This window comes from Shimia sp. (assembly GCF_039969785.1).
In the GTDB taxonomy this organism is placed as follows: Bacteria; Pseudomonadota; Alphaproteobacteria; order Rhodobacterales; family Rhodobacteraceae; genus Shimia.
The window spans coordinates 230687-287235 of sequence record NZ_JBDVNC010000022.1 but is presented as its reverse complement, the minus strand read 5'-3'; the positions used below and the strand labels follow the sequence as shown (position 1 = coordinate 287235).

General features: G+C 52.1%; 61 protein-coding genes (2 of these 61 running past the window's edge). 31 read left to right on the top strand and 30 right to left on the bottom strand.

What is annotated here, in order from left to right; translation table 11 throughout:
- The 5 genes from ABJI08_RS12600 to ABJI08_RS12580 all read left to right on the top strand — a co-directional run.
- Positions 1 to 50: the 3' end of a flagellar motor protein MotB gene (locus ABJI08_RS12600; RefSeq protein WP_348402193.1), read on the top strand. The gene continues 781 nt to the left of window position 1, outside the view; the window shows 50 of its 831 coding nt (coding positions 782-831); its start codon lies off the left edge, out of view; its stop codon occupies positions 48 to 50.
- A gap of 71 nt (positions 51 to 121) precedes the next feature.
- Positions 122 to 1444, top strand: a complete 1323-nt coding sequence (locus ABJI08_RS12595; RefSeq protein WP_348402192.1) for a flagellar hook-basal body complex protein — start codon at positions 122 to 124, stop codon at positions 1442 to 1444.
- Positions 1445 to 1480: 36 nt separating this feature from the next.
- Positions 1481 to 2935, top strand: a complete 1455-nt coding sequence (gene flgK / locus ABJI08_RS12590) for a flagellar hook-associated protein FlgK (protein ID WP_348402191.1) — start codon at positions 1481 to 1483, stop codon at positions 2933 to 2935.
- A 2-nt stretch (positions 2936 to 2937) separates the two neighbouring features.
- Positions 2938 to 3948 carry a flagellin gene (locus tag ABJI08_RS12585; protein ID WP_348402190.1) on the top strand — a complete coding sequence of 337 codons (1011 nt, stop codon included), beginning with the start codon at positions 2938 to 2940 and terminating at the stop codon, positions 3946 to 3948.
- A 38-nt stretch (positions 3949 to 3986) separates the two neighbouring features.
- Positions 3987 to 5054 carry a flagellar basal body P-ring protein FlgI gene (locus ABJI08_RS12580; protein ID WP_348402242.1) on the top strand — a complete coding sequence of 356 codons (1068 nt, stop codon included), beginning with the start codon at positions 3987 to 3989 and terminating at the stop codon, positions 5052 to 5054.
- Positions 5055 to 5071: 17 nt separating this feature from the next.
- Here ABJI08_RS12580 and fliP read toward each other — a convergent pair whose 3' ends face one another.
- From fliP to fliF, 4 genes are all read right to left on the bottom strand, one after another.
- A complete protein-coding gene (gene fliP / locus ABJI08_RS12575; protein ID WP_348402189.1) occupies positions 5072 to 5812 on the bottom strand; it encodes a flagellar type III secretion system pore protein FliP in 741 nt (246 codons plus the stop codon).
- A complete protein-coding gene (locus tag ABJI08_RS12570; protein WP_348402188.1) occupies positions 5809 to 6093 on the bottom strand; it encodes a FliM/FliN family flagellar motor C-terminal domain-containing protein in 285 nt (94 codons plus the stop codon). Before ABJI08_RS12570 ends, fliP begins: the two co-directional genes overlap by 4 nt.
- Complete coding sequence (locus tag ABJI08_RS12565; RefSeq protein ID WP_348402187.1) at positions 6086 to 6592, bottom strand: ABC transporter ATP-binding protein; 507 nt, start codon at positions 6590 to 6592, stop codon at positions 6086 to 6088. The genes ABJI08_RS12570 and ABJI08_RS12565 overlap by 8 nt, the downstream gene beginning before the upstream one ends.
- A gap of 89 nt (positions 6593 to 6681) precedes the next feature.
- Complete coding sequence (gene fliF, locus ABJI08_RS12560; protein ID WP_348402186.1) at positions 6682 to 8295, bottom strand: flagellar basal-body MS-ring/collar protein FliF; 1614 nt, start codon at positions 8293 to 8295, stop codon at positions 6682 to 6684.
- Between the two features lie 123 nt (positions 8296 to 8418).
- Between fliF and ABJI08_RS12555 the strand changes: the two genes are divergently transcribed.
- The 10 genes from ABJI08_RS12555 (at position 8419) to ABJI08_RS12510 (ending at position 18233) form a co-directional block, all read left to right on the top strand.
- A complete protein-coding gene (locus ABJI08_RS12555) occupies positions 8419 to 8910 on the top strand; it encodes a flagellar basal body-associated FliL family protein (RefSeq protein WP_348402185.1) in 492 nt (163 codons plus the stop codon).
- An 11-nt stretch (positions 8911 to 8921) separates the two neighbouring features.
- The gene (locus ABJI08_RS12550; RefSeq protein ID WP_348402184.1) at positions 8922 to 9278 is read left to right on the top strand and encodes a hypothetical protein; all 357 of its coding nucleotides are present in this window, start codon (positions 8922 to 8924) and stop codon (positions 9276 to 9278) included.
- A 41-nt stretch (positions 9279 to 9319) separates the two neighbouring features.
- Entirely contained in the window at positions 9320 to 9865 is a 546-nt protein-coding gene (locus tag ABJI08_RS12545; RefSeq protein ID WP_348402183.1) for a hypothetical protein, read from the top strand.
- 58 nt (positions 9866 to 9923) lie between these two features.
- Entirely contained in the window at positions 9924 to 10793 is an 870-nt protein-coding gene (motA, locus tag ABJI08_RS12540; RefSeq protein ID WP_348402182.1) for a flagellar motor stator protein MotA, read from the top strand.
- Positions 10793 to 13057: a hypothetical protein gene (locus ABJI08_RS12535; protein WP_348402181.1), complete on the top strand. Its 2265-nt coding sequence runs from the start codon at positions 10793 to 10795 to the stop codon at positions 13055 to 13057. The genes motA and ABJI08_RS12535 overlap by 1 nt, the downstream gene beginning before the upstream one ends.
- A gap of 78 nt (positions 13058 to 13135) precedes the next feature.
- A complete protein-coding gene (locus tag ABJI08_RS12530) occupies positions 13136 to 13885 on the top strand; it encodes a lytic transglycosylase domain-containing protein (protein WP_348402180.1) in 750 nt (249 codons plus the stop codon).
- 1 nt (position 13886) lies between these two features.
- Entirely contained in the window at positions 13887 to 15974 is a 2088-nt protein-coding gene (gene flhA, locus ABJI08_RS12525; protein ID WP_348402179.1) for a flagellar biosynthesis protein FlhA, read from the top strand.
- Positions 15971 to 16744, top strand: a complete 774-nt coding sequence (locus ABJI08_RS12520) for a flagellar biosynthetic protein FliR (RefSeq protein WP_348402178.1) — start codon at positions 15971 to 15973, stop codon at positions 16742 to 16744. Before flhA ends, ABJI08_RS12520 begins: the two co-directional genes overlap by 4 nt.
- A complete protein-coding gene (locus ABJI08_RS12515) occupies positions 16741 to 17826 on the top strand; it encodes a flagellar type III secretion system protein FlhB (protein WP_348402177.1) in 1086 nt (361 codons plus the stop codon). Before ABJI08_RS12520 ends, ABJI08_RS12515 begins: the two co-directional genes overlap by 4 nt.
- Positions 17823 to 18233 carry a hypothetical protein gene (locus ABJI08_RS12510; RefSeq protein WP_348402176.1) on the top strand — a complete coding sequence of 137 codons (411 nt, stop codon included), beginning with the start codon at positions 17823 to 17825 and terminating at the stop codon, positions 18231 to 18233. The genes ABJI08_RS12515 and ABJI08_RS12510 overlap by 4 nt, the downstream gene beginning before the upstream one ends.
- 8 nt (positions 18234 to 18241) lie before the next feature.
- Here ABJI08_RS12510 and ABJI08_RS12505 read toward each other — a convergent pair whose 3' ends face one another.
- Genes ABJI08_RS12505 through ABJI08_RS12465 form a run of 9 tightly spaced genes read right to left on the bottom strand, consistent with a single transcriptional unit; the run spans position 18242 to position 22803 of the window.
- A complete protein-coding gene (locus tag ABJI08_RS12505) occupies positions 18242 to 18736 on the bottom strand; it encodes a flagellar basal body-associated protein FliL (RefSeq protein ID WP_348402175.1) in 495 nt (164 codons plus the stop codon).
- Between the two features lie 13 nt (positions 18737 to 18749).
- Positions 18750 to 19481, bottom strand: coding sequence for a flagellar basal body L-ring protein FlgH (gene flgH / locus ABJI08_RS12500; protein WP_348402174.1), 732 nt, complete (start codon positions 19479 to 19481; stop codon positions 18750 to 18752).
- Between the two features lie 11 nt (positions 19482 to 19492).
- Positions 19493 to 19912 (bottom strand): flagellar basal body P-ring formation chaperone FlgA, encoded by a 420-nt coding sequence (flgA, locus tag ABJI08_RS12495; RefSeq protein WP_348402173.1) that lies wholly within the window; start codon positions 19910 to 19912, stop codon positions 19493 to 19495.
- Positions 19912 to 20697 carry a flagellar basal-body rod protein FlgG gene (flgG, locus tag ABJI08_RS12490; protein ID WP_348402172.1) on the bottom strand — a complete coding sequence of 262 codons (786 nt, stop codon included), beginning with the start codon at positions 20695 to 20697 and terminating at the stop codon, positions 19912 to 19914. The genes flgA and flgG overlap by 1 nt, the downstream gene beginning before the upstream one ends.
- A gap of 15 nt (positions 20698 to 20712) precedes the next feature.
- Positions 20713 to 21426 (bottom strand): flagellar hook-basal body complex protein, encoded by a 714-nt coding sequence (locus ABJI08_RS12485; RefSeq protein WP_348402171.1) that lies wholly within the window; start codon positions 21424 to 21426, stop codon positions 20713 to 20715.
- A gap of 2 nt (positions 21427 to 21428) precedes the next feature.
- Positions 21429 to 21698, bottom strand: coding sequence for a flagellar biosynthetic protein FliQ (locus ABJI08_RS12480; RefSeq protein ID WP_348402170.1), 270 nt, complete (start codon positions 21696 to 21698; stop codon positions 21429 to 21431).
- Positions 21698 to 21988: a flagellar hook-basal body complex protein FliE gene (gene fliE, locus ABJI08_RS12475; protein WP_348402169.1), complete on the bottom strand. Its 291-nt coding sequence runs from the start codon at positions 21986 to 21988 to the stop codon at positions 21698 to 21700. The genes ABJI08_RS12480 and fliE overlap by 1 nt, the downstream gene beginning before the upstream one ends.
- Positions 21989 to 21999: 11 nt before the next feature.
- A complete protein-coding gene (gene flgC / locus ABJI08_RS12470; protein WP_348402168.1) occupies positions 22000 to 22386 on the bottom strand; it encodes a flagellar basal body rod protein FlgC in 387 nt (128 codons plus the stop codon).
- Positions 22387 to 22416: 30 nt separating this feature from the next.
- Positions 22417 to 22803: a FlgB family protein gene (locus tag ABJI08_RS12465; RefSeq protein ID WP_348402167.1), complete on the bottom strand. Its 387-nt coding sequence runs from the start codon at positions 22801 to 22803 to the stop codon at positions 22417 to 22419.
- Positions 22804 to 22888: 85 nt separating this feature from the next.
- Here ABJI08_RS12465 and ABJI08_RS12460 point away from each other — a divergent pair, with 85 nt between their 5' ends.
- Positions 22889 to 24232: a FliI/YscN family ATPase gene (locus ABJI08_RS12460; RefSeq protein WP_348402166.1), complete on the top strand. Its 1344-nt coding sequence runs from the start codon at positions 22889 to 22891 to the stop codon at positions 24230 to 24232.
- Between the two features lie 6 nt (positions 24233 to 24238).
- On the opposite strand, the gene ABJI08_RS12455 is transcribed toward ABJI08_RS12460, so the two are convergent.
- The 6 genes from ABJI08_RS12455 to ABJI08_RS12430 all read right to left on the bottom strand — a co-directional run bounded on the left by ABJI08_RS12455 (position 24239) and on the right by ABJI08_RS12430 (position 27932).
- Positions 24239 to 25027 (bottom strand): DUF1217 domain-containing protein, encoded by a 789-nt coding sequence (locus ABJI08_RS12455; protein ID WP_348402165.1) that lies wholly within the window; start codon positions 25025 to 25027, stop codon positions 24239 to 24241.
- Positions 25024 to 25428: a flagellar biosynthesis repressor FlbT gene (gene flbT, locus ABJI08_RS12450; protein ID WP_348402164.1), complete on the bottom strand. Its 405-nt coding sequence runs from the start codon at positions 25426 to 25428 to the stop codon at positions 25024 to 25026. Before flbT ends, ABJI08_RS12455 begins: the two co-directional genes overlap by 4 nt.
- A complete protein-coding gene (flaF, locus tag ABJI08_RS12445; protein WP_348402241.1) occupies positions 25425 to 25802 on the bottom strand; it encodes a flagellar biosynthesis regulator FlaF in 378 nt (125 codons plus the stop codon). The genes flbT and flaF overlap by 4 nt, the downstream gene beginning before the upstream one ends.
- A 71-nt stretch (positions 25803 to 25873) precedes the next feature.
- Positions 25874 to 27088 (bottom strand): flagellin, encoded by a 1215-nt coding sequence (locus ABJI08_RS12440; protein WP_348402163.1) that lies wholly within the window; start codon positions 27086 to 27088, stop codon positions 25874 to 25876.
- 210 nt (positions 27089 to 27298) lie between these two features.
- The gene (locus tag ABJI08_RS12435) at positions 27299 to 27658 is read right to left on the bottom strand and encodes a flagellar biosynthesis protein FlgN (RefSeq protein WP_348402162.1); all 360 of its coding nucleotides are present in this window, start codon (positions 27656 to 27658) and stop codon (positions 27299 to 27301) included.
- The gene (locus tag ABJI08_RS12430) at positions 27639 to 27932 is read right to left on the bottom strand and encodes a rod-binding protein (protein ID WP_348402161.1); all 294 of its coding nucleotides are present in this window, start codon (positions 27930 to 27932) and stop codon (positions 27639 to 27641) included. The genes ABJI08_RS12435 and ABJI08_RS12430 overlap by 20 nt, the downstream gene beginning before the upstream one ends.
- Positions 27933 to 28045: 113 nt before the next feature.
- Here ABJI08_RS12430 and ABJI08_RS12425 point away from each other — a divergent pair, with 113 nt between their 5' ends.
- The 9 genes from ABJI08_RS12425 (at position 28046) to ABJI08_RS12385 (ending at position 39741) form a co-directional block, all read left to right on the top strand.
- Positions 28046 to 30262: a flagellar hook-length control protein FliK gene (locus ABJI08_RS12425; RefSeq protein ID WP_348402160.1), complete on the top strand. Its 2217-nt coding sequence runs from the start codon at positions 28046 to 28048 to the stop codon at positions 30260 to 30262.
- Between the two features lie 9 nt (positions 30263 to 30271).
- Complete coding sequence (locus tag ABJI08_RS12420) at positions 30272 to 30940, top strand: flagellar hook capping FlgD N-terminal domain-containing protein (protein WP_348402159.1); 669 nt, start codon at positions 30272 to 30274, stop codon at positions 30938 to 30940.
- A gap of 57 nt (positions 30941 to 30997) precedes the next feature.
- The gene (locus tag ABJI08_RS12415) at positions 30998 to 31873 is read left to right on the top strand and encodes a phosphotransferase (RefSeq protein ID WP_348402158.1); all 876 of its coding nucleotides are present in this window, start codon (positions 30998 to 31000) and stop codon (positions 31871 to 31873) included.
- 593 nt (positions 31874 to 32466) lie between these two features.
- The gene (locus tag ABJI08_RS12410) at positions 32467 to 33189 is read left to right on the top strand and encodes a GntR family transcriptional regulator (RefSeq protein ID WP_348402157.1); all 723 of its coding nucleotides are present in this window, start codon (positions 32467 to 32469) and stop codon (positions 33187 to 33189) included.
- Positions 33190 to 33257: 68 nt separating this feature from the next.
- Positions 33258 to 34646 carry an aspartate aminotransferase family protein gene (locus tag ABJI08_RS12405; protein ID WP_348402156.1) on the top strand — a complete coding sequence of 463 codons (1389 nt, stop codon included), beginning with the start codon at positions 33258 to 33260 and terminating at the stop codon, positions 34644 to 34646.
- Between the two features lie 243 nt (positions 34647 to 34889).
- The gene (locus ABJI08_RS12400; protein ID WP_348402155.1) at positions 34890 to 35993 is read left to right on the top strand and encodes an ABC transporter ATP-binding protein; all 1104 of its coding nucleotides are present in this window, start codon (positions 34890 to 34892) and stop codon (positions 35991 to 35993) included.
- A 71-nt stretch (positions 35994 to 36064) separates the two neighbouring features.
- On the top strand, positions 36065 to 37153 hold the full coding sequence (locus tag ABJI08_RS12395) for an extracellular solute-binding protein (RefSeq protein WP_348402154.1): 1089 nt from the start codon (positions 36065 to 36067) through the stop codon (positions 37151 to 37153).
- 96 nt (positions 37154 to 37249) lie between these two features.
- Complete coding sequence (locus ABJI08_RS12390; RefSeq protein ID WP_348402153.1) at positions 37250 to 38524, top strand: ABC transporter permease; 1275 nt, start codon at positions 37250 to 37252, stop codon at positions 38522 to 38524.
- A gap of 5 nt (positions 38525 to 38529) precedes the next feature.
- Positions 38530 to 39741, top strand: coding sequence for an ABC transporter permease subunit (locus ABJI08_RS12385; protein ID WP_348402152.1), 1212 nt, complete (start codon positions 38530 to 38532; stop codon positions 39739 to 39741).
- Between the two features lie 16 nt (positions 39742 to 39757).
- On the opposite strand, the gene ABJI08_RS12380 is transcribed toward ABJI08_RS12385, so the two are convergent.
- Positions 39758 to 40180 (bottom strand): cytochrome c, encoded by a 423-nt coding sequence (locus tag ABJI08_RS12380; protein WP_348402151.1) that lies wholly within the window; start codon positions 40178 to 40180, stop codon positions 39758 to 39760.
- A gap of 159 nt (positions 40181 to 40339) precedes the next feature.
- Between ABJI08_RS12380 and ABJI08_RS12375 the strand changes: the two genes are divergently transcribed.
- Positions 40340 to 40900 (top strand): L,D-transpeptidase, encoded by a 561-nt coding sequence (locus ABJI08_RS12375; protein ID WP_348402150.1) that lies wholly within the window; start codon positions 40340 to 40342, stop codon positions 40898 to 40900.
- Positions 40901 to 40912: 12 nt separating this feature from the next.
- Here ABJI08_RS12375 and ABJI08_RS12370 read toward each other — a convergent pair whose 3' ends face one another.
- Both ABJI08_RS12370 and ABJI08_RS12365 read right to left on the bottom strand, forming a co-directional pair.
- Positions 40913 to 42172 carry a lytic murein transglycosylase gene (locus ABJI08_RS12370; protein WP_348402149.1) on the bottom strand — a complete coding sequence of 420 codons (1260 nt, stop codon included), beginning with the start codon at positions 42170 to 42172 and terminating at the stop codon, positions 40913 to 40915.
- 69 nt (positions 42173 to 42241) lie between these two features.
- Positions 42242 to 42952 (bottom strand): YafY family protein, encoded by a 711-nt coding sequence (locus ABJI08_RS12365; RefSeq protein WP_348402148.1) that lies wholly within the window; start codon positions 42950 to 42952, stop codon positions 42242 to 42244.
- Between the two features lie 88 nt (positions 42953 to 43040).
- Here ABJI08_RS12365 and ABJI08_RS12360 point away from each other — a divergent pair, with 88 nt between their 5' ends.
- Positions 43041 to 43775: a glutathione S-transferase family protein gene (locus ABJI08_RS12360; protein WP_348402147.1), complete on the top strand. Its 735-nt coding sequence runs from the start codon at positions 43041 to 43043 to the stop codon at positions 43773 to 43775.
- Here the strand turns inward: ABJI08_RS12360 and rnr are convergent.
- Genes rnr through dapE form a run of 3 tightly spaced genes read right to left on the bottom strand, consistent with a single transcriptional unit; the run spans position 43756 to position 47804 of the window.
- Positions 43756 to 46011 (bottom strand): ribonuclease R, encoded by a 2256-nt coding sequence (gene rnr / locus ABJI08_RS12355; protein WP_348402146.1) that lies wholly within the window; start codon positions 46009 to 46011, stop codon positions 43756 to 43758. The genes ABJI08_RS12360 and rnr overlap by 20 nt on opposite strands.
- Before the next feature lie 31 nt (positions 46012 to 46042).
- Positions 46043 to 46630: a TIGR04282 family arsenosugar biosynthesis glycosyltransferase gene (locus tag ABJI08_RS12350; protein ID WP_348402240.1), complete on the bottom strand. Its 588-nt coding sequence runs from the start codon at positions 46628 to 46630 to the stop codon at positions 46043 to 46045.
- A 28-nt stretch (positions 46631 to 46658) separates the two neighbouring features.
- Positions 46659 to 47804 (bottom strand): succinyl-diaminopimelate desuccinylase, encoded by a 1146-nt coding sequence (dapE, locus tag ABJI08_RS12345; RefSeq protein WP_348402145.1) that lies wholly within the window; start codon positions 47802 to 47804, stop codon positions 46659 to 46661.
- Between the two features lie 311 nt (positions 47805 to 48115).
- Here dapE and ABJI08_RS12340 point away from each other — a divergent pair, with 311 nt between their 5' ends.
- Positions 48116 to 49678: a choice-of-anchor L domain-containing protein gene (locus ABJI08_RS12340; protein WP_348402144.1), complete on the top strand. Its 1563-nt coding sequence runs from the start codon at positions 48116 to 48118 to the stop codon at positions 49676 to 49678.
- A 34-nt stretch (positions 49679 to 49712) separates the two neighbouring features.
- Positions 49713 to 50810: a Hint domain-containing protein gene (locus ABJI08_RS12335; RefSeq protein WP_348402143.1), complete on the top strand. Its 1098-nt coding sequence runs from the start codon at positions 49713 to 49715 to the stop codon at positions 50808 to 50810.
- Between the two features lie 9 nt (positions 50811 to 50819).
- Here the strand turns inward: ABJI08_RS12335 and ABJI08_RS12330 are convergent, their stop codons facing one another.
- On the bottom strand, positions 50820 to 51182 hold the full coding sequence (locus tag ABJI08_RS12330; protein ID WP_348402142.1) for a hypothetical protein: 363 nt from the start codon (positions 51180 to 51182) through the stop codon (positions 50820 to 50822).
- Between the two features lie 346 nt (positions 51183 to 51528).
- On the opposite strand from ABJI08_RS12330, the gene ABJI08_RS12325 reads away from it, so the two are divergent.
- Complete coding sequence (locus ABJI08_RS12325) at positions 51529 to 53115, top strand: choice-of-anchor L domain-containing protein (RefSeq protein ID WP_348402141.1); 1587 nt, start codon at positions 51529 to 51531, stop codon at positions 53113 to 53115.
- A gap of 49 nt (positions 53116 to 53164) precedes the next feature.
- On the opposite strand, the gene dapD is transcribed toward ABJI08_RS12325, so the two are convergent.
- A complete protein-coding gene (dapD, locus tag ABJI08_RS12320; protein WP_348402140.1) occupies positions 53165 to 53992 on the bottom strand; it encodes a 2,3,4,5-tetrahydropyridine-2,6-dicarboxylate N-succinyltransferase in 828 nt (275 codons plus the stop codon).
- A 180-nt stretch (positions 53993 to 54172) separates the two neighbouring features.
- On the opposite strand from dapD, the gene ABJI08_RS12315 reads away from it, so the two are divergent.
- The gene (locus ABJI08_RS12315; RefSeq protein WP_348402139.1) at positions 54173 to 55006 is read left to right on the top strand and encodes a TIGR00730 family Rossman fold protein; all 834 of its coding nucleotides are present in this window, start codon (positions 54173 to 54175) and stop codon (positions 55004 to 55006) included.
- A 53-nt stretch (positions 55007 to 55059) separates the two neighbouring features.
- Here ABJI08_RS12315 and ABJI08_RS12310 read toward each other — a convergent pair whose 3' ends face one another.
- The 3 genes from ABJI08_RS12310 to rlmN all read right to left on the bottom strand — a co-directional run.
- Positions 55060 to 55269, bottom strand: coding sequence for a hypothetical protein (locus ABJI08_RS12310; protein ID WP_348402138.1), 210 nt, complete (start codon positions 55267 to 55269; stop codon positions 55060 to 55062).
- Between the two features lie 103 nt (positions 55270 to 55372).
- Positions 55373 to 55756, bottom strand: a complete 384-nt coding sequence (locus ABJI08_RS12305) for a phage holin family protein (RefSeq protein ID WP_348402137.1) — start codon at positions 55754 to 55756, stop codon at positions 55373 to 55375.
- 66 nt (positions 55757 to 55822) lie between these two features.
- Positions 55823 to 56549 carry the 3' portion of a 23S rRNA (adenine(2503)-C(2))-methyltransferase RlmN gene (gene rlmN, locus ABJI08_RS12300; protein ID WP_348402136.1) on the bottom strand. It continues 467 nt past the right edge of the window, so the window shows 727 of its 1194 coding nt (coding positions 468-1194); the start codon falls outside the window, past its right edge; it ends in the stop codon at positions 55823 to 55825.

The window sequence follows — 56549 nt, the reverse complement described above, 5'->3', positions numbered from 1 at the left end:
TGCAAAATAACCGTATTGAAGTCATTCTGTTAAGGCGTGATCTGCAATAACTGGCTAAGATTTTAACTGTTAGCGCCGCGTTAAGTGCCTGAGACGTATCTGTTGCATTGAAGTTATGTCGATGCAGCAGAAAGGCGTACTTATGACAATTTCATCTTCGCTCAACGCAGGGGTAGCCGGGCTTGCCGCCAATGCTACCCGGCTGGCAGCAATATCTGACAATATCGCTAACTCGGCGACGTATGGATACCGGCGAGTCGAGTCAGATTTCCATTCTATGGTCACGTCCGCGTCAGGAGGCGCTTATTCGGCTGGTGGCGTACGCGCAACAACACAGCGCCTGATTGACCAACAGGGTTCTCTAGTCACAACGTCAAACGCCACTGACCTGGCTGTTCGAGGGCGAGGTATGCTGCCGGTGGGCATGGCATCGGAAATCGGGTTGGCTAATGGCTCTTCTCAGATGTTGCTAACAACAACCGGATCATTTCGAACTGACGCTCAAGGGTATCTTACCACAGAAACAGGTTTGGTTCTGATGGGGTGGCCCGCAAATGCCAACGGCTCGGTGCCGCCGTTTCCACGTGATACGAATGATGGTTTGGAACCGGTCCAAATCAATGTTAACCAACTGACAGGCGAGCCAACAACATCTATGCTTTTAGGGGTTAATTTACCCGCTACTGAAACTGAAAGCGGCGCAGGTGGTTCAAGTCAAAACCTTTCAGTTGAATATTTCGACAATTTGGGGCGATCCGAAAATCTAGCGGTAGAGTTTGTTCCGACTATCCCCACTTCTGGAACTTCAAATGAATGGACAATGAAGATCACGGATTCGGCGTCTGGAGGCACCGTAATCGGTGAATACACGCTGACTTTCGACGACAGCAGGCACTCCGGGGGGACGCTCTTGAGCGTGGCGACTGTGACCGGCGGAGCGTATGACCCGGCAACAGGTAGCGTGATCGTAGATGTTGCCGGCGGGCCCATGGAAATCGACATTGGTGAATTGGGTTCGGGCGGGGGGTTGACACAGCTGTCTGATTCATTTGCCCCCTTGCAGATTTCCAAAGATGGATCCCCCACAGGGAACATGACGTCTGTTGAAGTGGATGCAAATGGTTTTGTACATGCGCTGTTTGACACAGGAGTGACGCGTACAATTTATCAGGTTCCGCTTGTCGATCTTCCCAATCCAAACGGGCTGGTTTCCCTGGATCATCAAACATATGCGCCATCCTCCGAGAGTGGTTCATACTTTCTTTGGAACGCAGGCGATGGCCCAACAGGGGATATCGTATCTTACGCGCGCGAGGAATCTACCACCGATGTTGCGGGCGAACTGACGGACATGATCCAGACGCAGCGGGCGTACAGCTCGAACGCCAAGGTCATCCAGACCGTCGACGAAATGTTGCAGGAGACGACCAATATCAAGCGGTAAAGCTTGATAGAGGCATCGGCCCGGAAAGGAATTGGCATGAGTATATCTGGCGCGCTTTCGAACGCCCTGACCGGGTTGACCGCAACTGCCCGGGCGGCAGAAGTTGTTTCTTCAAACCTGTCCAACATTATGACGGACGGATACGGACGGCGGGAGGTATCACTGTCTTCCCAAAACTACCGATCGTCCGGTGGGGTTATGGTAAATGCAATAAAACGATATTCAAATCCGGTCATTCTCGCAGAACGCAGAATGGCGGATTCAGCGTTTGGTCAGTTGTCTTCGTTGAATAGTGCATATCAACAAATTGAAAAATTGATGGGAACACCGGATCAGGCAAACAGCCTGAGTGGCATGGTTGTGTCACTGGAAAGCAGCTTGATAACCGCCTCTGGATCACCCGGCAATACAACACGTCTCAAGAATGTCGCAGTTGATGCCGAAGCGTTGGCGCAGACATTTAACAATGCTTCTCAGGGCGTTCAGGACCTTCGCGAACAAGCGGACCGATCCATTGAAGACATGGTGGGTCGCCTCAATACCCTTTTGACGCGAACACAAGAGATGAACCGTGATATTTCAACGGCTATTAACAAAGGGTTTGGCACAGCTTCACTTGAGGATGACAGGCAACGTATTTTGGATGAAATTTCCGAACTGGTGCCTGTCCGGCAGATCGCCCGGGATCGCGGCGCAATAGCGTTGTACACGACCAATGGCGCTGTGTTGCTGGATGGGTCAGCTGTCGAAATTGAATTCACACCAACTCCGACAATTCAACCACATATGACAGTCGACAACGGCCTTTTGGATGGTTTGTGCATCAACGGAATCGAAATTCGAATAGAGTCCGATACGGGCGCGTTAAGCGGCGGCGCCTTGGGCGCGCAGTTCGAAATTCGAGATGAGCTGGCCCTGCAAACACAAGCTGATCTGGATGCGGGTGCCCGTAGTTTGATTGAACGGTTCCAGTCCACCACAACAGATCCCACATTATCGGCGGGAGAGGCTGGGCTGTTCACAGACTCAGGTGCTGCATTTGATGCGTCCGACGAGACTGGGCTGGCCGGTCGGCTACGTCTGAATACGCTGGTTGCCCCAGATGGTGCCGGTGAATTCTGGCGCCTGCGCGACGGACTGGGTGCAACTGCGCCGGGGGATGTCGGAGATGCCTCGATTTTGACCGGCCTTGGCACGGCGCTGTCCGGCGACGTTCAGCCCTCATCCGGCAGTTTTGCCAGCGATGTGCTTTCGATGGCCGGGTTGGCAGACAGAATTCTTTCGGCTCAAAGCTCTAACCGTGTGATCAGCGATGAAGACCTGAGTTTTGCTGCAACCAAATTGTCGGGTTTGGAAGCAATGGAGCTGGCTGAGGGCGTCGATAGCGATCACGAAATACAACAGCTTATGTTGATTGAGCAGGCTTATGCCGCAAATGCGCGCGTGGTCGAAGCCATCGACGAAATGATGAACCAACTGTTGAGGTTATAAAGATGAGTTTCACACAGGTCGGGGATCTGGCGCAGCAACATTTGATGCGCCGTCACAACACCCTTTTGACAACCCAATTGAACACATTAACACTCGAACTGGCCTCTGGGAAAAAGTCCGATGTTCCCAAATCTCTGGGTGGAGATTTTGGATTGCTGGGCGACGTAGAGAGGTCGTTGTCGCTTTTGTCCGGCTATGAAACTGCGACAAATGATGCGCAAATTTTTTCTGACACGGTTCAGACCGTTTTGAACCAGATGCAAACACTATCCGGCGATTTGGCGACCTCGCTGGTCTCAACTGCGTCTGCCGGGCTCCCCGCGCCTGTGAGTAGTGTTATTGCCGAGGCACGTCAGGATTTTGACGCGATAGTCTCGGCCTTAAATTCCGATGTCGCTGGACGTGGGCTCTTTGCTGGGGCGGCGACAGATCGACCTGCACTCGCTTCTTCCGACGTCATTCTGGATGCGCTTTCCACGGCTCTCAGCGGCGCAGCAAGTCAGGACGACATTTTGGATGTTGTGGATGACTGGTTCATGTCCGATGCCGGAGGATTTGAAACAATTGCCTATCTGGGGTCAGAAAACAGCCTCGCGCCGTTTCAGCTTACTGAAAGTGATTCCGTACGTCACGAATTGAGAGCAGATCATTCAGAGATCAGGGGGATCTTGCGGGACACCGCATTGGCCGTGATGGTTGGCGACAAAGGGCTAGGCTTGGAATTGCCGGACAAGAGCCAATTGCTTCGGGTCGCTGGCGAACGTTTGTTGTCGCAGCAGGATGGCCTGACACGCATCCGGAGTGATCTTGGGTTTGTTCAGGAACGCATTGGTGAAGCCATCGCCAAAAATGCGTCAACGAAATCCAGCTTAGAGATTACGCGAAACAACCTTGTAACCGCTGATCCGTTTGACACGGCAACCCGACTTGAAGCCGCTCAGGTACAATTGGAAACTCTTTACACGGTCACCGCCAGGTTGTCCCGGCTGTCTCTGATGGATTATTTGTCATGAAATTCAACCACATATTACGAGCTGCGTTGATCATCCTGATGCTGCCAACCGTGTGTTTGGCAAGCCCGGTCCGGATCAAAGACCTCGTGGAATTTGATGGCGTTCGCGGCAACGATCTGGTGGGATATGGTCTTGTGGTCGGATTGAATGGAACTGGTGACGGGCTGCGTAATGCACCGTTCACAGAAGAAATCATGTCCAATATCCTTGAACGATTAGGCGTTAACGTTACAGGAGAGCAGTTGCGACCCAAAAACGTGGCGGCAGTATTTGTAACGGCCGCATTGCCTCCGTTTGCGCGGGCCGGCGGGCGGATTGACGTGACCGTTTCCGCAATTGGCGACGCCAAAAGCCTGCTGGGTGGCACCCTGGTAATGACGCCATTGAACGCGGCAGATGGCGAAATCTATGCGGTCTCGCAAGGGACGGTTATTGCTGGCGGTGCCTCTGCAGAAGGCGAAGCAGGTGGCGTAGTTCAGGGTGTACCGACGTCTGGCGTAATTCCGTCCGGGGCCCGGGTCGAGCGTGAAGTCGACTTTGATTTTGCGACGCTAACCAACTTACGTTTGGCACTCAGGGAACCAGATTTCACGACTGCGGGGCGCATTGAGCAAGCCATCAACCGCAACTTTGGGCGCCGTGTTGCCTTGATGCTGGATGCGGGAACTGTTCAGCTCGATATAGCGCGGAGCGGCCAGATTTCGGCAGCGCACGCTTTGGGAAGCATTGAAAACATTTCTGTTGAACCAGAGCACAAAGCGCGGGTTGTTGTGGATCAGAGATCTGGAACAATTGTTTTGGGAGACGATGTGCGGATTTCCCGAGTTGCCGTTTCTCAGGGCAATTTGACCCTACGCATTCAGGAAACGCCGCTTGCTGTTCAGCCGAATCCATTTGCCAATGGTCAAACAGTTGTTGTCCCCCGGACAAACGCAGACATCGAAGAAGAAGAGGGTATTGGCCTTGCCGAAGTTGCCGGGGGGACGTCACTGAGCGAGGTGATCGCTGGACTGAATGCGCTGGGCGTCGCGCCAAGGGATATGATCGATATCCTTAAAAGCATCAAAGCAGCTGGCGCGCTTCATGCTGAATTTCTGGTGCGTTGAGTGGTCAATAAAAACCGTTAGAAATAACTTCTGACCAAGCTTCCGGCGACAAGGCTCCACCCATCTGCGATAACAAAAAACGAAAGTTTGAATGGCAAGGAAACGATTGCAGGTGGCACCATCATCATCCCCATCGACATCAAAATGGCGGCAACCACCAGATCTATGATCAAAAAGGGCAAAAAAATAACAAAACCAATTTGAAAGGCACGGGCCATTTCAGACAAAAGAAAACTTGGTACCAAAATTGAGAGTGGAGAGTCCGGGCCAGGTTCCAACACAGGTGCATCGGGACGCAACAATGCCATAGATTGATAGGTATCCGGGTCAAGACGAGCAGACATAAAGACGCGAAACGGGGCAAGCGTGCGAGAAAAGGCCGTCTCGGGATCGATTTGATCATTGATCAACGGGGCAATCCCTTCGACCCAAGCGCGCGAGAACACGGGCTCCATGACAAAATATGTGAGAAACAAAGCAAGGCTGATGATCAGCATGTTGGGAGGAGATTGTTGCAGCCCCATTGCCTGTCGAAGAATAGACAAGACTGTGACCAGAAACGGGAAGCATGTTACCATTATTGCAATCCCGGGCGCCAAACTGAGCACTGTAATTAGCGCGAATATCTGAATGCTTCGCGTCGAAATAGACCCGGTGTCACCTAAGGTCACAGAGATATCCTGGGCTAATCCAGCGTCCGCGACAGTCAAGGCAATTCCGGTAAGTGCTAAAACGCATGGATAACGTGATTTGGTCATCCCAGTGGAGTCCCGATATCGGTTAACTCTGTAAGTCTGACCGCGAGTTGTCCTTTTTGAAGGCCTTCCATCTCCTCTAGCTCGCCACGCGCAATCAACCGGTCACCGACAAACAATTCGACAGGATCTTCAACGCGTCGATCAAGTGGAAGAACTGCATTTTCTCGCAAGTTTAGTAGATCGCCGATCAATGGGCGCGTTTTGCCAACCGAAATTGTAATTTCCACAGGTACAGATGTGAATGGATTCGTTTTTTCTGAAATTGAGTCCTGTTCAACCATTCATAATTTCCTTTTGTGTTTCGTGGGTAAATCCAGCAAAAGCGCTGGAAACAACCGACACGACTTCGTCCAAGTCGATTTGCCGTTCCTTTTGACCAAATTGAAGCCGGACCTGCCCCTCTGTAAGGTTCGTGTCTCGGACAACATCAATTGGAAGATTCACGTCACTGGGCAGTAACTCACAGACAACCTCGTAGTTCTCTGGCGAGGTTGTGATCAATACGGGTATATCGCTGTTTTCCTCAAGGATAGTGTTCAGTTCTTCAGACACTTGCGCCCCAATTGACTGGCGCGATAATTCCGGCAGCACCGTCATCACCGCCTTTTCAATTACGGGAGACAATTCAGCAATCATGGCGCCACGAGCTTCGTGATACGTGAAAGAAAGGTTTTGAATATTGCGTGCGAAATCAGCTGAAATATTTGCGCGTTCATCAGATTTGGCGCGGACCGCATCTTCCCAGCCTGCCTTGTACCCTTGCTCGAAACTGTCCAGCAAATCCGAATCTGCGGCCGACTCAATCAGAGCGGCAGTTGGTTTTGACGGCGTCAAATACTCAAAATCTTCGAGAAGGTGTGCAATCGACATCAGACATTTTCCTCTTTGTAGTCCAGCCAGTTACGTAGAATTTCAACTGTCTCTTCCTGGCGATCGCTGATCAGCGCGCGCAATCGTTCAACGGCATCTGACTGGGTCATGTCCTGAGCTAGCGCAGGCAAACGGTCGGAGGAGGGAACTGCCTTGGGGGGGAGCGCTGTGGCGGACAAATCTTCGATTTCTCCGTCCAGAACAGTCGACGAGTTTGGTTCGTCGACATTAACGGATGAAATTTGTGCAGCGGCTTCAAGGGGGGATGGCAAACTTTGGGGCTTAGACAGTAAAGGGCGTACGACAAACAAGCCCAAAACAATCGACACAATCGCCAAAATAGCCATCTGAATGAGAGACATGGCATTCAGGGCCTGGCTTCCAAAGAACGACGTGCTTGCGGCGGTTCCAAGTGGCTTTATCGGCTGGAACAACATTGACTTAAGCGTGATGACGTCGCCGCGTTCTTCATTAAATCCCACAGCTGATGCGACCAGATCGTGCAATTCTGTCAGTTCTTCTTCGGGTCGCACCGTCAGGACCGCTTCGCCAGCGTCGTTTTCTGTCGTTGTACCATTCACAAGAACTGCGACGGTTAGTCTGCGAATTGCCCCAGGTTCGCGCGTGATTTCACGCTGAGTTTCAGATACTTCGTAGTTCACGCGTTCGTGTGTTTCGCTGTCCCTGTTCGTTGATGTTCCGTTTTCAGAGGCGTCACCATCCGGCAAGTTAGAGGCCACCGTGACCTGACCACTGGCCGCATTTTCGGAATTTGTGCTACGCTCTTCAGTTTCCGTGCTGATGGCAACCCGCCCTGCCGGATCGAAAGTGCGCTCAAGAATGGACTCGGTTTGATTGACTGTTTCGACACTCACTTCAACAACGGCGTTGCCGGGTCCGACCCGGGCTTCCAGCAGGCGTTGAACCGCACTGCGCAAAGTATCCGCTCGATCATCCTGGGAATGCGCCGCGGGATCATCAACGCTTCCGATGATGCCAGATGATCCGTCGATCACAGCGACATCATCGGGCGACAAGCCAGCGACAGCCGAGGCAACAAGGAATTTCAACGCTTGCGCTTGCCGTGGTGGTAATCCGCCACCTGTCGACGTAATCGTCACTGAGGCAGTTGGTTGCAATTGCCGCTGAAACGGGTTTGAGCCCGTATGCGCGATGTGAACTCGGGCCGTCGTTATTGACGGGCTGCCCAGAATTGTACGCGCCAATTCGCCTTCTTTTGCGCGCCAATATGCGGCGTCAAACATTTGCGACGTCGTGCCAAATCCTGAGAGCGCATCAAGCAACTCATACCCTTGCGTCGTATTGGCTGGTAACCCCTCGCTCGCCAATGTCATGCGCAATTCATCTCGCATCGACGAATCAACGTAAATGGACCCGCCCTCCACCTGGAAAACAGCGCCGCGTTGCTCCAGGGCGCGTACGACTTCGCCCGCAGCGCTGCTCTCCAAACCACTGTATAACAGCGTCATTCCCGGGCGTGAGGCCATACGACCAAGTGACAAAACGGCGACGAACATCAGCGCGGTTGCACCAACGACAATGATTTTTCGGCGGGTATCAAGACCGGACCAAATGCTCAGAATTTGTTGCAAGACAATCCTCCGTCTCACCAGACGTTCTGTCTGGCTGCACAGGCATAATTCTCTGATCAGGCTTAACAATCGGTTAGTTTCTGTGCGGCTATAGAAAAGGGGACAAAAAAATCGGAACCCAAGATGACAGATCTGACCGACATCGAAGAAACCGCCGCTCCGAAATCCTCGCGCCTTTTACTTATAGTGGGCTTGATCCTCGCTTTGGCAGGTGGCGGAGGAGGCTTTTATGCGGTCTATTCAGGAATGATTCTTGGTGCTCATTCCGGAGCAGAAGATTCTTTGTCTCACGAAGACCCGGTCATGGCTCTGCCGGATACAGTGTTTATTCCAATTGATCCGATTGTGATTTCGTTAACAGGCAACAGCACAAGCAGCCATCTTCGGTTTCGCGCGCAATTGGAGGTTCCGAGGGCGGAAGCCAAGGATGTAGAACGCATTCTCCCTAGAATTGTTGACGTCTTAAACAGTTATCTGAGGGCGCTTGAACCCGCAGACATTGAGGCTGCCGGGGCTCTGATCAAATTGCGCGCACAGATGTTACGAAGAGTGCAAATAGTGACCGGCAAGGGACGGGTGCGCGATTTACTGGTTATGGAATTCGTACTGAATTGAAGGGAATGAATATGGATATGATCGCTGATATTTTGCTGATCGCAGGAGCGCTGGGCGCAGGTCTGTATTGCTTTGTTCTTGCCCGCCGTCTCGCGCGGTTCAACGATCTGGAGACTGGTGTTGGTGGCGCTGTGGCCGTTTTATCTGCTCAGGTAGACGACTTGACGCGAACTTTGCAGGGCGCCCAGAAAACTGCAGGCGACTCGACTGATATTCTAGAGGATTTAACAGGGCGCGCCGAGGACGTGGCGAAACGATTGGAGCTTTTGGTCGCTTCGATGCACGACCTGCCCGATGCAATGGCGCCCGCTGAACCAACCGAACCTGTATTCCGGCGCCACCCAACCGAACGGGATCTGGCCGGATGAGAAAAAAGCAATTTAAAAAGAGATCCGCCAAAGGCAGCCTTATGTTGGTCGCGACTTTTTTGATCGGGTCCGCTGTTTTGCGAGTTGGAAGTGAAGCCGGTCAGGCATTTGCGCGCCAAAATCCCGAACCGCCTGTTCAGTCTGAAATGGGAGCCGCACCGCAGGCGTGCGAGCCGCCGGAAGATTTGCGACGGCTATTGGAGGTTTTCAAAGAACGCGAAGCCCGTATTGAGAAACGGGAAAGTGACATTCGAAACCGGCTGCATGCTCTTGCGGTCGCGGACGAAAAAGTATCCGGAAAACTGGTCGCACTGGAGACCGCCGAAGAGAAATTGCGGGCGACAATAGCGCTTGCCGAAGTTGCCGCCGAAGACGATTTGTCCCGTTTAACGACCGTCTATGAAACGATGAAACCAAAGGATGCCGCCTTGTTATTTGAGGAAATGGATCCGGAATTTGCGGCCGGTTTCATTGGACGGATGCGCCCTGAAATTGCGGCGGGCGTCATGGCCGGGCTAAGCCCTCAGGCGGCATACACAATAAGTGTCGTGCTTGCGGGAAGAAATGCAGAAGTGCCGACGGAATGAGAGAATTTTTAACCTCTTACGACGCAGAATGAGCCAACGCTAAGTCAGGAGAGTCGCCGTGGTTGGTCTTATTGGTATTGCCGTAATTTTCGTCATGGTCTTTGGCGGATACATCGCCGCCGGTGGCAAATTAGCGATTATTCTCAAGGCACTGCCATTTGAATTTGTCATGATTGGTGGTGCAGCTGCCGGCGCCTTTCTTCTTAGCAACGATATGGCCGGAGTGAAGCACACAATCAAAGACGTTGGGAAGGTTTTCAAAGGTCCTAAGTGGAAGCCTGACGACTATCGTGACTTGCTATGCCTGTTGTACGAACTCATCCGTCTTGCTCGCCAGAACCCAGTGGCTATTGAGGAGCATATTGAGGCACCGGCAGACTCGACAATTTTCTCCCGTTATCCTCGAATTCAGGCAGATCAGGAGGCAGTCGCGTTAATCGCTGACACCATGCGTTCTGCGTCGATGAATTATGACGACCCCCACCAGGTGGAGGAAGTTCTTGAAAAAAGAATGGACGCAAGCCTGCATCATGCGATGCACTCCAGTCACGCGTTACAAACCATTGCAGATGGATTGCCGGCGTTGGGTATTGTTGCTGCGGTTTTGGGTGTGATCAAAACAATGGGATCCATCGATCAGCCCCCTGAAATTCTCGGAAAAATGATCGGTGGCGCACTGGTTGGGACATTTCTGGGCGTGTTTCTCGCCTATGGATTGGTTGGTCCGTTTGCAGCAAAAGTCAAAACTGTAATTGAAGAAGACAGCCATTTTTATCAACTGATCCGCGAAGTCCTGGTCGCAAACCTCCACAACCATTCAACGAATATATGTATTGAAGTGGGTCGGCAAAACACACCTGCACATTTCCGGCCTGACTATTCGGATTTGGAAGACGCTTTGAAATCAGTCAAAAAAGAAGCGGCCTGATGCGCCGGTTTCTCTTGCTGATTGCCGCGTGTATTTCGACGGAGCTGGCTGCTGGCCAAGTCACATTTCAATCCGGCGAGCATGACGGGTTTACGCGCCTGGTCATGGAACTGTCCGACAAATCCACAAGCTGGGAAATGGACGGTGAAAAACGCCGATACGAGATAAAAATACTTGAAGATGACGTCGAATTTCAAACGGGGTCTGTATTTGATCGAATCGGACGCAATCGACTTGGGAGCGTGTTGCCTGACGAGTCGAAAGGCACCATTCAGCTTAAACTGAATTGCGACTGTGACGTCAGACAAAGCACTTTTGGAGACCGATATGTCATCTTTGATATTCGTGACCCATCGATCAATTCAGTGGTGGCGAACTCAGAGTCTGGCAACTTGCAGTTTGGGCTTGGTGAAATCAAACTAAGACCAAAAAAGCCGCTTCAGTTTGGAGGTCTTCGACCTCAGCAACTCAACGAGGCAACTGCAGTTGTGGCGGACAACGATGCCGTCATCATGGCAAAACATTTGAATTCCGCGGCCCAATCAGTCGACAAAGAAGCGCGACTTGCCGTAACCCAGACTGTGTTACTGAAAGAGATCGGGCGCGCGGCGACACATAGCATTCTGGAACCAATTAAAAATCCGCCACATCCAACTGAAAGAATGGCCCGCGTAAAAACTCCTCGACCGGCGTCGGATTCGATGGTTAAGCCGCAGCCGCCGACAGATTCTGGCAACATGTCTGCTTTCAATGTTTTGGATCAAGTGCATGTTCAGTCATCAATTAACGGTCAAGCGAACCACGGATCTTCATTTTGTGTGCCTGACGATGACCTGCAAATTGCAAATTGGGGTGAGACCGATGACGTCGTCGCGCAAATTGCAGAATTGAGGTCGCGAATTTATGGTGAATTTGATCAGGTTGACGAGGCTGCCATCCTATCCCTGGCTCGCCTCTATGTATTTCTGACATTTGGCGCAGAAGCTCGTAGCCTCCTCGCGCTACACTCCTCGGAAAATCAGGGTTTGTTGATTGAAATGTCGCATCTTGTTGACGGTAAAGAAATTGATACAGGAATATTTGGTAATCAACGGCACTGCCAGGGCGCTTCCACATTGTGGGCGGTATTGGCTGGTCAAAAACATTTCAATTCCGGCGCCGTTGAAGCGGTTGTAAACACGTTCAACGGCTTGCCAAGACATTTGCGGGAACTTCTAGGACCTCGTTTGAGCAAAAAGTTGTCTCAAATGGGCGAAGTCGAAGCCTCAGATGTCATCTTAAATGCTATAGAGAGAATTTCTGAGGAACCAGATCCGCACGTTCACTTAGCTCAAGCACACCTCTCAAAGGCTCAGGGAAACTCAGAAGAAGCAGTTGAAGCATTGTCAAAAGTCACTTCAATTGGCCACGAATTGACTCCGACGGCACTTATCGAATTGATAGATATGCATATGGAAGAAGATTTGCCGACGTCAGGCGAAACGGTGTCGTTGATCTCTGCCTATTCCGTCGAACACAAGAATTCAGTTCTCGGGGGCAAGATACGACGCGCTCATTTTCTGGCACGGGTACAAGCCGGAGAATTCGAAGCTGCGCTCAGTGTACTGAGAGAAATTTCTGGCCAGGATGGTGAGGAAATGGCCGGTCAATTGTTAGATCAATTTGGCAATCGGATCGTCGCAACTGCTGGTGATTTTGAATTTGTCGAAATTCTTGTACGAAATCAACTGACCGACCCGGGGACATTTTCTAACCCGGTATCTCTGGCGATGGCGGAACGTTTTCTGTCAATGGGATTCTATACTGAAGCAAAAAAAATGCTTCAATCAACCAGTATGATGGTCAGACCCGAAGGGCGAAATATTTTAATGGCACAGATCGCTTTGGCGGAGGGACTTCCTCGTCAAGCTGAGGCTGCGTTGTTGGGCGTTCAAGGAGTGCCTGCCGCTAGGCTGCGAATAAAAGCTCGATCGATTGCGGGCGATCACGATAGGGCCTCTCAAATGCTTAAGGAAATTGGCGACAATGAAGGCGCGGTGCAAGAGCAGTGGCTAGCGTCAAATTGGGGCGAGTTGTCAAGCTCAGGGAATAATATATTGGCGAAGGTCGCTTCTTTGCCAGAAACGTTGCCGGAGCCGTCACACATTGAGGATCCGGAATTGCCGGGGCAAAGCGAGTTGGCGATCAGTAATGATCTTATTTCTCAAAGCGAAAAAACTAGGTTGGCCTTGGTTGAGTTGCTTGACTTCTATTCAGTAAAATAGCGTCAGACATAAGATCTGATTACCAATTCTAAATAGTTAATCCGTAACGTCGTTTGAAAGCAGGTAGGAAGCACCCGAATGCAAGAATATTTCTCTCGCCAGAATGGCTCTACTTCAAGACGCATACTTAAAATAGACACGAAATTGGCGTGTTGGATGTATCTGGCCTTTTGCACTATGTGTCCGCTAACAGCGAATGCGTCCGACGACCATGTTTGCGATCGATCAGCCCGGTCTGCGGCAATTGAAGTTGGAATTCCAGTGAACGTCTTGTTAGCTATTGCCCGCACAGAGACTGGACGTCAACGAAATGGTCAGCTGTGGCCTTGGCCGTGGACGGTAAATATGGAGGGAAAGGGAGTTTGGTTTGAATCCAAGGAAAAAGCCCGGGAATATGCTCAGAAACACTACGATAACGGAGCTCGAAGTTTTGATGTCGGTTGCTTTCAACTGAACCATCGTTGGCATGGCAAGCATTTCGGCAACCTAAATGAGATGTTTGATCCGTTGGAAAATGCTCGTTACGCTGCCGAATTTCTGTCGCGGTTGTACGCAGAATTCGGTTCTTGGACTGAGGCCGCTTCCGCATACCACTCCCGAACACCTGAATTTGCGCAAAAATATGCCAATCGATTCAATAGAATATTGGCATCACTTCCCAAGTCAATATATCCCAACAAATCGCAATCTATATTGGCTGATTTGACCGTAGATCCAGCGAGTAATTCATTTCCACTCCTAACTTCCAGGAGTAAACCGAATTTACTGGGATCATTAGTTCCGATAACGGCAAGCCGAATTACGCCGATAATCGACGTGGACAGCTAGAATGACCGGTATGAGCGTAAAAAATCTATTTAGCCCGACAATACTCCTTGCTTTGGCATTGATGGCGGTAATTGCTATGATGATTCTTCCCGTTCCGGCATGGGTGTTGGATATTGGATTAGCAGGTTCTTTCGCACTCGCGATTCTAATTTTTACAGTAACTTTGTTCATTACGCGACCACTCGAATTTTCTGCATTCCCGACTATTTTGTTGGCCTCTTTGATGTTGCGTTTGTCGCTAAATGTATCATCAACGAAACTTATAATTGGACAAGGACATACCGGAACTCGGGCTGCTGGCGATGTGATCGAAGGATTTGCCAACTTTGTTATGGGAGGGAGTGTGTTTCTTGGGCTTGTAGTGTTCGGTGTGCTGCTAATTGTTAATTTCATGGTCATCACCAAGGGAGCTGCACGAATGGCGGAAGTGGGCGCTAGGTTTGCTTTGGACGGCATGCCTGGAAAGCAACTTGCAATTGATAGCGATATGTCTGCGGGTGCCATTGATCATGCCGAAGCCAAAATGCGACGCGAACTTGAGCAACAGGAAACGACCTTTTTTGGGTCTCTCGACGGGGCGTCGAAATTTGTGAAGGGCGACGCAATCGCGGGCTTGCTGATCACTTTGATGAACCTGGTGATGGGGTTGATAATGGGGATCGCGGTCCACGGAATGGAATTCGGGCAGGCTTTTGAAACATATGCAATTTTGACGGTTGGTGACGGTTTGGTCACTCAATTTCCTGCCGTAATCATTTCAATTGCTTCTGCTCTTTTGTTGGCGCGTGGTGGAGCCACTGGATCAACTGACTTAACGCTGATCCGTCAACTTGGCAGCTATCCCCCCGCTCTGGCGACCGTTGCAGGCCTAATGGCATTGTTTGGATTGGTTCCCGGTTTGCCTTTCCTGCCATTTAGCGCTGGTAGCGCTCTCCTTGCCAGCGCGGCCTACGTTTTATTCAAGCGCAAAGTTCAGGTTGACGAAGAAACGTCCCAAGAATCTCTGCAGAATGAAATCCCCCGAGAGAGGCCGATCGCTGATGTTCTTGATCTAGATGACATTCATGTTGAATTTTCCCAAGACCTTGTAAATTTGGTATTGGATGCCGGCACTGGCTTGGATGCTCGGATAGTTAATATGCGATCTCATATCGCGAGTAATTATGGGATCGTAATGCCTGAAATACGGTTGACGGACGAACCGTCTTTGGCGGTTGGAAGTTACGTAATTCGCATCCAAGGAGTTGTTCAGGCAAAAGCTACACTTCAATCTGATAAAGTACTGATCCTAAAACAGGATACCTCAGATCAACTGCCATCGGGGAGCGATGTAAATGAACCGGTTTATGGGGCGCCGGCGCGATGGATTGACCTTGCAGACCAGGAAAATGCCGCACTATCCGGCGCGACGATCGTGGCGCCAGGAGAAGTTCTTGCAACGCATTTACTAGAGACAATAAAGAGTAACTTAAGCCGGTTGCTAACCCTTAAAGGCTTGCGACGTATCCTTGATGAAATGACCAACCTTAGTGATCCAATCCGTTCGGAGGCAAATCGGAATATGATCGACCACCTTATTCCAGAGAAAGTGCCGTTGGACATTCTTCATCGTGTCTTACGTCTCCTCTTGGAAGAGCAGGTGTCCGTTCGGAATATGTCTCTTATTCTTGAAGCTACTGCAGAGGCTCGTCAGGTGCATGTTTTGCCAGAGGCGATTTGCGAACACGTTCGCCAAAGGTTAGGTTTTCAACTTGTCTCCGATATGAAGCGCGCGGATGGAACAATTCCTCTGGTTCAGCTGGCGCCAGAGTGGGAGGAGACCTTGTCAAATTACCAAATTGACGGGGATAACGGTGGATTTGATATTGCATTGCCACCTGACGTATTCACTACGCTTGCCCGATCAATCGGTGAGCGCATGGAAGATGCTGGTGACAAAGGAATCTATCCCGCACTTGTCACCTCAACCCGGCGAAGACGATTTTTGCGAACGGTCATGAGCGCTAAAGGTATTCAAAACCCTGTGCTATCGTTTGAGGAAATCGGACTTGAGGCACGACCGTCTTTGGTTGGGCTTGTCGCTGCATGATTGCACAATTTCAAGAATATCTGGATCTGTCACAAACTCTGATTTGGCACGGGTTTTTTGTATTTTTGCGGATCGGTGCAGCCGTTTCTCTTCTCCCCGCATTTGGAGAGATGTCCGTACCAGTTAGAATAAAGCTGGGCGTGGCGATTGCTTTTACCTTTATTGTTGCGCCGTCAGTTACATTGACCGGGGTTGAGGGCTTGGACCGGATTGGTCTAGTTTCCACTATTCTTGTTGAAACACTAATTGGCTTGGTCCTTGGGCTAGGTGTCCGCATGTTTGTTTTTATTCTGCAAACGGCCGGTGCCATTGCCGCTCAATCGACATCATTGTCGCAACTTTTGGGGAATTCGGGAGCAGAGCCATTGCCCGCAATTGGACATGTTTTGGTGGTTGCCGGGTTTGCATTAGCCGTAACCACGGGATTGCATATTAGAGTCGCAACGTACTTCGCCAGCTCCTACAAAATATTTGCATTCGGTGTTCTACCGGCGACAGAAATTGCATTGTTTTGGGGATTATCTCAGGTCTCTCAAGCCTTCGGAATGGCTTTTCGTCTAGCGGCGCCTTTTGTGATTATGTCTGCACTCTATAACTTGACCCTTGGAGTCATCAATCGCGCAATGCCGCAATTGATGGTAGCTTTTGTTGGTGCTCCGGTTATTACAACAGGTGGGCTTGTGCTTTTGGCACTGATGTCGCCTATTCTTTTGTCCGTCTGGGTGAACGCACTCCATAGTTTCCTTACTGATGCCGGAGTTGCTCCATGAGCGGCCAGGAAGACGATTCTGAAAAGCCATTTGAGGCGACGCCTCGCAAGCTCGAAAATGCACGCAAGAAAGGGGAGATTGCCAAATCGGCAGATTTGGCTGTTGCGGCGGGGTATGCAGGGCTTCTCTTAGCGTTCTCCTTCGTGGGGGCCGCGTCCACTTCGGAACTTGGTCAGCATCTTTCTATTCTTTTAGATCGGCCACATCAGATTGCGCCCCTTATTTTTGACGGCAATCCGGCAACCACCACTGGGGGGATTTTCGCTGGGATAATATGGCCTCTTTCTCCTTGGTTTGCCATTCCAGCCATTGCAGTTGCAATTATTCTCGTCGCCCAGCGTGCGGTCTTGTTTACTGCGTCCAAAGTAAAATTCAAGCTCAACCGGATAAGCCCAATCCAAAATGCAAAAAACAAATTTGGGCGAAGCGGTTTGTTCGAGTTTTCCAAAAGTTTCACAAAGCTGCTTATTTATTCTGTCTGCCTTGGTTTTTTTATGAATTTGCGCCTGAGCGACATGGCGGGGACCATTTTCGCGGAACCAGCTATGGCCGCAGCAATGTTGGGCCAACTTCTCTTGGAGTTCCTGTTCATTGTTGTTCTGATCGCGAGCTTAATTGGCGCCGTTGACTATTTTTGGCAACGCCAAGAGCATTTGCGCAAAAACATGATGACCCACAAGGAAATGACGGACGAATTCAAGGAAGCTGAGGGTGATCCGCATATCAAACAACAGAGACGCCAAAAAGCGCAAGAAATAGCCCATTCGCAGATGTTGGCAGACGTGCACCAGGCTGATGTAATTATTGTGAACCCAACTCATTACGCGGTTGCGCTGCAGTGGAGCCGTCGGACCGGTGAAGCTCCGGTTTGCATCGCAAAGGGCGTCGATGAAATCGCGGCACGCATTCGTGAACGCGGTATTGAGGCGGCGATACCCATCAGGAGCGATCCTCCTACGGCGCGCGCTCTGTTTGCAACAGTGGACTTAGGTCAGGAAATACCATCGGTGCTATTCCGTCCTGTCGCCACGGCAATTCGATTTTCCGAAATGATGCGGAAGGAGGCAAGAGCGCAAAGATGAAGCGAGCACATTTATCTGCACTAGCTGATATTACGAACCTTCAGTTGGAGCTGTCTCAAAATGCGCTTGCCAGCTTATTGAGCGAAGAAAGAAGGCTCAGAGCAATGTTGGCAGATTTATCGCGAGATGTTGAACGTGGTCAAAAGACATTGTTGTCTGACGACTCCTACAAAGCGATCAGGGGCGATCATAACTGGAACCAGTGGGTTGGGCGAAGTCGACTGGCTCTTAACCTAAAGTTGGCAAAATTGCTGGCGCGCAAGGAGCTCGCAATAAAGGAAGCCAAAAAGGCATTCGGTAAAGCGGAAGTGCTAAACAAACTCGTCGATGATGATAAAATGGATCGCAAGTTTTTGTGTGAAAGAGCATCTCTGGATGCCTTGATTGATCCAATGATGCTTCGATGAGATGTATTTCAGACATCTTGACGTGCAATGTCGGTGATCAATACACCTGAAACACGTTTGTCTGAAACATTGTGAGCGACGTCGCTCAGCGTATCGCGAAGTACGTCAAGTTTACTGGAATTGGTGAACGCGCCTCGAAACCCGCCCGCATTGGCATGATCAAACATGACTTGAAGCAATGCGTCTCGTAACTTTGGTTCCCGAGCAAATATTGCCTCGCGATCGCCGGTCCCTACTTCGAGGCTCAGCGATATAAGGACGAGTGATGTCACAACTTCGTTTTGTACCACCGGTACGACAAATTGGTTCGTCAGCTTTACATATTCGCGATTGGATGTGCCCGGTTCGCGCGCTGCAGTCTTTTCGGCCGCATGAAGACTGGGATCTGTTCCACACGGGTTTTCGGTGACCAGCTCTTCTGAGTCCGGGCGTAAATAAAGGCCGGCACCGATCCCCGAGCCGATCCCAATCATGATCAGTAAAATGGGAAGAAGCTTTTTCACTGTTATTCCTTTGTCAGAATGGCAGAATTACATCGAGAATCTGCTGGCCATATCGGGGCTGTTGCACATCTGTGATCTGGCCTCGCCCTCCATATGAAACACGGGCGGAGGCAATTTTGTCATACGTGATTTCATTCTGCCGCGAGACGTCTTCAGGACGGACAAACCCGGATACGAGCAATTCGCGAAGTTCGAAATTTACGCGCAACTCCTGGCTGCCCTCAATCGCCAAAACTCCGTTTGGCAACACGTCAACAATTGTTACGGCTACCCGCAAAGTCAGTTCCTCGCTGCGCCTCACAGAACCGTCGCCAGAACTGCTGCTGGTTGAGTTGAGCGAGACGGCAGGGTCCAACGACGCGCCTGCAGCTAGCTCGGGATTAATCCGTTGCGGGAGACCGAACAGATGTGGGACAGACATGCTCTCATCACCTTGTCGACTGCGTTCGGTTTCATTGTTGATCTTTGCTTCCTCGTCAATTTCGATCACCACCGTCATTATATCGCCACGTCGCATCGCGCGACGATCGCCGAGCAGTGATTGTCGGTTGCGGCTCCACAGCGAGGCTTCCTCAGTGTTTCGCGCTTCTGACAAGCTAACCGGAAGCGGAGGGTTCATCATTGCGTAATGTTCCTGGTTGTTCATCGTAGGAGAAAAATCTGGCGCTTTACCCAGATGATCCAAGCGAGAACACGCGACGACACTCAAAACTGCAACCATAGCTAGCATAGAGAGACTATTCATGTATTGACCTCTCAATTTGATACTTGGATGGATCCGTCAGACAAGACGGTTCCGCTAATCGTGGTGCGCGATGTCAGGTTCATTACGCGCACACGGTCTCCAACGCCCGCCCTGGACAGAGAGCGCCCTTCCGTCGATATTTCGAGACCCTGAGTGACAAATGTCAGGGCGACGATCTGGTTGCGCTCAACTAATGCCGGCGCTCCTGTATCGTTCAATCGGACGGGACGCCCCGGGTATATTGAGGTGCGTGCTTCCAGCCCGATAACGTCAGCTAAATTCGTATGAGTGCCCGGAATTGTGCCATCTTTGACGGCAATTGCATTGGCCGGAATGATCGAATTTGCGCGGATAATCTGTGTGGCCACGACAACGTCTGCCTGGACCATCGTGGCGCACAGAAAACATGGGATCAGGGTAAAACAGCGCATCAACGTACCTGTGTGGTTGCGGCCAGCATTTGATCAGCAGCGGAAATAACCTTTGCATTCAGTTCGTATCCGCGTTGTGCCTCGATCAGCTCTGTGACCTCTCTGACGGCGTCCACTGAACTATCTTCCAAATAGCCTTGTCTCAGGACTCCTAAACCGTCTTCGCCGGGGTTGCCGGCCAGAGGGGCACCGGATGCTTCGGTTTCCAGAAACATGTTGCTGCCAATTGCCTCCAGCCCCTTGGCGTTGGCGAACCCAGTCAGAGTGAATTGGCCAAGCAGCTGGGCTTCTGCTGCGTCATCAAAGTACGCATAAACTTCCCCGTCGGCATTTATCGAGATACTGCGCGCGTCAGTCGGGATTGTGATTTCCGGGGCGACGGAAAACCCCTCGGATGTCACAATCAGCCCGTCAGCGCTGCGTTTTAGTGCGCCATCACGGGTGTACCCGAACTGCCCTGAAGGCAATTCAACTTCGAGATAGCCTTGTCCCTCGATTGCGATATCCAGATCGCCACCGGTTTGAGACAGAGATCCCTGAGACAGATGCACCGAGATGGCGGCTGGCCGTACGCCCAATCCGACCTGGACCCCTGTCGGCAAAATCGATCCATCGGCGGCGCTGATCGATCCGGCGCGCGAAACCTGTTGGTAATGCAAGTCAGCAAATTCAGCACGACGTGCATTATATCCGGTGGTCGACATATTCGCGAGGTTGTTTGAAATGGTTTCGACCCGCAATTGCTGGGCGCTCATACCTGTTGCTGCAATTTTTAAGGCACGCATGATGGTCTCCTTGCGTTATCGGATAAATGTTTTCAAAGCTGTGCGGATGCGTTCGTTTTCCGAGTCCAGGAAACCTTGTCCCATTTCATATGATCGCTGCACTTCGATCATGCGAGAGAGTTGAGAAATTGTGTCAACGTTTGAATTTTCGATAAAGCCCTGAACAACTCGGCCAGACTCGAGTGGATCGGCCCCACCTGGCGCATCGAACATTACTGCGCCAACGCGCTTCAATTTCAGAGGTTCAAGGGGTTCAAAAACGCCGATTTGCGCTAGTGGACGGCCGTCGATGCTGATTGTACCGTCAGAGGAAGCGTCGACTCCGTCCGCATCGGGGGGTATGAAAATTGGTGTGCCACCACTGTCCATCACCCGATACCCATCAGGTGTTACCAGATCGCCGTCCCCGTTGGGCGCAAAACTGCCGGCGCGCGTCAGGCGGTCGCCGTTTGGTGTTTCAACCATGAAAAAACCGTCGCCTTCGATGGCGAAATCAAATGTGCCGCCGGTCTGAGTAAGGGTTCCCTGGGCCGCTGAAATACTGGGCAAATTCGCGACCGCCATCGACAGGCTGTCGGATCCGCGTGATGTCTGAATGAACTCGGTAAAAGTAACGCCAGCCTGACGGAAACCTGACGTGCTTGCATTAGCGATATTGTTAGCAATAACTGACATTTCACGGCCCAACCCAGCCTGTCGTGTCAACGTTGTATAGGTTGCATTATCCAAAGCTATCCTCCGGAAATCAGTGGGATCAGATGATCCTGAAAAAAGGCCACAAGCGTTTCGCTCATGAAATTCATGGAAACCCAGAAAACTGCAACAATCGCGAGCAACTTGGGCACAAATGTGAGCGTCATTTCTTGAATCGACGTGAGCGCCTGAAACAAGCCGACAGTAACCCCCGCGAGCAAGGCAACCGTCAGGATTGGCACTGAAATAATCACTGCGATCCAAAGGCCCTGGCGAAGGGTGTCAAAAAATATGGCTTCTTCCAGCATTAAACAGGCATGCGCAGGATTTCCTGATACGCCTCAACCACTTTGTTGCGCACTGTCACGGCGGCCTCGACCGCCAGTTCGGTTTGCGCAAGCGCCTGGACCAACGCATGCGGGTCGGCGTCCCCGGTCATCGCTTGCATTGCAATCTGTTCACCTTCCCGAAGGGTTCCGGCGAAATCTTTTGCGATTTCCGGAAGGGGAGAGTCGTCCGCTTGAGATCTGGAAAGTGGGACTGTTGCAGGCTTGGCTGCGGCATATTTCTGAGAGGCATTTAAATTGCGGATGTCCATTCTGGGTCTCCTTATCTACGCAATAGGTCCATCAGAGCTGTCGACATTTGCCGAGTCTGATCAAACATTTTGAGGTTGGCTTCATAGCTGCGTTGCGCTTCGCGCGCGTCAGCAATTTCAATAACCAGGTCCACGTTAGACCCGGAAAAGTGCCCGGTATCGTCGGCCATCGGATGAGACGGATCAAACACGCGTTTCAGATCCTTTTGGTCCAATCGAACCTGACCTAACTGAACGCCGCCATGTTCAGACTGAGAGTTTGCCTCGAACGCAACTGATTTGCGTCGGTAACCGGGAGTGTCAGTGTTTGCGATATTTTCGGACACGTGCCGCAATCGCGCTGCATGTGCCCGCAATCCGCTGGTACTCACTGAAAACGCTGATGAGAAATCGCTCACTTTGTATCCTTTCTGGAAAACGGGAAGGGGCTATGGGCGCCCGAGTGAGGTGCGTAAAATATTGAGTGACGATTTGTAGATGGCCAATGCGCGATCGTGCTGCCGTTTTACGTCGACGGCCTTCATCATTTCTTCTTCCAGAGAAACGGCATTGCCATTTGGCGCTGCCTGCAAGCTTTCCGTGGAAGCCAAACTGACCGCCCCGTCAAAAGCGCCGCTGAAATGTTTATCCCGGGTAGCTCGCATGGCGCGACCCGAATTATTTGCGCCCGCATCAACCTGAAACGGTTGCAAATCCCGCGCGGCATATCCCGGGGTATCTGCATTTGCCATGTTTTGAGCCACCAGTGCTTGGCGTTTTGCTGCATGCGTGGCCAAGGCGTGTGAGACTTGAAAAATCTCTAATGATTTGAACATCCGGGCTTCTCCCTCGAACGGTATAAATCAAGACTTAACCCTGATTCCTTTAGAAATTGTTTTCATGAACGATATGGAGGCGACCATGGAATCCACAGATATTGCATCACTCGCAGCAGAACTTTCGATTGCACGCCCGGTTCGGCAAATTGGTCGCGTTTGCGCGGTGGAAGGTAATCTTGTGCGTGCGCGCGGATTGGGAACAATTTGCAGCATTGGCGATTTGCTACGCGTGTGGATGCGGGACGGTAGAATTTTGACTGGTGAAGTCATTCAGTTGCACGGCGAAGAAATGACAATGTTACCTGACAATTCGCCTGATGGGGTGTCGATCGGCGATCGTGTGGCGCTTAGGGCGCAAACTGGAATAGCCCCTTCCGATGCGTGGATTGGACGTGTCATAGATCCTTATGGCAATCCGTTGGACGGTGCCCCGTTAATGCGCGGTCCACACACACGAGCACTTAAGGCAAGCCCACCGCCACCGGCGCAACGCCGCGCTCTCGGCGGACGTATCGAAACTGGCATGACCGCCTTTAATACACTATTGCCCATCGTTCGAGGTCAAAGGTTGGGTCTGTTTGCCGGTTCTGGCGTCGGCAAATCCAGTTTGATGGGTAACTTTGCCCGCGAGATGCAGGCTGACGTGGTGGTCATTGCTCTGATCGGGGAACGGGGGCGAGAACTACGAGAATTCGTCGAGAATGTACTGGGAAAAGAGGGGCTTGCACAATCCGTTGTGATTGCAGCGACGTCGGATCAATCGCCGCTTGTTCGTCGCCGATGCGCCTGGGCTGCGATGTCTGTTGCTGAACATTTTCGTGATCAGGGCTTACATGTGCTCTTTCTGGCGGACTCGATCACACGTTTTGCAGAAGCCCACCGCGAAGTCGCGGTTGCGGCCGGAGAGTTACCCGCCTTGCGTGGATACCCGCCTTCGACCTCTCATTTGATCATGTCATTGTGCGAACGTGCCGGGCCGGGTGGAACTGTACACGGTGATATCACAGCAGTTTTCAGTGTTCTGGTTGCTGGATCGGATATGGACGAACCCATAGCGGATATTCTGCGTGGCGTTCTGGATGGCCACGTTGTTCTGGACCGACAAATTGCCGAGCGCGGTCGATTTCCTGCTGTTGATCTGCTGAGATCTGTTTCGCGTAGCTTACCAGCTGCTGCGACAGACAAAGAAAATGCACTGATTTCGGAAACTCGGCGGTTGATCGGAGCCTATGAGCAATCCGCGACAATGATCCGCGCTGGCCTCTATGCTGAAGGTACGGACCCGGCGCTGGATTCTGCCATCCGGGCATGGCCAGAACTGGACAGTTTCATGGGCGAGCTAGGGTCAGTCTCCATCGAAAATGCATTTTCCCGACTCGCGTTGATTTTGCGCCGCGCAGGATCAACACCAGCAAAATCAGGCTAAGGGAATTTAGGTCTGCAACAATGTCAACGCAATCTGAGACGAGTTCATACTGTTTGATCCGGACAATTGTGACATCAGCAAGAATCTTTGAATAAGACCCTCACGAACGTCCTCGGTCGCAAATTGGTCGATTTCGCCATTTCCGGAAAACTGATCCATCTTGTTTCGAAATACTTCTAATTGTTTATCCAGATCCAACTGACCAAAGGAAGAAGGCAAGCCCAATGCCGTTTCAAATACTGACCGAAGTGGTGCAGATCCCATTACAGTGAACCATTTTGCGTCAGCGCTCGTACTCGAATCGGCAATTTCTGACAATTCTCGGGCGGCATTCAAAGCAAGTCGCATGGAGTCATCTTGATCACCGACTGCGGTTTCAAACTGCCGTGTTTGGTATGAAGATACAATCTGGGCCCCAAAATCGGACAGCTTTGTCGAAGGCGTATCGTAGTCTCCGAACCCAAATGCCTTGGAAAATTCAGTATAGCGGGAATCTGCTAATTTGTTGGCCAGCGCGTCAGTCGAAAGTGTTCCTTCTTCCAAAACCGTTCGGATAAAAAAGCGATTGTCGATGTCGGCATCTAATCCAAAAGCCCCCAACGCGACTCGCATCAACCTTCGGTCTGAAACGAGTTCTTCCGCAGTGTCTATAGATCCGATATTGGCGGCAAAATACTCAGTATCCCTCTGCATTGATGGAGTGTTTTGGAGAGCTTCGGTTTGCGACTCGTAGGTCCGTTTTAGGAACGACCAAGCAACCATTCCGCCGCCCGCGATAACAGGTTGGAAAGTCATGCACGACAAGACGCCAGAAGGCGCTCCTCCCTTGGCAACAGAGTGCGCAACGCTTTTAAGCCCTGATAGTGACGTCCCTCCAGGATGGCTTGGGTTGTCATTGTCAGTAATTTACGACTGTCGCTATCAGTCAACACTTGACTAAGCTCCTCCACACTCCGAAGCAGATTAAGCTCTACCTCTTCGGGATTTGAATCTCCGGACAAAACCAACTGCAATGCATAACATGTGCGTTTGACCGGAGTGTTGGCCTCGTACGGATGTATGGCATCGCGCAACCGAAGAATATGTGCATTTGGGGTCATAATGGACAATCGGCTGCGCCGGTTTCCATTCTCGATCACGGCGCCGTTGACCAATACACGCTCTTTCGGACTCAGCTTCAAAACGAGTCCGCTCATTTCGCGGCCCCCCCGCTACGGAGACCGCGCAAAACGGCTGTATTTACTTCCAACAACGGACGAACTGACGCATTTCCGGACAAAACTTTACTACTGTGATGATGCGTAAATTCCGCCAGATAAAACAGCCGAGCTCTTAGGGCTTCAGGCAGACCGTTGTCATTGCCAACAACATCGGTTGCCAAAATTGTCCATAGCTTTCGGTTGTCGTGGATTGCTTCGGCTAAGCCTGAAAACCCAGGTTTTCCCTTTTGGGCCGATATTTTGAGTCGGTGCGTTATCCGGGCGATAGTGTCATATTCTAGTTTTCTGGGTGTTCTTGTGGGAACCGCGGCCCTTGAATAAGCCCTGTGAGCAAGTGAATTTGGCGTCACGTTCTGTCCTTCCTGGAAAATCACGATTTCAGCGTGTCATTGGGCGCGGATTAGCGCGCCCAATGATCCGGTTAACGGAACAGAGACAGTATGGATTGCGGCGCTTGGTTCGCAATTGACAGCGATTGGGTTGCCAGCTGCTGCTGAACCTGAAGTGCCTGAAGCCGGGCGGATGTTTCTTCCATGTCAGCGTCAACCATCGAACCGATGCCAGTTTTCAGTGAATCGGTTAGTTTGGACACAAACTCAGACTGGGTCGTGATCCTGTTTTCCACAGATCCAAATGCTGCGGCGGCATCAATTGAGGAATCGATCAACGATTCGATAGATGCCAGCGCTGATGTTGCCCCAACACCTGTTGATACATCGATTGACGATAACGCACCTAATCCGCCAGATCCGGCATTAATGAACTGCCCGCTCACAGCAAGATCGACCGCTCCGTTGTTTGTGAAATCCAGCGTTCCCGGGCTACCGCTATCATAGTCAACAACAAGGTCAGCGATGCCAAGGGCATCAATGGCATTCTTGAGCCCTACAGCGACAAGGTCTGACGGTGTCGTTGCGGCCTCGTCATCGGCCGTCACAGTGTAAGCCGCGACTTGATCTCCAATACGAATTTCGACCCGATCACCCTCAGCAAATGCAGCTCCGACGGTGTCATCAATGACAATATTGTCGTTGCCGCCCGCCTGATCGAGTGACAATACAACAGTGTCTCCGTCAGAAGACGGTGTGCCGCCCGAAGACCCAAAAATGTCATTGGCCGTGTACCCGCCAGTGGACAAATCCTGAGCTGCCACCGTGATTGAGGACGCAGTTACGTTGCCTGAAGAATCCCGGTCCAAAGAAGCCAGGACGCTGGCGCTGGCCGTCGTCCCATCAACCAAGTTGAGGCCATTGAATTGGGCAGCGCCAACCACAGAATTGATCTGGTCTTTCAGAGCGGTGACGTCTGCGTTTAGCTTGGCGCGATCAACATTATCCTCCTGAGCCGCCACGATTTTGGTTTTCATTTCAGTCAAAAGGTCAGTCACTGTCTCGGATGCCTGACGCGCAACGGCTACGGTCGCTTCTCCAAGAGACAGGCTGTCAGAGATGGATTTGAACCCTTCGACATCCGATTCCATGACTTTGGAAATGGCCCAAACGGCGGAGTTGTCTTTGGCGTCGGATACCTGTTTCCCTGTGGAAATTTGGTTCTGAGTTTCTGCTAAGCTTGCGTTAACATATTTCAACGTTTGCAGCGCAACCATTGCGCTATTGTTTGTCAGAATGCTGGACATGGCATTTCCTTTAATGCATTTGGCGCTTTACGCCAGTTACTGGATTGCGTCCCATGAGACGCTCACGGATGTCATTCTGACGATTGCTGACTGGGAGAGACCCCGGCTTAGCGCCACCCTTGCGGATGCCGGATCACCATGTGCTTTCAAGTGCTAACGGAGTACTAAACTCTAAGTTTCGAATAACAGGCATTTGACATAAATCGAATTTCAGGCACGCCGACCGATCCGCTTAAATTCCGTGATAGCCACAGACAAGCGACGACCTTTGCTGTCGTAAGTTTCCAACGAAACGCGCACACGCCTTAACGCCTCCATCCGGTCCGAAACGGAACGGATGCCCTGCAATGCAGAGTCTAGCAATGCCTGATTTCGCAATGCTTTGGCGCGCAAGTTGCCCAGGGTTTTACCGCCTTTGTCTTCGATCCCGGGCAATTGGTCGAACAGGGCTTGTTTGCGAGCAACCAATTCTGAAACCGACTCCAAATCCCCTTTGAGAAGCACAGAGCGTTCTTCGTCCAAAAGCGAATCCAGAGCATCAAAAACCACGTTAGTCTGGGACTTGAACATCTGATGTCTCCTTTAGTGCGTTATAGAATGCTTCGGTCAGGCCAATGCCGCCTGATCTGACCATCGCACGAGCCTGTTCCATGCGCAGAAATGATGCGAATTGATCTTCGCCTGCACCGCCGCCGAAACTTTCCCTTGGTTTGCCAAATCCAGCTGATTTTAGCATCTCGGCAAGAAAACTAGCTTCCAGGTCTTCAGCCGCCTTTCGTAAAGCTTGACCATTAAAATCGGATTTTTGTCCAATTCCGTCGGTAGAAACATTTGTCGTGATCATGAATATCTCCAAATTGATCCGGATTTTCGCAATCTGCGGCACAAGCAGTAAAGAAGTTGTAAGGAAAACAATGCGAGGGTGATCGAGTCAGAGGAAGAACTCCCGGAGATAACATGCAGACCCAACCTTTTTTGACCCAGCAATATTCGTCGGGTAACAAAATCACGCAGTTAAATGTGCTTGGTTCTGAAATCGTCGGTCCGGAGTTTGGCGCCATATTTGAAGCGGCGCATTTGTCTCCGTCGATACCAGCTCCGTTCCCGGAGGGCCACGCCGCACAAAGAGTCGATAATCATTCAACCGCAATTGTCGATTCTGAAACAAATGCTTGGATCAAAACTAGCAAAAGACTGGATGCCGAGGTTGGAAGAAGAGATCATGCGAATCATCTAAAAACGGACGAGATGGAAATGCCGTCCATCTTGATGGATCACGGGCAACCGTCCCTCGCACTCGAAATCGATCAAGGAACTTGGCCGAAAACCCAAGCAGACGCGTCGAGCCGGCCATTTTTGCTTCGTTCCGAAGATGGCGGCTACTCGGTTCAACTGGGCGCTTTTGACCACAATGTAATAACCGCCGCCGATGCAGATTCTAGTAGGCAATATGTTCAAGACATTCCGCACACTTCAGTATCTAAGTTCGCCTTGGCAATGTCGGGGGAAAGTGAAAACCTGTCTTCATCGGTTGCAATTCGGATCGAAGCGCGCAAGCCACTAAGTGTGAATGACTTGGCTAGTCAAAAACCAAACTTGCTTGAGTTGCCATCTTACGGTCTTCGAATACCTGGCGATGCGGTTGATAACTCGTCGAAACTTGGCGGTGCTTCTTCAGGTTTAGCGTCAAGTTGGAACTATCCGGAAGATGAGTTTCGGCCCCAGCAAAAAGCCAAGATAAGTCCGATGTCTCCTGCGGAAGGGCAGTCAGTGGCAGACGACGCTAAATCTACCTTCAGATCGCGAAATTCTTATTCCGAAGAACCGAGTATTGCGTCTGTTCGATCGGAAACATCACGATCGGTCCTGGCCGGTGGAGACATGATGCCGTTTGCGAAACAATCTAACATCAGATCTGGCAATTCCAAACAAGCGGAAAAACAGTCGGACACAGCCTACGAGCGGACTGGAAATGTGAAAACGTTCAATTCAGTAGAAGGTACTGATTCTGAACGATCTAGATCACCGCTTAAGATAGATGCACATTCACTGAATGCCTTGGACATGAATGATTTCAAAAAAGAATCGGAAGAAGTTAGAAACGACTTGACGCGTCAGTCGCGTTCGAGAAGTCCAATATTAGTGGGGCAGTCACTTAGTAGTGGGGGCGAATTGGACGTGCCTTCAAATGTGGAGTACGGTAGAAGTTACAGTAGTGAAAGTCTTGAGAATGTAAAAATAAAACAACAGGATATCCCCGCTCACTCAGTTTTGTCACTATATCAAAGTTTCGATGATGCAGAGATCAATGGTAAAAAAGTAGATTTTATTGGGCCGCTTATTGATAGTGGGGTATCTGATCTTAGCTTTTCAAGAATTCGAGCAAACTACCAAAATACCGAAAACAAGACGCACTTGTTCAGAGATCCCAAGGTTACCGGCACCTCGGTAGACAAGGCTCGTGATGCCTTGGTACCCGAATTTGCAGCTGTGCCGCCAAAAACAAATCAGATCTTTAATTCATCAGAAATCGTTGCACATGTTACCAGGGTTGGTGGATCCTTTGATCAAAAAGTGAATGAAACTACTTCGTTAGCGTTCTCAGGGCAAAATCCGCATCAACAAAAAACGCAGTCCTTTCCGTCACTTGAAGAAATATATCGAGCAATTCAGAATTCGCGTGAAGAAGGCGCGACCTTGATTGCAAACGCAAGCGGTAGCTCTCACCAGTCATGGCAATTTGACGCGACCACGTCTTCGCAGCCGCGCCTGCTGATTGCGACTGTTTCATCCAGCGCGGTCCTGCGCCAGATTACTGAATCCGTTCAGCCGGTCCGCGACAATTTGATTGAGTTGACGCTTAATCCGCCGGAGTTAGGGCGCGTGCGAATGTCTTTGATCGAGCAAGGTACGTCAATGTCGATCACAATCCATTCAGACAGTTTGGCAACTCACGATCTAATGCGCCGGCATCAGGAAATCCTAAGGCATGAGCTCTTGAGCCAAGGATACGACTCTGTGTCGTTTTCCTTTGAACAAGGTCAGAGTGGCTTTTCTCAAGAGGATCGACAAGACGGTTCTTTCTCAGCTGAGTCTCACGGTATTGACGATGAGCATCTAGTTGCCAAAAGCTTACCAGCCATTGCGCACAGCGGTATCGATATTAGAATCTAGGAGTATTCAATGATTGTTTCCCCGGTAGCCACCCAAACTCAGACAGCTTCCGTTTCAAATTCTTCCGCTGCGTCCGGTGCGACAACCGTCAGTTCTGATTTTGAAACATTCCTGCACATGTTGTCCGTGCAAATGCGCAATCAGGACCCGCTTAATCCAATCGATTCGAGCGACTATGCGGTTCAACTAGCCACGTTCTCCTCCGTAGAACAGCAGGTGTTTACAAACGATTTGCTAACGCAGTTGTCTTTGCAAATGGGGGCAATGGGGATGAGCGATCTTGCTGCTTGGGTTGGTATGGAGGCGAGAGTGACGGGGCCTGCCGAATTTACAGGAGCTCCAGTTGATGTTGTGCCAATTATCGAGAGGCTCGCAGATCAAGCTGTTCTGGTCGTGTTGGATGACGCAGGAGTAGAAGTTCAGCGTTATTCAATTGATGTCGCGTCTCAGTCTTTGGAGTGGTCTGGTGTGGGCGATGATGGATCACCATTTCCAGACGGACTGTATCGTTTTGAAGTTGAAAGCCGCGCCAATGGCAACATTATGGGCACTTATCCCGCCGACGTGTATACGCAAGTATATGAGGCACGGAGCGATCCCAATGGAACAACTTTGATTGGCGCGGGTGGTGTCGAGTTTCTATCGTCGGAAGTGTTATCTCTACGTCGTTCATCCTGACGCTTGCCACTATTGCTTAGCTGATCTAGCGTCTCGGCGTCTTATTCAGTGAGCAGGATGTTGATCAAACCACCAATTTCTCCACCTCTGGCGGTCCACCAAGCCGTTCAGTCGCTGCTGTCAGGGGATGTGCCATTTTTATGGCACCCTTTGTCTGGTGGGCGTACAAATTCGACATGGCTGGGAACCTGCAAAGAACAAAACGTTGTCGTCAAACTATACACAGGGCCTTCGACCAATCTGCTTTTTCCGAACGATCCGCAAGCCGAAGCGCAAATCATGCGCCTGTTGGGGGCATCGTCGCTCGTGCCTAAACTTTTGGGATCGCTGTCCACGCCTGCTGGACGCTGCACTGTCTATTCGCACATTCCCGGTAAAACCTGGTCAACGGATGCCACGCTCGTTGGCGTCATGATGCGCAATCTGCATCATCTTGTTCCTCCTGCTTGGCTGCGGAAAGCTCCCAATGGTAGCTCCGCTTTAATCGCGCAAACTCGGAAAATTCTGGATTTTTGCTCAGGTGCTTCAGAATTGATTGGCTTGACGCCCGAGGGCGGCGTACCTGAATGGGACACCGCAGTGATGCTTCACTGTGACATTGTACCGGGCAATTTAATAGTTAGTCCAACCGGGCTTCATCTGATTGACTGGCAATGCCCAGCCTTTGGGGATCCCTGCGAGGACATTGCAATTTTCTTGTCGCCAGCAATGCAGAAAATCTACAGAGGAGCACCGCTTAGTTCGAGCGAAATAAGTGAATTTTTTGAGGGCTATGCGAACCGTGTCGTTGCAGAACGTTACCGCTCTCTTGCTAGCACCTATCATTGGCGTATGGCTGCTTATTGTTTGTGGCAAAGTCAAAATGGTCGCGAGGACTACCAGAACGGAGTTGAGTTGGAAATTCAGGCAATGCGCAATGCCTTGACCACCTAAATTACTCTGCGTAGTTTCGCTCATGGTGGTAGCCAATTCTGGATCAGACGTCCAATTTGATCTTGGTTGAGAAAGAAATTGATAGATTAGTCACAACCCGAGTTATGTTTGAAGGTCCGGTTAGCGATAGCGCCCAACATGTTGCTAATATTGTTCTATCTGAACCTACTTTGCCCATGAAGTCGGTGGCTAAAACACCAAGTTGAAAACCTGTATTGGGCGGCGTCACGAAGCTGAAACCAGTTTTTCAGCAAGCGCTCCGATTTCCAGATTGGTGTTTCGTTCAAAAACACCCCGGATCAGCCCAAACCAGGTTTCATCGGTAAATTTGGTCAATGGCTCTTCATCGAAATTACTGGTTGGTCACTATCGTGTATAGCGTTGGTTTGTGCGGTGATGGCCGTCAATGCGGCAGCTCTAAATATATGATCAAATTCCCCAAACATGTATCAACTCAAGGAGGGGGTGAGTATATTTCGTTTGAGATTCTGGAGAATTAATTTGATCAAGAATTCGCAACATTGCGGTATGGATTGGCCAAGCGGCACCTAGTAAGTTGGTGGATGATCAAACGGCAGGGCTGAGAGATGTAAATGAAGGGCAATATGAAGACGGAAAGGAAATCTTCTCGCAGGGCCGAGGATCAACACCGAGTCCCGGTTCACCACCAGGTGTATTTACAGCTTCGCGAGGCGGTTCTCTTTGGTGAATTTGTGCCAGGACAGGCGGTGACCATAAAAGGTTTAGTCGAACTTACTGGTGCGGGAATGACCCCAATTCGCGAGGCGATTCGCCGATTGACAAGTGAAGGAGCGCTTGAGTTTAGGGGCAACAGGCGTGTAGTTGTGCCTACACCTTCTGGCGAAGACTTAGACGAGTTGTTATTCCTGCGCGAGACTTTAGAGCCGAAGTTGGCCGCTCTTGCCGCGGAACGCGTATCTGAGCAGGATCTGAACAAACTTGAAATTATTGACTCGAAACTTGACGATGCCATAGCTCAAGGTGACGTAGGTGCCTATCTGCGGCGCAACTATGCTTTCCACGCAAATCTTTATGACATCGCTGAAGCTCCTATTCTAACGGAAATTACGAACAGTCTTTGGCTGCGGTTTGGTCCTTCGATGCGGGTGGTTTGTGGTCAGGTGGGGACGCGGAACTTGCCGGACAATCACAAGCAGGCGCTTGTGGCGCTGGCTTCCGGCAATACAGTTGCAACCGCTGCCGCTATTCGAGCAGATATCGTGCAGGGAATGGAACAGATGCGCGCAGCACTTAACCAAATAGATTCAAGCTGTGAATCGATTGACAGCCAATAATTTGATCATATTCTGCTCGAGCACACTGATATCAAACCGAGGTTTGGTGCCAATACATGAGGTTCGCTATGAATATGATCACTAACCATCTGCCCACAGCGGAACTTCAGGCGTTGGATGCCGCTCACCACATACATCCATTCTCTAATCAAGATGAGCTGGCAGGGCAGGGTGCCCGTGTGATTACATCCGCCAAGGGTGTTATGCTGACTGACAGTGACGGCAACCAATTGCTAGATGCGATGGCCGGGTTGTGGTGCGTCAATATTGGGTATGGCCGCGATGAGTTGGCGGACGTTGCCGCCCGTCAAATGCGCGAGTTACCCTACTATAACACGTTTTTCATGACGACCCATGTGCCGGTAATTGCGTTGTCTGCCAAGCTGGCGGAATTGGCTCCCGGTGATTTGAATCATGTGTTTTTTGCTGGATCGGGATCAGAAGCAAATGACACCAATATTCGAATGGTGCGCCACTATTGGTCTGCGAAAGGCAAGTCGGACAAAACAATCATAATCTCCCGCAAGAACGCTTATCACGGCTCTACTCTTGGCGGGGCCAGCCTTGGTGGTATGATTCCCATGCATCAGCAGGGCGGACTGCCGATCCCTGATATTCACCATATTCCCCAGCCCAACTGGTGGGCAGAAGGGGGGGATATGTCGCCAGATGCGTTTGGTTTGGCGCGGGCCCAGGAGTTGGAAAAGGCGATCTTGGCATTGGGTGAGGATCGCGTTGCTGCCTTTATCGCTGAACCGGTGCAAGGTGCTGGCGGCGTGATCGTACCGCCAGAAAGCTACTATCCTGAAATTCAGCGAATTTGCGACAAATACGAAATTCTTTTGATTTCCGACGAAGTCATTTGTGGTTTTGGCCGCACCGGAAACTGGTTTGGAGCACAAACTGTGGGCTGGAAGCCCGACATCATGACAATCGCAAAAGGTCTCAGCTCAGGATACGCACCCATTGGCGGGTCAATTGTCACTGACGAAATTGCAAATGTCATTGGCGCGACCGAATTCAACCATGGATACACGTATTCTGGACATCCTGTTGCGGCAGCGGTTGCGCTCGAAAATTTGCGGATTCTGGAGGAGGAAGACGTCGTCGGACATGTTCGCGATGTTGCGGGCCCGTATCTCAAACGGAAATGGGAGGCGCTATCTGATCATCCCTTGGTCGGAGAAGCGAAAATAACCGGCATGATGGGATCTGTCGCACTGACACCGAATAAGGCCGCGCGCGCACCATTCGCAGCTAACCCAGGCACAGTTGGGTTGATCTGTCGCGATCATTGTTTTGCCAATGGGCTTGTCATGCGGCATGTCGGCGACCGGATGATCATCGCGCCGCCTTTGGTGCTTCAACCACACGAAATTGATACATTAATCGAGCGCGCGACCCGGGCGCTTGATCTGACACTTGCTCAAATTAAGTCAGATGGCCTTTTCGTTTGACAAATTATTACGCAAAAAAACCGCCCGTTAAACCGCCTTGGCGAATGGTGGAATATCGCGAATAACACTTAGAACAGGCGGTTTTGGGTCGGATTCGGCAGCAAAATGTCGTTATTCGACCTAGTCAGACCATGGACCCGCCTAAACTTATTTATCACGACCCTGTGTTGCACTTACCCTCGTCGGTGTGCTTACACTGAAGAATAAGAGCGGGAAAATCCGCACTAAAACGGGGAGCCGGTTTTGGCCGATGCTAATTCAAACGACGCGTTTGTCGAATTCGAACGCGTGCAGAAGAGCTATGATGGTGAAATTCTCGTCGTCAAAGATCTCAACCTCGCCTTGCCACGTGGCGAATTTCTCACAATGCTTGGGCCTTCAGGGTCTGGCAAAACAACCTGCCTGATGATGCTGGCCGGATTTGAGACGGCCACTCATGGTGATATTCGGCTTGGTGGGGTATCGATCAACAACATTCCGCCGCACAAACGCGGGATTGGCATGGTTTTTCAGAATTACGCTCTGTTTCCCCACATGACGATTGCCGAAAATCTCAGCTTCCCGCTTGAAGTGCGAAAGATGGGCAAATCCGATCGTGAACAAAAAATCAAACGCGCGCTTGATATGGTTGAGATGGGGGCCTTTGGTGGCCGTCGTCCGGCGCAGCTTTCGGGTGGACAGCAACAGCGTATCGCCCTTGCGCGGGCGCTCGTGTTTGAACCAGAATTGGTTTTGATGGATGAACCGCTTGGTGCGCTGGACAAACAACTGCGTGAAAAAATGCAGTTTGAGATCACCAATCTGGCCCACAATCTGGGCATCACCACTGTTTATGTGACGCATGATCAGACGGAAGCGTTGACCATGTCGGACCGGGTGGCGGTGTTTGATGATGGACGTATTCAGCAGCTTGATCCGCCTGACACGCTTTACGAGGAACCGAAAAACAGTTTCGTGGCGCAGTTCATTGGTGAAAACAACACGCTTGAGGGTGTGGTCAAGGAAATTAGCAATGGGTTGGCGTTGGTTCAGCTGGACGATGGCGGGTTGATTGATTGTCAGCCTGTGCACGACTCCGTTCAGCCGGGAGCACGCACGCGCGTTTCCATTCGTCCCGAGCGCGTGGAGTATAACAAAGATCGTCTGCAGGAGGGTGTCCATACTCTCAAAGCAGAGGTGAAAGAGTTTATTTATATGGGCGACATATTCCGAACTCGTTTGAACGTTGCTGGCAATGATGAATTCGTCATCAAAACCCGTAACGCACCGGATGTGGAGCGCCTGAAACCCGGCCAGCAAATCGAAATTGGCTGGCTGCCAGAAGATTGTCGCGCGCTGGATGCTTGAGCATCATCCGCGGGCGTGACCGAGCCAACTGCTCGGCAAACCATAACAAGTTCAACAAGGAGAGTACTTAGATGAAAACGAAACTCACTGCACTTGCCGTGACCACAGCACTCGTGGCCCCTGCGGCGATCGCCGATGAGATGACCATCGTGTCTTGGGGTGGCGCGTATTCCAAATCGCAGCTGCGTGCGTATCACGAGCCCTATTCTGAAAAGACCGGTGTCACCATTATCAATGATGACAGTTCGTCTGGTGCGGTTGCAAAACTGCGCGCTATGAACGAAGCCAACAACGTGACATGGGATGTTGTTGATGTTGTTGCCGCCGACGCAATTCGTCTGTGCGACGAAGGACTGGCGATGGAAATCGACGCCGACAGCATGCTTGCTGCTGCGCCTGATGGCACATCCGCGTCCGAAGATTTTGGCGATCTTCTGGTGTCCGACTGCTTTATTCCACAGATCGTGTATTCCACAACTTTCGGGTATCGTACGGACCTTGTAGGCGACACTGCGCCATCCAGCATTTGTGACGTGTTCGACACTGCCGCCTATCCTGGCAAGCGGTCGCTTGAAAAGAACCCGATCAACAACATGGAATGGGCGCTGCTGTGTGACGGCGTGGCCAAAGATGCCGTGTATGACGTTCTGGCAACTCCGGAAGGTCAGGATCAGGCGCTTGCCAAGCTCGACACTATCAAAGACAACGTGATCTGGTGGTCTGCCGGTGCAGATACGCCTCAGCTGTTGGCTGACGGAGAAGTTGTTATGGGGTCGACCTACAATGGGCGCCTGTTCTCTGTCATCGAAGAGCAGAAGCAGCCGGTTGCCATGCTGTGGGACGCTCAGGTGTTCGACCTTGACGGCTGGATCATTCCAACCGGCCTGAGCGAAGAGCGTCAGGCACGTGCGCTGGACTATATCATGTTCGCCACTGACACTCAGCGTCTTGCAGATCAGGCCAAATACATCTCGTACGGTCCTGCGCGCAAGTCTTCGGCACCGTTGGTTGGCCAACACGCTGATTTGGGTATCGACATGGCGCCACACATGCCGACCGATCCGGAAAATGCCAAGAACACGTTCCTCTACAACTACGAGTTCTGGGCTGATTATCGCGACGACATCGATGCCAAGTTCCAGGCGTGGCTGGCTAAGTAATCCGATTAGAAATGAGGGAAGGGGCCGCGTATTGGCCCTTTCCACCCCAATTCGTTTGGACCTTCGAACAATAACAACAAGACCAACGGGGAACACATGACTGATGCATCCAATAATGGCGGGCCGATGCTTGCCGCGGATGGCACGCCGCTTAAGAAAAGCTTGGCACGTGCGCTCCGATTGCAAAAGATGAGAGCTCTGGCGCTGATTGCGCCGCTTTTGATCTTTGTGCTGTTATCCTTTATTTTCCCAATTGCGTCGATGTTGTTCCGCTCTGTTGAGAATGGAATGGTGGCCCAGACGCTACCTATGACCGTTGTTGAATTGCAAAGCTGGGACGCCGAAACTGGTGATTTGCCCGAGGAGGCCGTCTACACGGCTTTCGTGACCGATATGGTCGCGGCAATTGATGCAAAAGAACACACCAAACTGGGCACCCGGTTGAATTATGAGCAGACGGGTATGTCGTCTCTCTTCCGCAAATCAGGGCGAAAGATTAAAAAGCTGGATCCAGCCACTGATGGGCCGTTCAAGGAACAACTTATCGAAATCGATAAGAAATTTGGCGATGTTCAGACATGGGCTGTGATCAAAACGCACTCGGTCGAAATTACCAATGGCTACTTTCTGAATGCCATCGACATGCAGCGAACACCCGAAGGCGCGCAGGCGCAGCCAGAGGATAAACGCATTCTGATCAAGCTGTTCCAACGTACGCTAATCATGTCGATGATTATTACGATTTCCTGCATTATGCTGGGCTACCCGGTTGCATGGATTTTGGCAAACCTGCCTGCACGCACGGCGAATGTACTGATGATACTGGTGCTCTTGCCGTTCTGGACGTCATTGCTTGTGCGAACGTCCGCATGGAAGGTGATGTTACAACAACAGGGCGTGATCAATGAAGTGCTGGTTTGGGTTGGTTTGGTCGCTGATGATGCGCGGCTTGTGATGATCAACAATCAGTTTGGTACGGTGGTTGCGATGACGCATATTCTGCTGCCATTCATGATCTTACCGATGTATTCGGTGATGCAGACTATTCAACCGACCTATCTGCGGGCGGCCAAGTCTATGGGGGCCACAAACTGGACCGCATTCTGGCGGGTCTATTTCCCATTGTCCGTTCCGGGCATTGGAGCCGGGTCCATCCTGGTCTTCATTCTGTCTATTGGGTACTACATCACGCCTGAAATTGTGGGTGGCACCAAGGGCGTCTTCATCTCGAACCGAATTGCTTATCACATCTCCAGTTCGCTCAACTGGGGCCTTGCGGCCGCGCTGGGCACCATTCTGCTGGGTGTCGTGCTGCTCCTCTACTGGGCGTATGACAAGATCGTCGGCATCGACAACGTGAAATTGGGGTAAAGAAAATGGCTGCACTCACACCCATCTCTCGAAAACCCCTGTCGCTGGTTGTGCCGCTTATCGCGGCGGCTGGCGGGTTTCTCGGTCTGTTCGTTGGCACAGCAAATGGATCAGGCTTTCTGGGCGTTTTGATCGGCGCCGTGCTGGTCGCGTCTATGGGACTGTTTTTTATTAAAGGTCTCAAAAACGAACAGCTGTCCAAGTGGATTTCCATTGCCCTGATCGGCGCTTTGGGGATTTGGTTCGGCGGAATTCCCGGTCTGATCCTTGGCCTGATCTTTGGCTGGCTGTTCCATTGGTTCATCTATTGGCTCTACGAAGGGCGTTACCGCGCACGGTTGTTGCCCTATCTGACTCCGGGACAAGTGGCGTGGCATTACGGCTTCCGCATCATTTGCGGGTCAATTTTCGTATTCCTCATTACGCCAATTCTTGTGGTGATGCCGTTGTCCTTCAATTCACAGGACTTCTTCACCTTTACGCCGGAAATGCTCCGCTTTGAGGCGGAAGGTTATTCGCTTAAACACTACCGTGATTTTTTTACCAACAATGAGTGGCAGCGGTCGTTCAAAAACTCGCTGCTCATCGCACCAATCGCGACGGTCATCTCTGTGAGCCTTGGGACGTTGGCTGCCATTGGGCTCAGCCAGAGTCACGTGCCAGGACGACGGGCGATTATGGCAATCATGATCTCGCCGATGATTGTTCCACTAATCATTTCGGCTACCGGCATGTTCTTTTTCTACTCTGACATCGGCAACTGGCTGGAAGGCACGCTTGGGCTGCCAAAAACATTTGTCGGATATGTTAAAGTGGTTCTGGCGCACGCCGTGTTGGGCATCCCGTTTGTCATCATTACAGTAACGGCAACGCTTGTTGGATTTGATCGATCATTAACTCGCGCAGCAGCGAATATGGGCGCAAACCCTGTGACGACATTTTTCAGGGTGCAGATGCCTTTGATTCTGCCCGGTGTGATTTCCGGTGCCCTGTTTGCCTTTATCACCTCGTTTGACGAAGTCGTGGTGGTCTTGTTTGTTGGCTCTGCCAGTCAAAAAACACTGCCTTGGCAGATGTTTACTGGTCTGCGTGAACAGATCAGTCCGACCATTCTGGCTGTCGCAACAATCCTTGTCGTGATCTCAATCGCCCTGCTGACCACGGTTGAGCTGCTGCGCCGCCGGTCGGAACGGTTGCGGGGGTTGTCGCCCGGTTAAGAGCGATTGCTCAAAGTCACGAAATGCCATTCGCGCGTTGGACCGCGCGAATGTATGCAATGATGGCTGCAACATCCGATCGTGTCAGCCCGCTGACCGGGGCCATATCACCAAACGGCCAATGATGGGCGCGCACTCCGATATCAACGGCGCGATAGAAACTGGCGTCGTCGTGGTGGGACGGTTCATAGATTTTGTGGATCAGTGGCGGGCCCGCGCCATCCAGGCCAGACGCATTTGCGCCGTGACAGGCCGCACATTTGGTTGCAAACGCATTGCTTCCAAATTGTTCTTTTTCGCCAAGATGGTCAGGTATCGTGACAGCCACCAATGCTGCGTTATCGCCGACGATTTGTGGCTCTGGCGAGTTCAATTGGAACCAAGCTGCAGCCCCTACCAGCAAAGTGATGCCCGCGCCCATCGGAATTTTCCAGTTCATTTTTGACCTCATGACAGTTGTTTTCTTCGGCCTAGAGGGTTCCTACGCGGGAGGGTCAATATCTGCCTTTTCACGAACTGGTGAATATGCCAAATACACGCGCCCTTTTCATAAGGCGTTACTTTATGCCATTCTGACTTCAGAGCAGGAGACGAGTACATGAAAAGACGTGACTTCATCACCGCCGCCGCAGCAACGCTGGCTACTCCAAACATTCTGAGGGCGGCCGCAGAAGTGCCATTTGAGCTGATGGAGCATCTGCAGCCAAAAGAGGTGCGGGTGCAAAAGAAGCTTGGCTTTCAGCCCGGGCAGATCGTTGTGACGACACAGGCCTATTTCTTGTATCACATGCAGGATGAACGCAACGCGATCCGCTATGGCGTGGCTGTGGGTAAGGCTGGGCTGAACTTTAAAGGCGACGCGTATATTAAGCGTAAGGTCGAATGGCCCAGTTGGCGCCCAACGCAAGAGATGATCGAGCGCAACCCGGGCTATGCACGCTATTCAGATGGAATGCCTGGGGGGCCAAACAACCCTCTCGGGTCGAGGGCATTATATCTTTACCAGAACGACCGGGACACGTTGTTCCGTATCCACGGCACCAATGTGCCGCAGTCAATTGGCACGCCGTCGTCCAACGGATGTATCCGCATGTTGAACGCGCATGTTGAGCAACTTTATGCGCAGATACCACTGGGTACCAAAGTTACGGTGATGTAGGGCTTTCCAAGGTCAGGATCGCAGCAACGTCAGAATACGAAGCGAGGCATAGCCGTCAGGTTTCATGCCCCGCGATTTCTGGTATTGGCGCACTGCTTCGATGGTCAGCGGTCCGATCTTTCCATCGATTTTTTGGGTGTCAAAACCGTTTTCGGTCAACAATACCTGCAATTCGATCCGTTCGTCATATGTCAGGACGCGGTCGCCGCGTGGCCAGCGTCCCTGAATTTCAGGGCCTCCCATAATGCGATCCGCCAGATGCCCGACACCTATCACATAGGCGTCGGCTGTGTTGTAGCTTTCCAGTACCTTGAAATTGTCGAACACCAGAAACGCCGCTCCGTCGGCGCCAGCGGGAAGCAACACTGACGCCGTGCCATGGTTTGGAACTGCGCGTCCCAGTCGGTCGCGCACACCCATGCGGGCCCAGTCGCTTGGCATCTTAACATTTTTGCGATTGGCAGACGCGTAATCAAAGCCTTCCGGCACAATGACCTCAACGCCCCATGGCTGCCCCTTGGTCCAACCATTTGCCGCCAGATAGGCCGCAGTGGATGCCAGCGCATCGCGTGGATCATCTGACCAGATATCCCGTCTGCCATCTCCGGTGAAATCAACCGCATGAGCAAGGAATGATGTTGGCATGAACTGGGTATGACCCATCGCGCCAGCCCAACTGCCGATCATGCCGTCAACAGATACATCGCCGTTTTGCAATATTGTTAAGGCCGCTGAAAGCTGTTCTTCAAAAAATGCCGCGCGGCGCCCGTCATGGGCCAAGGTCGCCATCGCTCCGATTATTGGCGTTGACCCACGAAAAGTACCATACGCGCTTTCCAGCCCCCAGATTGCTGTGACGATCTGTTTGTCGACACCGTATTTTTGCTCAATTTCCGTTAGGATTACGTCCTGTTCGCTGAGGGCGTTCTTGCCGTTTTGAATCCGTAAATCCGACACTGCTGTATCCAGATAATCCCAGATCGTCTTGGTGAATTCCGACTGATTGCGATCCCGGCGGATCACGGTTGCGTTGTATTCGACGTTGGCGAAAGCGCGGTCCAATACATCGGGTGTAATGCCATCGGCCAACGCGCGCGCCCGGTATTCTGCAACCCAGCCGCTGAATTCGAGCGTTTTTGTTGCATCAACTGACACGTCCGATTTTGGGCGCGCGACCGGGCGCAGTGACTTTTCGGGACTATTTGCCAGAACAGGCGCAGCCAACTCCAATAAGATGGCGCCCAGCAGGAACGCTGTACCAATCAACCGCATGACGTGCCTCTTTCTTGTTTTGATCAAAGCCTAGCGTGTTTCAGGGCCCGGTCAAAGTGTACGTCTTGGTTACAAGCCGGGATTTGCCGATGGGAATTTTTGTGCCCTCAGACGGGTGTGAAATTCTCGCAACATGGTGACGCGGCGGGGGCGAAAAGATGCTCCGGTACGTCGCATGTTGGACATTCTGTCCAACCGAAACGCCCTGTAATCCTGTCGCAAATGGCACCATGCCAAAAGGCAGTGACTGGATTGCATGAAAACAATCGACAGCGGGTCGACTTGACGTTCCGTGCGTTTGCCATACGCATCGCTATAGTCAAAATGCACGCTTTCCTCATCCCACGTGGCTTGCCGCAATGCACCTGCGTCAATTCCGGGTGGCGGAGGGCGTTCAAACCGTTTGGCATAAAGTACCGCATGTTCCAGCCGATGTGCCTGACCTTGTGGCAGTCTGGCGCGCAACTTTGAGAGTGCCGACTGCGCCGCATTTGCCAGCGATGGATCGCCCACTTCCATAACTTCGCGCAATCCCACAACCAACGCCTCTATCTCTTCCGGGACAAAGCCCAATGGAGGCAGCGTGGCGTCTTCTATCAGAGTAAATCCAAATCCGGCCTCACCATCAATCACCGCGCCAAGCGCACGCAAACTGTCAATGTCGCGATATATCGTGCGCACAGACACGCTGGTTTCGCGCGCCAGCATGTCGGCGGTGGCGGGCGGTGGCAGATTTCTCAGAGCCTGCATCAGATGAAAGAGTCGATCGGTTCGGGACATGTCATCATCATACTGCCACCTACTGACAGAAACTGACAAGAGGCCATGTTACTCCGGCTGTATCGAAATACTGACGGAGATCCCCGAGATGAAGCTGATTACCTTTCACGGCGACGACAAATTGCCCAGTTTTTCCCCTTTTTGCCTCAAAGCCATGTGTCTGCTGGAGATGGCAGGCCAAGAATGGGAGCCAGAGTATATTCAGGACCTGTCCACTATGCCTTTGGGACGGGTGCCGGTGTTGCGGTTGCAGGATGAATTGATCCCGGACAGCCACCACATTCAAGAGCATCTGGAACGGAATGGCTTTGATTTCAATCCCGGCCTGACAGCCAGTGACAAGGCTACCAGCCATGCGCTTGTCCGCATGACAGAAGAAAGCTTGCGTCTGGGGCTGGTGCATGACCGCTGGCTGGATGAAAAGGTTTGGCCGGAGATGCGAGGTTCCTTTTTTGCCGCTGTCCCGGACCAAATGCGCAATGAAGTGGCTGCGCAGGTTCAGGATCAGGTGCGCGCTGGGCTAACTTCGCACGGCATTGCTCAATTCCAGCCGGATGACCGGGTGCGCCGCCTGAACAAGGATATGATTGCGCTGGAACACCAACTGTCCGGAAAGGCCTTCTTGTTTGGGGACGAGCCCTCGGCAGCAGACGCCACAATTGCGCCTGTTCTGGATATGATCCTGGGATTGCCGGCGCCCACAGCTTTGCGGGCAGCGGCAGAAAGCTTTCACGTATTCGCGCCTTATGTAAGTCGTACACGCGAGGCAATTTATCCGCCGATGGAGCGGTTTTCGGCAGGCGCTAGCGCCGCTGCCGAGTGACCTTACGCTTGATTTTGTCAGCTTTGCGTTTGGCTTTAGTGGCCTTGCGCCTAACCGGGCGGCCTTTTCCACGGCCGCCCGACGACCGTTTGACCGGTTCGCCATCAAGCGAGATCAGTTCCAATGCAACCCCTCCGGTTACCGGCGCGGCCTCAGTAAGCCTGGCAGTCACCCGTTGGCCCAACCCGATGACAATGCCGGAATCCGAGCCAACCAGAATGTTGGCTTCGCGGTCAAACTGAAAGTATTCACGCCCAAGCTCTCGCATAGGGATCAAGCCATCTGCTCCGGTTTCGTCCAGCTTTACGAATACGCCAAACTTGGCGATGCCGCTGATCCGCCCGCTGAATTCATTACCGATCCGCTCGGACAGGTATGCCGCCAAATATCGATCTGAGGTATCCCGTTCTGCCAGCATAGACCGGCGTTCCGTGTCGGAAATATGCGTGGCGGTGTTTTCCAAATTTTCGATGGCTTCAGGTGACAAACCGTCGTTACCCCATCCATGTGCCGAAATCAGCGCGCGGTGCACGATCAAATCGGCATAGCGACGGATTGGCGATGTGAAATGTGCGTAGGATTTCAGAGCCAGACCGAAATGTCCGAAGTTGGATGGGCCATAATAGGCTTGGGTCATCGACCGCAACGTCGACAAGTTGATCAGTTCGGCCTCGTCCGTGCCAGCGGCGGCATTCAACAATGCGTTCAAATGGCTGGTTTGCAATACTTGCCCTTTGGCCAATGTCAGTCCCGCCGATTGCGCAGTTTCCCGCAACGCGTCCAACTTTTCGGGGCTGGGCTCTTCGTGAACACGGAACAAAAGCGGAGTTTTGGCTGCAATCAACGTCTCGGCGGCACAGACATTGGCGAGAACCATGAACTCCTCAATTAGCCGGTGCGCATCAAAACGGTCGCGGAAATTGACGGAGTCGACCTGGCCGGTTTCGTTCAATTCAATGCGGCGTTCCGGCAAATCCAGGTTCAACGGTTGCCGATCGGCCCGTGCTTTGGTCAGTGCCTCATAAGCGGCGTACAGAGGATCGATCACATCGGCCATCAACGGTGCACAAACCTCGTTTGGCGCCCCATCGCGTGCCTGCTGCACTTCGCCGTAATTAAGCGAGGCAATCGAGCGGATCATTGCACGGCAGAACCGGTGGCTGATCTTGTGCCCTTTGTCATTGATCTGAATGCGTAAGGCCAGCGTGGCGCGCGGCACGCCCTCATGCAGCGAACACAGATCACCGGACAGTCTGTCAGGCAGCATCGGCACAACCCGATCGGGAAAATAGCTGGAATTGCCGCGCTTTCGTGCCTCGCCATCCAGGGCTGTATTTGGCCGGACATAGTGGGCGACATCGGCAATCGCGACCCAGATCACATGACCACCCTGGTTCTTGGGGTCGTCATCTTCGTGCGCCCAACAAGCATCGTCATGGTCGCGCGCGTCTGCCGGGTCGATGGTCACAAACGGCATCTCGCGCAGGTCATCACGCGCGCCCAGTGGCGCTGGTTTTTCTGCGTCGGCCTCTGTGATCACATCGTCTGGGAAGCTGTCTGGAATGCCATGCTGATGGATCGCGATCAAAGACACCGCTTTGGGCGCAGATGGGTCACCTAATCGCTGTACCACTTTGGCACGCGGCAGGCCCAGACGGCTTTTCGGTCCGGTTTGTTCCGCCTCGATCAGCTCGCCGTCTTTGGCGCCGGCAGTATGATCCGTCGGTACAAACCACTCAGTTCCGGTGCCCTTGTCGATGGGCAGGATACGTCCGCCTTCGGCAGTTTTGCGAAACACACCCAAAACCCGTTTGGGGTTGGTGCCAATCCGCCGAATTAACCGCGCCTCATACACAAATGTCTCGTCGCTGACTTCGGTCAGACGCCCCAGTATTCTGTCCCCTTCGCCCAGGGCAGGATCGCTGGGGCGGGTGATTACCAGAATGCGTGGCTCTTCACCTTCACCGTGCCATTCAAGCGGGCGGGCAAACAAGTCGCCGTCCGTATCTGTGCCTGTCACTTGTAAAACAGACACGGGAGGTAATTTGTCTGGGTCGCGATAGGTCTTCTTACGTTTTTGCAGATGTCCTTCGGCCTCAAGTTCCTTGAGAATCCGTTTCAGGTCGATCCGGGCCGCGCCTTTGATGCCAAAAGCTTTGGCAATATCACGCTTCGAGGTGAGGGTCGGGTTTTCGGAAATCCATTCCAGGACTTCCTCTTTTGTCGGTATACGCATGTTTGTGCCCTAACACGCGGATCGCATGGCGTCACGAGGATTGCGACGCACTTGTTGTATGCCTTAGTGCCAGCAGGTCCGTAACGGTATCAACATCGCTTAATGTGGCTACCGTGGTGACGCGACGTCCGGGCAGAGTGTTCAAACTGTCTTGCAAAGCGTGCTCTGTCGACCACCGTACATTTTGCAGGAACGATGGCGAAGACGGTGCTGCGCGCTTCATTCCAACCAGCCAATACCCGCCGTCATTTGCGGGTCCGAAAACGGCCTCATGTGCGCCAAGAGCTTTAAACGCATCCGCAATATGTCGGGTCTGGATGCCCGGGATGTCTGCGCCGATGATACAAGCCGGCCCCGGCGGCAGGTTGCGCATGATTCGTCCCATCCGATCGCCCAAATTGCCGTGTCCCTGTGGGATGCGTGGCAAATCTCCAGGCCAGACACGAGATAGCTGGCCTTCGCGGTCCGGCGAGACGGCCAGTACCAGGTGCCACCGGGGATCTCGGATTCTATGCAACAGTGCAGCGCTTTGACGGCGAAACCAAGCGGCGGACGAAACCATGCCAATGTCACGCCCTAATCGCGTCTTAACACGACCCGGACGCGGTTCTTTGACCATAACCACCAAACGCCGACGCCACGCGATTTCAGGCGAAATAGTCACGCAGAATCCGGGTATAGATGGTTTTCAACTGGTTGATTTGTTCCACTGGAACGTTTTCGTCCACCTTGTGCATCGTCTTGCCAACAAGACCAAATTCCACGACGGGGCAATGGGCTTGAACAAACCTAGCATCCGACGTGCCCCCTGTTGTGCTGAGCTCCGGAACGCGCCCGGTTTCGGCAGTAACACTCGCAGCTACTAAGTCTGAAAGTGCGCCCGGAGGGGTGATGAAACTCTCTCCGGAAACCTTGATGTCCATGGCAATGTCGATACCTGATTCTAACGCTGTCTCTTCGGCCATCTTTTGCAACCATCGCGTCAATGAGGCTCCGGAATGCGCGTCGTTAAATCGGATATTTACAGTGGCGCGGCACTCTGCCGGGATAACGTTGGTTGCCGAATTTCCGGTATCCATCGTTACAACAGCCAGCGTTGAGGCGTCAAAATGTTCGGTTCCGGTATCAAGTTCGAAAGAAGCCAACCGATCCATCAGGCGGGCCATCGTGGGCAGGGGGTTCTTGGCCCGATGCGGATAGGCGGAATGCCCTTGGACACCGGAAAATGTAAGCCAGGCTGTCATAGAGCCACGGCGTCCGATTTTCATCATATCGCCCAACTCGTTCGGGCAAGTTGGTTCGCCAACAAGGCAAACTGACATTTGCTCTCCTTCGGTTTTCATGTACTCCAGCAATGCCGTCGTCCCATCCACCGCGTCACCTTCTTCGTCGCCGGTGATAGTTAGAATAACCGCGCCATCTGGGGGCGTGTTTTGAACGAAATCTACGGCAGCCGCCGCGAAAGCTGCGACACCGGATTTCATGTCCGTGGCGCCGCGCCCAAACATGATCCCATCACGGATTTCTGCGCCAAAGGGGTTCGCAGTCCACGCGGCAGCGTCGCCAACAGGTACGACATCTGTGTGCCCGTTAAATCCAAAACTACGCGCGTGGCCCTTAGCGCCCCAACGGGCAAACAGGTTCGCGACATCACCCCGATCTACTCGCGTGCACGAAAATCCGCCGCTCGAAAGCATCGCTTCCAGTAACACCAATGCTCCGCCCTCTTCTGGTGTTACTGATGGACAGCGGATCAGGTCGGCGGTCAGCTGAATGGCGTCGGAGTTTGACATTACAGGTTCTTCCAAAAAGCGGCTTGATGGCGTTTTGTGTGTTTGTCGCACAGCCGGGCATTGCGGGAAAGCCACAATTCCGCCCATCAAATATCACATTTTTGTCTAAACCCCTTAACAGACGGCGCTTTTTCATGTTTATCTGGCCTCAATAACAAGACCGAGGCAGGTCAAACGGCAGTTCGGCCACAAATAGGCCGTTATCGCATTACAGGCGCAACGACGCTTGCATTGCCGATATCCGCAAAGGAACCGGGATAAACCCGGCCCTGCTGGTGTGATCTGCCCCGACCAATTGGGGTACGAGCGGTATGCCTAGATTACCAGTGAGCACAAACGCCAGTGCTGAAGATATGGCGAACGAAATTTTCGGTGACGGTGTACAGGTCGAATCTGCGACTTATACCGGTAGTAATTCTTCATCGGGAATTTATACCAACGGAGACTCGGTATCGCCCGGCGTAACGCCCGGAGACAGCGGTGTGATTCTTTCAACCGGTCGTGCCCGCGATTTTTCCAATCGAAATGGTGGTAACAATCAGGAAAGTGGCCAATCAACCGACACGAACGGTGCAGATAATAATTCGGAACTCAATGCACTTGCCGGGACGAACACATATGATGCGTCTTTTCTTACGGTAGATTTCATTCCCACGGGCGACACGATGACGATGCAATTCGTTTTTGCTTCTGACGAGTATCCTGAATACGTCAACTCCATCTATCAAGATTTTGTAGCCGTCACGATCAATGGTGTGACCGTGCCAATGGAAATCGGCAATGGTGAAGTTGACCCCGGCAATATCAATGATGGCGAGAACCAAAGCCTGTTTATTGATAATACCGGTGGTGCCTACAACACCGAGATGGATGGCTTCACGCTGACCATGACGTTGACGATCCCGGTCAACGATGGAGAATTGAACACCATTCGATTTGCGATCGCGGATGTGTCAGACAGCAGTTATGACTCATCATTGTTGATCGCAGGCGGGTCCGTTCAGACTGCGCTGATTGCCAATACAGATACCGTCAACATCAATCCAGACGCGTCAAAAACAGTTGACCTCCTGAGTAACGATACAGGAACCGGCACGCTTACGATTACGCATGTCAATGGACAGCTGGCTGTTGTAGGTGTGCCAATCGTTTTGGCCAATGGTCAGAGCATTACGTTGAATGCCGACGGGACGGTCACAATCGATGCAGACAGCGACGAAGAAATTGTCAACTTTACGTATACAATTGACGACGGAAACGGGAATACGGATGTTGGTTTTGTCTCCGTCAACCAGGCGCCTTGTTTTGTGTCCGGTACGTTGATCAGCACGCCAAACGGAGAAGTTCCTATCGAATACCTGAATGCGGGAGACTTGGTAGATACACTTGACCATGGCCCGCAACCGATCCGCTGGGTTGGTAAACGTACCGTGCGAGCCGAAGGTGAGTTTGCTCCGATCCAGATCACTGCGGGTACGTTTGGAGAACACAGAGATCTATCGTTATCTCCGCTTCACCGTGTTTTGATCACTAATGCTTGGGCACAACTTTTGTTCGGCGAAGACGAGATTCTTGTGGCGGCACGCGATCTTGTGAATGATTGCTCGGTTCGCCGTCAACCTGGAGGTTGGGTCGACTACTTCCACATTCTGTTTGATGATCACCAAATCGTCTTTTCGGAAAAACTCACCACCGAAAGCTATCTACCGGGTCCGCAAACAGCCGAGTCGTTTGAGCCGGAAATCGTCGCGGAAATTTGTTCGATATTTCCGGAGCTTGATCCAGAAACGGGGCTTGGATACGGACCCATGGCGCGGCGTGGTTTGAAACGGTACGAAGCAAATACATTCGCCACACTTGCGGCGGCGGCCTGAGGGGACGCGGCGTGGCACTCGAGAAGCAAAAAACATGAGTTGGATCGCTCTAATTGACCGGACCCGTGCGCTGTTCCGCGCAGACGGGCTGGCGCAATTGGGCCGGTCATCACCCGATCTGTGTGGCGCGTTAGAGCGTCCGATGAGACGCGGCAGTATTGTATTGGAAACGCAAGTGTCGCCCTATGACAAGCCTCAATTGTTGGTTGGGTATCAAGCGCATAACCGATCGGGTTGCCAACTGACGCTGCAGGCGCTCCCCGGAGGCGGCATAGTGCTTGTCATCAACCGTGGATCCGAGACGTTTCATGCGGCCGTCAATCTAGACGCGGGCGGACGCACAGACACGTTGCGTATCACTTACAGTTGGGACTTGAGTGCGAATAGAGGGCGCTTGGTCGTCGAACTTCCGGGGCGAAGCCGGATTGCGCTTCGTGAAATTACTGACGTGATGCCGCTCAGTTTATCAGATGTTCAAACCATGACCAGCAATGACAAATCTTGTGTCTTTGCGCCAGACGTCTCGTTTTTGGCAGTCTCAGACCGTGTCGAACCCATTGGCGCAATGCCAACTCTGGCCCCAACGACATCGGTCATGACAAATATGGGGTATCGGCCAGTAGGTGCGCTGCAACGCGGCGACGTTGTCCAAACTTTGGATGGCGGGTTTGTGCCCATATTGGCAACGCTAAAAAGAACCGTGCCGGCTGCGGGGCTATTTGCTCCTGTACAGCTACGATCTCCGTATTTTGGGCTGACAAGTGACATCATTGTTGCGCCGGCCCAACAATTGGTGATCGGTGGGTCGCGTGTCGAATATACCTTTGGCTCCGAACAGGTTCTTGTGCCATCCGGGCATCTCTTGCACGGTAAGGCGGCTTTGAAGCGTACGGGTGATTTGCTGATAACTTACTGCCAACTGTTATTGCCCGAACACGAAGCGGTCCTGTGCGCGGGCAATTATGTAGAGACGCTAAATATCGGTCGAATTCGCCGTAAACCTGAAATATTGCGGGCGAGCCTGTATTGCAATATGCCGCGCAGAGAGTTGCCTGAACACGCTTTAACAGCATTTCCGGTTCTGGGCGAGTTTGAAGCGTTGACCCTTGCGGCACAGCGCGCAGCGGCCTGACATTCAGCATCAGTGTTCAGGCGTTTCGCCTTCGCTTTCCTCGCCATGGAAGAATGGCGTCAACTGGGCAACGACAACTGAGTTTTCAGCCAGGGCGCGGTCCATCAATGCGCGTTCAGCGTCATCTATTTCGTGCCCCTGCGCCTGACGTTCCTGCAATGTGCCATACCCAGTCACATCCAGAGGGTTCAGGTCAGCCTGCTTAAGTATTGCAACGGTCTCGCGCACCGCTTCTGCTTCGTCCACACCGCTGGCATAGATCATCAGGGCGCCACCAGTCGCCGTGTCTGGCAATCCGTCGCCATCTTTGCGTCCAACCTGAACCAACAGAGTGTAGACCTGTTGGCGGGATTTCTTTTTGGGCTTTTCCATACCGCAGCCCTTATCGCGACCGTTGTTCCCAGGTCAACCTTGGGTCTGCGAGCCGGGCGAATTTGTTTTGAATTGCTGACAGTAAACTTCGCGGTGAACACCAGTTGGAAACCCTCGGTGCCTATTCCTTTTGGGAACGGTATTCGCGTTTCAGAACACATTCTAGGCAAGCAGAATTCACTTCATGTCCAGCAGCTGCTTTCCCGGGGGAAATTTCTGGCCACTGGTGCCGGGGAATTTTGGCGGTTCTTTCACCGAAGAATATGACGGCGATTCAACAGATAACAGAGGCACCTGATCATAGGTCCTCGACGAATGATGAAGGTAATCGGAAAGGGGAACAGAGATGCCAACAGCGTCGGAACTGCCAATCGATACATCCGCAAGCGCAATGGAAATGGCCGAAGCGATGTTCGGTTCAGGTATTCAAATATCATCTGCGTCTTATACAGGCGCTGACCAGTCGTCCGGCATCTACAGCGATGGCGACTCAGTTGCCGCTAATGTCACGCCATCTGATACCGGTGTAATTCTGTCAACCGGGCGGGCCACGTCGATTACCAACAGTTCAGGCGACGCAAACTCAGCTTCCAACACGACCGGGCGCATGCGAACGGCAGGCGATGATGATCTGGACGACATCTCTGGCGTGACCACGTACGACGCCGCCGTGTTCGAGGCCGAATTTGTGCCCGATGGCAGCACACTAACGATGCAAGTGGTGTTTTCGTCTGAGGAATATCTGGAATACGTCGATTCCGGCTTCAATGACGCGGTGGGCATATGGGTTAATGGTGTTCAGGCAGAACTGACTGTGGGTGATGGTGACATTACGATCAACAACATCAACGACACATCAAACTCGAATTTGTATGTCGATAACCCGGCATCTGCGGAAGTGGCCAATACCGAAATGGACGGGTTTACGGTCACTCTGACGCTCAAGGCGCCGGTGGAACCCGGGGAGACCAACACGATCAAAATCGCCATCGCCGACGGTGGCGATCGGAGTTACGACAGCAATCTGATGATTGCCGGGGATTCCGTTCAAACTGCGCTTGTTGCCGGGGACGACGACATCTCGCTTGGCGCTCAGGGCACAGATACCTTTGACATCCTCGCCAACGATCAATCCGGCGAACCCGGCACGTTGACGATTACTGCGATCAACGGTCAGTCAGTATTCGCCGGGGATAGTGTCGCCTTGCCAACCGGCGAGATCATCACGTTGAACGCCGACGGAACAATCACCGTTGAAACCGACGAGGATGTGGGCACCAATGTTTTCACTTACACGGTCGAAGATGACGACGGAAATTCGGATGTTGGATTTGTGTCGTTGGAAACGAGTGAGGCGACGACACCTTGTTTCGTGTCAGGCACTGAGATTGTAACCAAGACCGGAATGGTTCTGGTTGAAGACCTTGTGCCAGGCCAGATGGTCTTGACCCGCGACAATGGGTTCCAACCTTTGCGTTGGACTGGCAAAACGTCTCGCCTCGCCATGGGGCGCGACGCTCCTGTCCGGTTTGAGGCTGGCGCTCTGGGCAATCACGATGCCGTAGAATACTCTCCCAATCATCGGGTGTTATTCCATTCGCAAAAAGCGGCGCTTCTTTTCGGAGAATCGGAGGTCTTGGTCAAAGCCAAGGATCTGGTGAATGGCTCGACCATTTCAATTCGCGAAAATGGCGCTCCGGTCACTTATGTACATTTGCTATTTGATCGTCATCAAATTGTGCGTGGCAACGGCATGGACAGCGAAAGCTATCATCCGGGGCGAGAAACCATTGATTGTTTTGATGCAGAAACGCGCGAAGAGATTTTACGACTGATGCCAAATATGGATGCGATGATGGGGTATGGGTTTGGTCCCGCCGCGCGTGTTTCGTTGCGCAAGTACGAGGCTGAGGCTCTTATCAGGACCGCATGAAAAGGCGCGCCGGTCATATAGGCGCGCCCTGAAAAGAGTTTGATAGCAATCAGTCGCGCAGCAACTCGTTGATGCCAGTTTTAGAACGAGTGCGCTCATCGACGCGTTTGACGATCACGGCGCAATACAGGTTTACTCCGTTCTTCGAGGGCATCGATCCTGCGACAACCACCGAGTAGGGCGGCACTTCACCGTACATCACTTCGCCGGTTTCGCGGTCCACAATCTTTGTTGATTGCCCGATGAATACGCCCATCCCTAGCACAGAACCTTCGCGTACAATACATCCCTCAACGACCTCAGAGCGTGCGCCGATGAAGCAATTGTCTTCAATAATTGTCGGTCCGGCCTGCATTGGTTCCAACACGCCGCCAATACCGACGCCGCCGGAAAGGTGCACGTTTTTGCCAATCTGGGCACAACTCCCCACAGTCGCCCATGTATCGACCATGGTGCCTTCGTCCACATAGGCGCCGAGGTTTACAAATGACGGCATCAAGACAACACCGGGCGCAATAAAGGCAGATTTGCGCACGATACAGTTTGGCACGGCGCGGAACCCGGCATCACGCCATTTGTTCTCACCCCAGCCTTTGAACTTACTGTCGACCTTGTCCCACCAGCCGCTGCCTTGTGGGCCGTTGTCCTGAATTTCCATGTCCTTCAGTCGGAAACCCAACAGCACGGCCTTTTTGGCCCACTGGTTCACATGCCAGTCACCGTTGTCTTGTCTTTCGGCGACGCGAAGTTTGCCTGCGTCCAGTGCATTCAGCGTGGCTTCGATGGCCTCGCGGGTTTCCCCGCCGGTCGACGGTGTGATGGTATCGCGCGCGTCCCACGCGGCTTCGATTGCTTGTTCCAGTAGGGCGTTCGACATGTGCTTTTGGCTCCGATGAAAGAGGATTCGGGCTTACATAGCGGCAACGCGCGTCGGCGTCACCCTCGCAAAGCGCTCTGATCGGTTACAACAACGACAAAGGGCCTCGCGATCCTGTCACTGGCGCCCGCGGAACAAAGGCGATACCTCTAAGAGAAATCTTATCCGAGGACGCGCTATATGAGAGATGACCGCCTTCACCCGCTTGCGGATGCCCACAGCGATCGCACCGCAGCAAAAGATGTTCCCGACACGCCGCAAACACGATCGCCGGCCTATCGCCTGGCCTTTGCAGATGATGATTTCCTGTGTCGAGAAGAATTGCGCCCTGTGCGGCTTCAGCTCGAATTGCTGAAACCACAGTTGGTTCTTGATGAGCACGGTATTGAAAGCACAATTGTTCTGTTCGGTGGTGCCCGCATCCCTGATCCTGTCAACAAGGCGACTGCGCGCACTGAAACGCTTGCTGGATTGACTGAATTCTACGAGGAGGCCCGCAAATTTTCGCGGTTGATTACCCAAGCCAGCAATGGGCGCGAAAATGTGATTGTGTCAGGCGGCGGCCCCGGTGTGATGGAGGCCGCCAATCGCGGTGCGATGGATGCCGGTGGAAAGTCCATTGGTCTTAATATCGTATTGCCACACGAGCAGGCGCCGAATGAATATGTGACGCCGGAACTTTGTTTTAACTTCCACTATTTCGCGATCCGCAAGATGCATTTCCTGATGCGCGCGCGGGCGATTTGTGTGTTCCCCGGTGGGTTCGGCACCATGGATGAGATGTTTGAAGCACTCACTCTGATCCAGACCGGGCGCATGGAGTGCGTTCCGTTCTTGCTGTTTGGCCGAGAGTTCTGGGAAAAGATTATCAATTGGGATGCGCTGGCCGATGCTGGCACGATCTCTGCTGATGATCTGGATTTATTTCGCTTTGTCGAAACTGCCGAAGAAGCAATTGATGTCATCGACAATTGGGGAGATTGTGGGCGCCGTGGTGAAATTCCCGGGCGCTGAATACTTCGATCGCCTTGGCCCGGCGTCTTTGTGCCGGGCCATCAGGGCGGATTCTAGTGGATTGCGCTTGGTAAAACGCCCAGCTCGGTTCCTTGTGGCAGTTTAGTCACCATTTGTGCGCCAGCCACGTCTTTGATTGCAAAGCCATACCCGGCCAGACGAAATTTCCATTCCCGCATGCTCAGTGCTTTTGAGCGTTCGCGCTTAAGCAGGTCCAGTACTGGCGCGTCAATTACTGCGCCTCCGATATCTGCATGTGCCATGTGTCAGTCCTCCTATGCGTTGTTGACGCTTTGGAAACTGACTGTTGAACGGGGCGCAATTAGCGCTTGATTAAGGAAAGTTTTGGGCAGGCCTGAAGATTGTTTACTTTTTTGCAACAGTTAGCGATTTGAATACGAATTTCGGCAACAGTATCCCGGCAATCAAAGCGCCAAGCCACACGAGCAATGTAGCTGCCAGGAGATTTGCCGTTCCTCCAATCGTAAACCCGGATACAAACGGTTGTGTTACCATCAGGCCGACGAAAATAGTCACGAGCGAGAGCCCGCCCAGTAGAGAAGGTAAGTTCTTTTCCGAGATTTTGCGAATAATCGGCGTGATGATCATCAGTACGATAGTAAAAATCACGGTAACAATGACCAACGCCATCGGTCCGATTGAAAAACCTTCTAACAACAATGCCGCCAGTAAAAGACCAACAGCGTTGGCGATCAAATGGGCGGCGCTCGATATAACGAACCGTGGCATTTTGTTGATCCTTCGTTGTGTTCAGTTTCCACCTGAATTGGGTTTAGTGATCATGCACAACTGTTTTCAGCTGCCGTCTAGCCCCGCTTCAGCATCAATTTGCTTGCGTGATTTACGCGCTCGTTCAGTTGCTGACTTAAGCTGACCACATGCGGCCATAATGTCTTCGCCGCGCGGTTTGCGGATCGGGCTGGCGTAACCAGCATTATAAATGATGTCCGAAAACGCCTTGATTCTGTTCCCGGAACTGCGCTCATAAGGTGATCCGGGCCATTCGTTGAATGGTATCAGATTAATCTTGGCAGGGATGCCTGCAATCAGCTTGACCAATCGGCGCGCGTCGGCGTCGCTGTCATTTACATCTTTCAGCATCACATATTCAAACGTGATCCGTTCGGAATTAGACAGGCTGGGATAGGCGCGCAGCGCGTCGAGCAACTCTTTGATGTTCCATTTCTTGTTGATTGGAACCAGTTTGTCGCGCACGTCATCTGTTGTTGCGTGGAACGAAATTGCCAACATACATCCAATTTCTTCGGCGGTTCTGGCAATTTCCGGAACGACGCCACTGGTCGACAATGTAATCCGGCGACGGCTTAGCGAAATACCTTCGCCATCCATCGCAATATTCATAGCGTCGCGTACATTGTCAAAATTATAAAGGGGTTCTCCCATGCCCATCAGCACAATATTTGAAATGAGCCGAGGTGGCGCATCCGCAGTGCTGACCCCGGGTTGAGGCCATTCATCCAGATCGTCACGGGCCATCATAACCTGACCAATAATTTCGCCT

Coding starts and splice junctions, on each gene's coding strand:
- ABJI08_RS12515 (WP_348402177.1), top strand. CDS start 16,741: ATGAGCGGCCAGGAAGACGATTCTGAAAAGCCATTTGAGGCGACGCCT.
- ABJI08_RS12365 (WP_348402148.1), bottom strand. CDS start 42,952: ATGTCCCGAACCGATCGACTCTTTCATCTGATGCAGGCTCTGAGAAAT.
- flhA (WP_348402179.1), top strand. CDS start 13,887: ATGACCGGTATGAGCGTAAAAAATCTATTTAGCCCGACAATACTCCTT.
- ABJI08_RS12335 (WP_348402143.1), top strand. CDS start 49,713: ATGAGTTGGATCGCTCTAATTGACCGGACCCGTGCGCTGTTCCGCGCA.
- ABJI08_RS12385 (WP_348402152.1), top strand. CDS start 38,530: ATGGCTGCACTCACACCCATCTCTCGAAAACCCCTGTCGCTGGTTGTG.
- ABJI08_RS12325 (WP_348402141.1), top strand. CDS start 51,529: ATGCCAACAGCGTCGGAACTGCCAATCGATACATCCGCAAGCGCAATG.
- ABJI08_RS12415 (WP_348402158.1), top strand. CDS start 30,998: ATGTTGATCAAACCACCAATTTCTCCACCTCTGGCGGTCCACCAAGCC.
- ABJI08_RS12580 (WP_348402242.1), top strand. CDS start 3,987: ATGCTGCCAACCGTGTGTTTGGCAAGCCCGGTCCGGATCAAAGACCTC.
- rnr (WP_348402146.1), bottom strand. CDS start 46,011: ATGCGTATACCGACAAAAGAGGAAGTCCTGGAATGGATTTCCGAAAAC.
- ABJI08_RS12395 (WP_348402154.1), top strand. CDS start 36,065: ATGAAAACGAAACTCACTGCACTTGCCGTGACCACAGCACTCGTGGCC.
- ABJI08_RS12510 (WP_348402176.1), top strand. CDS start 17,823: ATGAAGCGAGCACATTTATCTGCACTAGCTGATATTACGAACCTTCAG.
- ABJI08_RS12360 (WP_348402147.1), top strand. CDS start 43,041: ATGAAGCTGATTACCTTTCACGGCGACGACAAATTGCCCAGTTTTTCC.
- ABJI08_RS12350 (WP_348402240.1), bottom strand. CDS start 46,630: ATGGTCAAAGAACCGCGTCCGGGTCGTGTTAAGACGCGATTAGGGCGT.
- flbT (WP_348402164.1), bottom strand. CDS start 25,428: ATGAGCGGACTCGTTTTGAAGCTGAGTCCGAAAGAGCGTGTATTGGTC.
- flgH (WP_348402174.1), bottom strand. CDS start 19,481: ATGAATAGTCTCTCTATGCTAGCTATGGTTGCAGTTTTGAGTGTCGTC.
- flgG (WP_348402172.1), bottom strand. CDS start 20,697: ATGCGTGCCTTAAAAATTGCAGCAACAGGTATGAGCGCCCAGCAATTG.
- ABJI08_RS12380 (WP_348402151.1), bottom strand. CDS start 40,180: ATGAACTGGAAAATTCCGATGGGCGCGGGCATCACTTTGCTGGTAGGG.
- ABJI08_RS12535 (WP_348402181.1), top strand. CDS start 10,793: ATGCGCCGGTTTCTCTTGCTGATTGCCGCGTGTATTTCGACGGAGCTG.
- ABJI08_RS12405 (WP_348402156.1), top strand. CDS start 33,258: ATGAATATGATCACTAACCATCTGCCCACAGCGGAACTTCAGGCGTTG.
- ABJI08_RS12315 (WP_348402139.1), top strand. CDS start 54,173: ATGAGAGATGACCGCCTTCACCCGCTTGCGGATGCCCACAGCGATCGC.
- ABJI08_RS12455 (WP_348402165.1), bottom strand. CDS start 25,027: ATGACTTTCCAACCTGTTATCGCGGGCGGCGGAATGGTTGCTTGGTCG.
- ABJI08_RS12375 (WP_348402150.1), top strand. CDS start 40,340: ATGAAAAGACGTGACTTCATCACCGCCGCCGCAGCAACGCTGGCTACT.
- flgK (WP_348402191.1), top strand. CDS start 1,481: ATGAGTATATCTGGCGCGCTTTCGAACGCCCTGACCGGGTTGACCGCA.
- ABJI08_RS12370 (WP_348402149.1), bottom strand. CDS start 42,172: ATGCGGTTGATTGGTACAGCGTTCCTGCTGGGCGCCATCTTATTGGAG.
- ABJI08_RS12595 (WP_348402192.1), top strand. CDS start 122: ATGCAGCAGAAAGGCGTACTTATGACAATTTCATCTTCGCTCAACGCA.
- dapD (WP_348402140.1), bottom strand. CDS start 53,992: ATGTCGAACGCCCTACTGGAACAAGCAATCGAAGCCGCGTGGGACGCG.
- ABJI08_RS12570 (WP_348402188.1), bottom strand. CDS start 6,093: ATGGTTGAACAGGACTCAATTTCAGAAAAAACGAATCCATTCACATCT.
- ABJI08_RS12305 (WP_348402137.1), bottom strand. CDS start 55,756: ATGCCACGGTTCGTTATATCGAGCGCCGCCCATTTGATCGCCAACGCT.
- ABJI08_RS12330 (WP_348402142.1), bottom strand. CDS start 51,182: ATGGAAAAGCCCAAAAAGAAATCCCGCCAACAGGTCTACACTCTGTTG.
- ABJI08_RS12425 (WP_348402160.1), top strand. CDS start 28,046: ATGCAGACCCAACCTTTTTTGACCCAGCAATATTCGTCGGGTAACAAA.
- ABJI08_RS12545 (WP_348402183.1), top strand. CDS start 9,320: ATGTTGGTCGCGACTTTTTTGATCGGGTCCGCTGTTTTGCGAGTTGGA.
- fliP (WP_348402189.1), bottom strand. CDS start 5,812: ATGACCAAATCACGTTATCCATGCGTTTTAGCACTTACCGGAATTGCC.
- ABJI08_RS12585 (WP_348402190.1), top strand. CDS start 2,938: ATGAGTTTCACACAGGTCGGGGATCTGGCGCAGCAACATTTGATGCGC.
- ABJI08_RS12440 (WP_348402163.1), bottom strand. CDS start 27,088: ATGTCCAGCATTCTGACAAACAATAGCGCAATGGTTGCGCTGCAAACG.
- ABJI08_RS12430 (WP_348402161.1), bottom strand. CDS start 27,932: ATGATCACGACAAATGTTTCTACCGACGGAATTGGACAAAAATCCGAT.
- flgA (WP_348402173.1), bottom strand. CDS start 19,912: ATGCGCTGTTTTACCCTGATCCCATGTTTTCTGTGCGCCACGATGGTC.
- ABJI08_RS12310 (WP_348402138.1), bottom strand. CDS start 55,269: ATGGCACATGCAGATATCGGAGGCGCAGTAATTGACGCGCCAGTACTG.
- ABJI08_RS12420 (WP_348402159.1), top strand. CDS start 30,272: ATGATTGTTTCCCCGGTAGCCACCCAAACTCAGACAGCTTCCGTTTCA.
- ABJI08_RS12410 (WP_348402157.1), top strand. CDS start 32,467: ATGAAGGGCAATATGAAGACGGAAAGGAAATCTTCTCGCAGGGCCGAG.
- ABJI08_RS12460 (WP_348402166.1), top strand. CDS start 22,889: ATGGAATCCACAGATATTGCATCACTCGCAGCAGAACTTTCGATTGCA.
- ABJI08_RS12465 (WP_348402167.1), bottom strand. CDS start 22,803: ATGTTCAAATCATTAGAGATTTTTCAAGTCTCACACGCCTTGGCCACG.
- ABJI08_RS12340 (WP_348402144.1), top strand. CDS start 48,116: ATGCCTAGATTACCAGTGAGCACAAACGCCAGTGCTGAAGATATGGCG.
- ABJI08_RS12555 (WP_348402185.1), top strand. CDS start 8,419: ATGACAGATCTGACCGACATCGAAGAAACCGCCGCTCCGAAATCCTCG.
- ABJI08_RS12530 (WP_348402180.1), top strand. CDS start 13,136: ATGCAAGAATATTTCTCTCGCCAGAATGGCTCTACTTCAAGACGCATA.
- ABJI08_RS12435 (WP_348402162.1), bottom strand. CDS start 27,658: ATGTTCAAGTCCCAGACTAACGTGGTTTTTGATGCTCTGGATTCGCTT.
- fliE (WP_348402169.1), bottom strand. CDS start 21,988: ATGGACATCCGCAATTTAAATGCCTCTCAGAAATATGCCGCAGCCAAG.
- ABJI08_RS12390 (WP_348402153.1), top strand. CDS start 37,250: ATGACTGATGCATCCAATAATGGCGGGCCGATGCTTGCCGCGGATGGC.
- dapE (WP_348402145.1), bottom strand. CDS start 47,804: ATGTCAAACTCCGACGCCATTCAGCTGACCGCCGACCTGATCCGCTGT.
- ABJI08_RS12550 (WP_348402184.1), top strand. CDS start 8,922: ATGGATATGATCGCTGATATTTTGCTGATCGCAGGAGCGCTGGGCGCA.
- ABJI08_RS12480 (WP_348402170.1), bottom strand. CDS start 21,698: ATGCTGGAAGAAGCCATATTTTTTGACACCCTTCGCCAGGGCCTTTGG.
- ABJI08_RS12520 (WP_348402178.1), top strand. CDS start 15,971: ATGATTGCACAATTTCAAGAATATCTGGATCTGTCACAAACTCTGATT.